The sequence below is a fragment of the Flavobacterium sp. NRK1 genome (assembly GCF_024054175.1).
In the GTDB taxonomy this organism is placed as follows: domain Bacteria; phylum Bacteroidota; class Bacteroidia; order Flavobacteriales; family Flavobacteriaceae; genus Flavobacterium.
In genome coordinates, this window is sequence record NZ_JAMXLA010000001.1 from 2,058,311 (window position 1) to 2,115,981 (window position 57,671).

At 37.0% G+C, this 57,671-nt stretch carries 47 protein-coding genes and 4 tRNA genes (1 of these 51 cut by a window edge); 42 read left to right on the forward strand and 9 right to left on the reverse strand.

Annotated elements, in window-relative coordinates; translation table 11 throughout:
• Positions 1-40 precede the first annotated feature (40 nt).
• Positions 41-895 (reverse strand): SDR family oxidoreductase, encoded by an 855-nt coding sequence (locus tag NHE85_RS09415; protein ID WP_252811775.1) that lies wholly within the window; start codon positions 893-895, stop codon positions 41-43.
• Positions 896-906: 11 nt separating this feature from the next.
• A complete protein-coding gene (locus tag NHE85_RS09420; protein WP_252811776.1) occupies positions 907-1,452 on the reverse strand; it encodes a ferritin-like domain-containing protein in 546 nt (181 codons plus the stop codon).
• Between the two features lie 182 nt (positions 1,453-1,634).
• Here NHE85_RS09420 and NHE85_RS09425 point away from each other — a divergent pair, with 182 nt between their 5' ends.
• Together NHE85_RS09425 and NHE85_RS09430 are read left to right on the forward strand one after the other, a co-directional pair.
• Positions 1,635-2,147: a hypothetical protein gene (locus NHE85_RS09425; RefSeq protein WP_252811777.1), complete on the forward strand. Its 513-nt coding sequence runs from the start codon at positions 1,635-1,637 to the stop codon at positions 2,145-2,147.
• Positions 2,148-2,295: 148 nt separating this feature from the next.
• Positions 2,296-3,162 carry a hypothetical protein gene (locus tag NHE85_RS09430; protein WP_252811778.1) on the forward strand — a complete coding sequence of 289 codons (867 nt, stop codon included), beginning with the start codon at positions 2,296-2,298 and terminating at the stop codon, positions 3,160-3,162.
• Here the strand turns inward: NHE85_RS09430 and NHE85_RS09435 are convergent.
• On the reverse strand, positions 3,148-6,879 hold the full coding sequence (locus NHE85_RS09435) for a metallophosphoesterase (protein WP_252811779.1): 3,732 nt from the start codon (positions 6,877-6,879) through the stop codon (positions 3,148-3,150). The genes NHE85_RS09430 and NHE85_RS09435 overlap by 15 nt on opposite strands.
• Positions 6,880-6,905: 26 nt before the next feature.
• On the opposite strand from NHE85_RS09435, the gene NHE85_RS09440 reads away from it, so the two are divergent.
• Positions 6,906-8,105 (forward strand): Pycsar system effector family protein, encoded by a 1,200-nt coding sequence (locus tag NHE85_RS09440; protein ID WP_252811780.1) that lies wholly within the window; start codon positions 6,906-6,908, stop codon positions 8,103-8,105.
• A 55-nt stretch (positions 8,106-8,160) separates the two neighbouring features.
• Here the strand turns inward: NHE85_RS09440 and NHE85_RS09445 are convergent, their stop codons facing one another.
• Positions 8,161-10,542 carry a GAF domain-containing protein gene (locus NHE85_RS09445; protein ID WP_252811781.1) on the reverse strand — a complete coding sequence of 794 codons (2,382 nt, stop codon included), beginning with the start codon at positions 10,540-10,542 and terminating at the stop codon, positions 8,161-8,163.
• A 166-nt stretch (positions 10,543-10,708) separates the two neighbouring features.
• On the opposite strand from NHE85_RS09445, the gene NHE85_RS09450 reads away from it, so the two are divergent.
• The 3 genes from NHE85_RS09450 to hemL are packed head-to-tail and all read left to right on the forward strand — an operon-like array spanning position 10,709 to position 13,782.
• Complete coding sequence (locus NHE85_RS09450) at positions 10,709-11,599, forward strand: 1-aminocyclopropane-1-carboxylate deaminase/D-cysteine desulfhydrase (protein ID WP_252811782.1); 891 nt, start codon at positions 10,709-10,711, stop codon at positions 11,597-11,599.
• A gap of 4 nt (positions 11,600-11,603) precedes the next feature.
• The gene (locus NHE85_RS09455; protein ID WP_252811783.1) at positions 11,604-12,494 is read left to right on the forward strand and encodes a glucosaminidase domain-containing protein; all 891 of its coding nucleotides are present in this window, start codon (positions 11,604-11,606) and stop codon (positions 12,492-12,494) included.
• Position 12,495: 1 nt separating this feature from the next.
• The gene (gene hemL / locus NHE85_RS09460) at positions 12,496-13,782 is read left to right on the forward strand and encodes a glutamate-1-semialdehyde 2,1-aminomutase (protein WP_252811784.1); all 1,287 of its coding nucleotides are present in this window, start codon (positions 12,496-12,498) and stop codon (positions 13,780-13,782) included.
• Between the two features lie 76 nt (positions 13,783-13,858).
• Here the strand turns inward: hemL and NHE85_RS09465 are convergent, their stop codons facing one another.
• Together NHE85_RS09465 and NHE85_RS09470 are read right to left on the reverse strand one after the other, a co-directional pair.
• Complete coding sequence (locus NHE85_RS09465) at positions 13,859-14,233, reverse strand: hypothetical protein (protein WP_252811785.1); 375 nt, start codon at positions 14,231-14,233, stop codon at positions 13,859-13,861.
• 89 nt (positions 14,234-14,322) lie between these two features.
• Positions 14,323-14,751, reverse strand: coding sequence for a hypothetical protein (locus tag NHE85_RS09470; RefSeq protein ID WP_252811786.1), 429 nt, complete (start codon positions 14,749-14,751; stop codon positions 14,323-14,325).
• Positions 14,752-14,859: 108 nt separating this feature from the next.
• On the opposite strand from NHE85_RS09470, the gene NHE85_RS09475 reads away from it, so the two are divergent.
• From NHE85_RS09475 to NHE85_RS09490, 4 genes are all read left to right on the forward strand, one after another.
• Positions 14,860-15,231: a hypothetical protein gene (locus NHE85_RS09475; RefSeq protein WP_252811787.1), complete on the forward strand. Its 372-nt coding sequence runs from the start codon at positions 14,860-14,862 to the stop codon at positions 15,229-15,231.
• Positions 15,232-15,347: 116 nt separating this feature from the next.
• The gene (locus NHE85_RS09480) at positions 15,348-16,175 is read left to right on the forward strand and encodes an MbnP family protein (protein ID WP_252811788.1); all 828 of its coding nucleotides are present in this window, start codon (positions 15,348-15,350) and stop codon (positions 16,173-16,175) included.
• A gap of 44 nt (positions 16,176-16,219) precedes the next feature.
• On the forward strand, positions 16,220-17,260 hold the full coding sequence (locus tag NHE85_RS09485) for a cytochrome-c peroxidase (protein ID WP_252811789.1): 1,041 nt from the start codon (positions 16,220-16,222) through the stop codon (positions 17,258-17,260).
• Between the two features lie 3 nt (positions 17,261-17,263).
• Positions 17,264-18,190 carry a transporter gene (locus NHE85_RS09490; RefSeq protein ID WP_252811790.1) on the forward strand — a complete coding sequence of 309 codons (927 nt, stop codon included), beginning with the start codon at positions 17,264-17,266 and terminating at the stop codon, positions 18,188-18,190.
• 72 nt (positions 18,191-18,262) lie between these two features.
• Here NHE85_RS09490 and lysS read toward each other — a convergent pair whose 3' ends face one another.
• Positions 18,263-19,957, reverse strand: coding sequence for a lysine--tRNA ligase (lysS, locus tag NHE85_RS09495; RefSeq protein ID WP_252811791.1), 1,695 nt, complete (start codon positions 19,955-19,957; stop codon positions 18,263-18,265).
• A gap of 159 nt (positions 19,958-20,116) precedes the next feature.
• Here lysS and lipB point away from each other — a divergent pair, with 159 nt between their 5' ends.
• Positions 20,117-20,842 (forward strand): lipoyl(octanoyl) transferase LipB, encoded by a 726-nt coding sequence (lipB, locus tag NHE85_RS09500; RefSeq protein ID WP_252813293.1) that lies wholly within the window; start codon positions 20,117-20,119, stop codon positions 20,840-20,842.
• 10 nt (positions 20,843-20,852) lie between these two features.
• On the opposite strand, the gene NHE85_RS09505 is transcribed toward lipB, so the two are convergent.
• Positions 20,853-21,455, reverse strand: coding sequence for a ribonuclease HII (locus NHE85_RS09505; protein ID WP_252811792.1), 603 nt, complete (start codon positions 21,453-21,455; stop codon positions 20,853-20,855).
• A 244-nt stretch (positions 21,456-21,699) separates the two neighbouring features.
• On the opposite strand from NHE85_RS09505, the gene NHE85_RS09510 reads away from it, so the two are divergent.
• The 29 genes from NHE85_RS09510 to NHE85_RS09650 all read left to right on the forward strand — a co-directional run bounded on the left by NHE85_RS09510 (position 21,700) and on the right by NHE85_RS09650 (position 53,676).
• Positions 21,700-23,622, forward strand: coding sequence for a S8/S53 family peptidase (locus NHE85_RS09510; RefSeq protein WP_252811793.1), 1,923 nt, complete (start codon positions 21,700-21,702; stop codon positions 23,620-23,622).
• 254 nt (positions 23,623-23,876) lie between these two features.
• On the forward strand, positions 23,877-26,945 hold the full coding sequence (locus tag NHE85_RS09515; RefSeq protein ID WP_252811794.1) for a SusC/RagA family TonB-linked outer membrane protein: 3,069 nt from the start codon (positions 23,877-23,879) through the stop codon (positions 26,943-26,945).
• Between the two features lie 13 nt (positions 26,946-26,958).
• A complete protein-coding gene (locus NHE85_RS09520; RefSeq protein WP_252811795.1) occupies positions 26,959-28,503 on the forward strand; it encodes a RagB/SusD family nutrient uptake outer membrane protein in 1,545 nt (514 codons plus the stop codon).
• A gap of 17 nt (positions 28,504-28,520) precedes the next feature.
• The gene (locus NHE85_RS09525; RefSeq protein WP_252811796.1) at positions 28,521-29,396 is read left to right on the forward strand and encodes a Calx-beta domain-containing protein; all 876 of its coding nucleotides are present in this window, start codon (positions 28,521-28,523) and stop codon (positions 29,394-29,396) included.
• A gap of 120 nt (positions 29,397-29,516) precedes the next feature.
• Complete coding sequence (locus NHE85_RS09530) at positions 29,517-31,502, forward strand: putative porin (RefSeq protein WP_252811797.1); 1,986 nt, start codon at positions 29,517-29,519, stop codon at positions 31,500-31,502.
• A gap of 79 nt (positions 31,503-31,581) precedes the next feature.
• A complete protein-coding gene (locus NHE85_RS09535) occupies positions 31,582-32,943 on the forward strand; it encodes a pyridoxal-phosphate dependent enzyme (RefSeq protein ID WP_252811798.1) in 1,362 nt (453 codons plus the stop codon).
• A 51-nt stretch (positions 32,944-32,994) separates the two neighbouring features.
• Positions 32,995-33,507, forward strand: a complete 513-nt coding sequence (locus tag NHE85_RS09540; protein ID WP_252811799.1) for a 3'-5' exonuclease — start codon at positions 32,995-32,997, stop codon at positions 33,505-33,507.
• 23 nt (positions 33,508-33,530) lie between these two features.
• Positions 33,531-34,799 (forward strand): DUF2851 family protein, encoded by a 1,269-nt coding sequence (locus NHE85_RS09545; protein ID WP_252811800.1) that lies wholly within the window; start codon positions 33,531-33,533, stop codon positions 34,797-34,799.
• A gap of 59 nt (positions 34,800-34,858) precedes the next feature.
• Complete coding sequence (locus tag NHE85_RS09550; RefSeq protein ID WP_252811801.1) at positions 34,859-35,086, forward strand: PspC domain-containing protein; 228 nt, start codon at positions 34,859-34,861, stop codon at positions 35,084-35,086.
• A gap of 27 nt (positions 35,087-35,113) precedes the next feature.
• Positions 35,114-35,995 carry a helix-hairpin-helix domain-containing protein gene (locus tag NHE85_RS09555; protein WP_252811802.1) on the forward strand — a complete coding sequence of 294 codons (882 nt, stop codon included), beginning with the start codon at positions 35,114-35,116 and terminating at the stop codon, positions 35,993-35,995.
• Positions 35,996-36,011: 16 nt separating this feature from the next.
• Entirely contained in the window at positions 36,012-37,154 is a 1,143-nt protein-coding gene (locus NHE85_RS09560; protein ID WP_252811803.1) for an acyl-CoA dehydrogenase family protein, read from the forward strand.
• 162 nt (positions 37,155-37,316) lie between these two features.
• Positions 37,317-38,672, forward strand: coding sequence for an alpha-amylase (locus NHE85_RS09565; protein WP_252811804.1), 1,356 nt, complete (start codon positions 37,317-37,319; stop codon positions 38,670-38,672).
• Positions 38,673-38,744: 72 nt separating this feature from the next.
• Positions 38,745-38,939 carry a 30S ribosomal protein S21 gene (gene rpsU / locus NHE85_RS09570; protein ID WP_252811805.1) on the forward strand — a complete coding sequence of 65 codons (195 nt, stop codon included), beginning with the start codon at positions 38,745-38,747 and terminating at the stop codon, positions 38,937-38,939.
• Positions 38,940-39,010: 71 nt separating this feature from the next.
• Entirely contained in the window at positions 39,011-39,913 is a 903-nt protein-coding gene (locus NHE85_RS09575; protein WP_252811806.1) for a tyrosine-type recombinase/integrase, read from the forward strand.
• Between the two features lie 27 nt (positions 39,914-39,940).
• Positions 39,941-40,243: a ribosome hibernation-promoting factor, HPF/YfiA family gene (gene hpf / locus NHE85_RS09580; protein ID WP_252811807.1), complete on the forward strand. Its 303-nt coding sequence runs from the start codon at positions 39,941-39,943 to the stop codon at positions 40,241-40,243.
• A 91-nt stretch (positions 40,244-40,334) separates the two neighbouring features.
• Positions 40,335-40,408 (forward strand) — tRNA-Thr (locus tag NHE85_RS09585).
• 127 nt (positions 40,409-40,535) lie between these two features.
• Positions 40,536-40,616, forward strand: a tRNA-Tyr gene (locus NHE85_RS09590).
• A 24-nt stretch (positions 40,617-40,640) separates the two neighbouring features.
• Positions 40,641-40,712: transfer RNA gene (locus tag NHE85_RS09595), tRNA-Thr, on the forward strand.
• Between the two features lie 55 nt (positions 40,713-40,767).
• Entirely contained in the window at positions 40,768-41,955 is a 1,188-nt protein-coding gene (gene tuf, locus NHE85_RS09600; RefSeq protein ID WP_252811808.1) for an elongation factor Tu, read from the forward strand.
• Positions 41,956-42,012: 57 nt separating this feature from the next.
• Positions 42,013-42,083, forward strand: a tRNA-Trp gene (locus NHE85_RS09605).
• 16 nt (positions 42,084-42,099) lie between these two features.
• Positions 42,100-42,297 carry a preprotein translocase subunit SecE gene (gene secE / locus NHE85_RS09610; RefSeq protein WP_252811809.1) on the forward strand — a complete coding sequence of 66 codons (198 nt, stop codon included), beginning with the start codon at positions 42,100-42,102 and terminating at the stop codon, positions 42,295-42,297.
• Positions 42,298-42,307: 10 nt separating this feature from the next.
• A complete protein-coding gene (nusG, locus tag NHE85_RS09615) occupies positions 42,308-42,859 on the forward strand; it encodes a transcription termination/antitermination protein NusG (RefSeq protein ID WP_252811810.1) in 552 nt (183 codons plus the stop codon).
• A gap of 69 nt (positions 42,860-42,928) precedes the next feature.
• Positions 42,929-43,366, forward strand: a complete 438-nt coding sequence (gene rplK, locus NHE85_RS09620; protein ID WP_252813294.1) for a 50S ribosomal protein L11 — start codon at positions 42,929-42,931, stop codon at positions 43,364-43,366.
• Positions 43,367-43,384: 18 nt separating this feature from the next.
• The gene (rplA, locus tag NHE85_RS09625) at positions 43,385-44,074 is read left to right on the forward strand and encodes a 50S ribosomal protein L1 (RefSeq protein WP_252811811.1); all 690 of its coding nucleotides are present in this window, start codon (positions 43,385-43,387) and stop codon (positions 44,072-44,074) included.
• Positions 44,075-44,096: 22 nt separating this feature from the next.
• The gene (gene rplJ, locus NHE85_RS09630) at positions 44,097-44,612 is read left to right on the forward strand and encodes a 50S ribosomal protein L10 (RefSeq protein ID WP_252811812.1); all 516 of its coding nucleotides are present in this window, start codon (positions 44,097-44,099) and stop codon (positions 44,610-44,612) included.
• A 62-nt stretch (positions 44,613-44,674) separates the two neighbouring features.
• Positions 44,675-45,052, forward strand: a complete 378-nt coding sequence (rplL, locus tag NHE85_RS09635; protein WP_252811813.1) for a 50S ribosomal protein L7/L12 — start codon at positions 44,675-44,677, stop codon at positions 45,050-45,052.
• Between the two features lie 126 nt (positions 45,053-45,178).
• Positions 45,179-48,991: a DNA-directed RNA polymerase subunit beta gene (gene rpoB / locus NHE85_RS09640; protein WP_252813295.1), complete on the forward strand. Its 3,813-nt coding sequence runs from the start codon at positions 45,179-45,181 to the stop codon at positions 48,989-48,991.
• Positions 48,992-49,061: 70 nt separating this feature from the next.
• A complete protein-coding gene (gene rpoC, locus NHE85_RS09645; RefSeq protein ID WP_252811814.1) occupies positions 49,062-53,360 on the forward strand; it encodes a DNA-directed RNA polymerase subunit beta' in 4,299 nt (1,432 codons plus the stop codon).
• A gap of 4 nt (positions 53,361-53,364) precedes the next feature.
• A complete protein-coding gene (locus tag NHE85_RS09650) occupies positions 53,365-53,676 on the forward strand; it encodes a DUF3467 domain-containing protein (protein WP_252811815.1) in 312 nt (103 codons plus the stop codon).
• Between the two features lie 278 nt (positions 53,677-53,954).
• On the opposite strand, the gene NHE85_RS09655 is transcribed toward NHE85_RS09650, so the two are convergent.
• Positions 53,955-54,965, reverse strand: a complete 1,011-nt coding sequence (locus NHE85_RS09655) for an acyltransferase (RefSeq protein WP_252811816.1) — start codon at positions 54,963-54,965, stop codon at positions 53,955-53,957.
• A gap of 137 nt (positions 54,966-55,102) precedes the next feature.
• On the opposite strand from NHE85_RS09655, the gene mutL reads away from it, so the two are divergent.
• Positions 55,103-56,980 carry a DNA mismatch repair endonuclease MutL gene (mutL, locus tag NHE85_RS09660; RefSeq protein ID WP_252811817.1) on the forward strand — a complete coding sequence of 626 codons (1,878 nt, stop codon included), beginning with the start codon at positions 55,103-55,105 and terminating at the stop codon, positions 56,978-56,980.
• Positions 56,977-57,671: the 5' portion of a rhomboid family intramembrane serine protease gene (locus tag NHE85_RS09665; RefSeq protein WP_252811818.1), read on the forward strand. 58 nt of this gene lie beyond the right edge of the window; 695 of the gene's 753 nt are visible here — the first part of the coding sequence; it begins with the start codon at positions 56,977-56,979; its stop codon lies off the right edge, out of view. The genes mutL and NHE85_RS09665 overlap by 4 nt, the downstream gene beginning before the upstream one ends.

Here is a 57,671-nt window from a genome sequence, read left to right on the forward strand (position 1 = left end):
TTTTTTCCATGATTATATTAAATTTAATGATTAATAAATTTTATCCTCCAACTATTTCGCCGCCGTTAATATGAATTACCTGTCCGGTAATGTAAGATGCATCTTCGCTTGCTAGAAATACATATGCCGGCCCGACTTCGGCGGGTTGCCCTGCACGTTTCATAGGAGTATCCTGTCCAAATTTTGCTACGTCTTCAGCTTCAAATGTTGCTGGTATAAGAGGTGTCCATATAGGGCCGGGGGCTATCGCATTAACCCTTATGCCTTTTTCGGCAAGCTGAGCGGACAATGAACGGGTAAAAGAAACTATAGCGCCTTTAGTACTGCTGTAATCTATCAAATGCCAACTGCCTCTATAGGCGGTAACTGAAGCTGTATTAATTATACAGTCGCCTTTTTTAATATGTTTTAAAGCTTCCCGCGTTATATAAAAAAACGACAGGATATTTGTTTCAAATGTTTCTTTTAACTGCGTGGCGGTTATATCTTCAAAATGCTTCTGTGGATGCTGCACAGCAGCATTGTTTACAATTATATTTAGTCCGCCAAAGGTTTGCAGGGTTTCACTGATGGCCTTTTTGCAAAATGCTTCATCTTTAAGGTCGCCATGTATTAACAGGCATTTGCTGCCTTCATTTTCAATCAGTTCTTTTGTTTTTTTAGCATCTTCATGCTCATTATAATATACTATGGCTACATTGGCACCTTCACGGGCAAAATGTATTGCTGCGCTTCTGCCAATACCACTGTCACCACCGGTTATAATACTGTTTTTTCCTTTCAGCTTACCACTGCCTTTGTAGTTTTTATTTATAAATTCAGGTTCCGGCATCATTTTATATTCTTTACCGGGCTGCTCCTGTGTTTGTTCGGGAAAAGAGTCTGGTTTCTGCATAACGGCTTATATTAAATTTCTTTATCTGCTGCTTCAATATTTATATGAGATTCGGCTATATCAGATAGTGCTAAATCTGCCTGTTTTTCTTCAATTAAGGTTTTTTCTAAAAGTGTAACAACATCTTCTTCACGTAAGGCTAATGCATAAGCTCTCATAGTTCCGTAGCTGGCAATTTCCTGATGATTTACTTTTTGTACAAGTCCTATAATGCCTGCATCTCTAACTACTCCTTTTTTAATATGTGTACAGGTTTCCTGTGCTTCTTTGATAAAGCATTCTATTGCTTCATAAACAATTCCTGTAGGATCAATGCCTATCGCCCTGAAGATTTTTACAAGCCGTACAAGATGACTTAAGCTTTCTTTAGCTTGTTTTTTTAAAGTGCTTTTTAAATCTTTTGATGTAGAGTTAAGTGTAAGTTCTTTAAGCATTTTAGCTATTGCTGTTTCACTCCAGTACAACTCCATAAGCTGTTTTTCAAATAGGCCTCTTAACTCCTGAGTTTCTTCGTGATTGTATTTTGCGATATTTTGAAGCATAGCTGTTCTTTTCATAAAGTTACCTCTACATAGTGATAAAATATCATAATGTAATTACAATTAACGCTTGATTAACAGCATGTAAAGCAGGTGCAGATAGTCGTAAAAACACAGCGTTTTAACGGTTTTAAAAGCAGTTTTTTTATCATTTAAATTATGCTGTGTATGTTTGTTGGGTGAATTAACAGTATTTGATTATGAAGAAGATTTTGTTACTCTCGCTTATGGTATTTGGCCTTTGCGCTTGTTCTACAGATAATGATAATGATTTAAACAGATATCAAAAAGATTTTATAGAAAAATCGAATACAGCGCAGGAAGCCTCCGCTTTCGGAACTTCCTATCCCTCATGTTTTACGAGTCTTACCGGACGTGTGTATGTAGATGTTTCTAATGGATTTGGCAATCCTACGGTAGTTTTTGTTCCAATAATTTCAGGAAGTGTTTCTTTTACAGCACGTTTTTGGGTAAGAGTTGAGGTACAGGGACTGTCTGACTGTGATAATTTTAGCAGCAATTCCGGTACTGTTTTAACTTTTGGGCCAACAGAACCGGTGCAAAATGTTGTTTCATCTCCTCCTTCTGTCTGGGTATCGCCGGGTAGTATGCCACTTTGCTACAAATGGAGATTCGTATTCGAAGGGATATCATCTAATGGCAGTAAAATATGTACTGCTTACTCTAAATGGAGTGAGTCACCATTGTTTTAAATTTTTTGATTTTTTAATAGTAGGAGAAACCATCGTTCTTATGGCGATGGTTTTTTTATGCTTTATTGTGTTGTAAAAAGTAACTTAAAACCGATGCCTTATAAATAAATGGTTTATACTTTTACATAAACATTATATATAGAATAAAATGCAACATATAATTCCAATATTCCTCTTTCTTTTAATTTCATGCTCAGGGAAAGAGCAGCAGCAAATTGAAGAAATTGCTAAAACAGACCTTAAGGAAATATCGGCTTTAGAGTACCTGCCGCAATCTAAAAGTATATGGGCACTTGAAGACAGTGGGAACAAAAATAAAATTTACAGGATTGGTGAAAATGGAAAATCAGAACATGAGGTAACAATTGTCAATTTGGTTAATACAGATTGGGAAGAACTTGCATCGGATAAGGAAGGTAATCTTTATATAGGTGATTTTGGTAATAATGATAATACAAGGAAAGACCTGGCTATTTATAAAATAGATAAAGATCAGCTGAATAAAAAGACTGCGGCAACAAGCGCTAAAATTGCATTTTACTATCCTGAACAAACTGCGTTTCCTCCCAAAAAATCAAAATTTATGTTTGATTGTGAAGCCTTTTTTGAATTTAATGGATATTTTTATCTTTTTACTAAAAACAGGAGTGCCAGGTTTGATGGTAGTTTTTATGTTTACAAAGTGCCTAATAAAAACGGATATCATAAGGCACAATATCTGGGAACGCTTACCACATGTAATACTTTTAAACGATGTGCAGTAACGGCTGCAGATATTAGCCCTGATGGGAAAAAAGCAATATTGCTTACAGGAGATAAACTGGTTATAATTACCAATTTTGGAGCCGGTGATTTTGTAAATGGTAAAATGAAGATCTATGAGCTTGGCCACGCTTCTCAAAAAGAGGGGCTATGCTTTACAGATAATAATACACTTTTTATAGCCGATGAAAAAGATAAAAAAACAGGAGGCAGGCTTTATAGAGTAAAATTATCCAATCTAAAGTCCAAATGATAGACCAAATGATAAACGGCCTCCGTCAGCTCCCTGAAAATAAGAAATTTTTGCGGTTAAAGCATCTACAGCATTAATCCATATAGCGCCTCCGTAGCTAGTGTGCCATTTTCTTGAGTTATCATTTTCTACCCATACACGGCCATAATCAAATCCACCCAGTATTCCATATTTCATTGGTAGAAAGCTGCTTTTCCAGCTGCCTAAAGTAAATCTTAAATCAGAGCTTTGATAAAACGATTGTTTTCCGGTAAAACGCTGCTGCCTGTAACCTCTTAAATCCATATCTCCTCCCAGTGTTGCGGCCTGATAGAATTCATAATTGTTATTAAACAGTACCTTTCCTTTAAATGTGGTTGAAAATACTAAGGCATCATTACGGGTAATTTTATTTACAAAATTAAGGGAGCTTTCCAGGTAAGGAAAATTTTGCTCCAGTTTATCAAGGCTGGTTTTCCACATTCCTGTAAGTGTAAAGCCCATGCCCAATGCCGGTAATGAAAGATTATCATAACTTGTAAAACTATATTTTCCAATCAATCCGGCAAACTGCCTGTGCTCAAAAAGATATGGATTTATGATGCCGGGCTCATTTATAAAACGATTGGCGGTTTCATCTACCTCAATGGTTTCAAACGGCAGCTGAAGTTCTAATTTACTGCCATTTCTGCCATTTTTAAAGAAAGAAGGGGCTATTCTGAATACCTGCAGCTTAACGCGGTTATAATCCATACTAAGATCATCATCAAAATTTGGAGTTTCATTTCCGTATCCAAAGTAGTTTATGCTAAAATTCGGACTGGTATACCATACGTCAAAGCCAAAATTCCATTTACTGGCAATATTCATAAATTTACCGCTGTAACCGAGTTCAAAACCATCTGTAGCAAAATAATAATTTGCTTTTATGCTGTGTTTCTGGGAATACGGTCTTCGGTTAAAGTTATTGATAGTATAATTAGCAAGTGCGCCAAGTTTTACGCCATCATCAGGATTATAGCCCACTAACGGATATCCTGCCCATACATTATATTGTGGCTTTTCATAATTATAGCTGTTGGTTTCATAGTCATCCGTTAGCAGCTTTTGTGTTTTATTGTCGGTAGTATAAGTATTGTTTTTGCTTTTAAAATCATATATCTTCACTCTTTTCCCATTTTCAACAACGTATTCGTCATGATTCTGCCCGCCTAATAACCTTAAAGTTATTGCGCGTTCAGGCTTGCCTTTTACTTCAAAAATATCATCATCATCAAGACCGTATATCCATATTTCTTTTGTGTCTTTTTTAGTATAAGTTTTATCTAAAAGCAGGGTTTCTTTATCACCTTTATCAATACTATACATTTTTACTTGTGTATCACCATTTGGCATACGTGTAATAACAAATTTTTCCTTTTTATCGGTTCCGGTAATAATTGCTGTTTTAAGTAATACTTTCCTGTATTCAAAAGCATATTCCTGAAGATGTGTCCTTCTTTTTTTAAGAGAATTTTTTATACTTTCTGTTGTTTCGTCCTGAACTTCTTTAGGTAATTTTGCAAAAGCATTATCTATAGCTTCATCAGTAATTTCTTCCTGTAATTTTTTAGCCTCTTCCTCCCATACTTCTTTTCCCGAAGATGTAATAAAAGCAAGATCCTGGGCATAAGGTTCGCGGTTAAACCATTTCACATTCCTTATTTCATCTTTAAAAGTCTGCATATGGCGTAAAGGAGGTATATTCATCAGTATTGATAATAACGCTCCGTCATATTTTGCAAATGCCTGATCCCTGTCGCGTGGTATAGGTTTGTATATTACCTTATCTTTTTCATTGAACCTTGCCCATCTCCATTGGTCGGAATGCCTGTCCCAATCGCCTATCAGCATATCAAAAAGGCGAGCTTTTATATAAGCCCTTTCGTCTATAACATATTTTTTATCTTTTCTCAGGTTTTCCAGTACATCGTCAGTACTTTCTATAGCATCGGGTGTTCCAAAACTTTTTAAATCTTTATGCTCATCAGTAGGGCGCTCTTCTACCATATACAGTTCATCGCCGTAGTCGCTGTTGTAATCTTCAAGGATAGTTTGTTTAGGTATATAGTAAAGCTCAGGATTTGTGTGATAAATACCTACAGCTTCTGAAAGATCTCCTACGATAAACGGGGTGTAAGGGTGACTGGTGGTATAAAAATCGAGAAGGAAATCTTCTACATACGTATCTTCAAAAGAGTCGCCAACATTTTTTGTTTTAAATGCTACCGCCTGAAGGAAACGGGTTGCGCTCTTTTTAAGGCCGCGCATTACATATTCTTTACCGTTTTTGTCTATTAGTCTTAATGATTTTGACTGATGCCCGCCACCGGCTCTTCCCGGAGTGAAACCACCGTGAAGCGTGTCCAGCGTTGCTAATTTTACGTTTATGGGCATGCTATAATATTTTCTATAGTGCGACCCCATTAAAAATTTATAAAAGCCACTTTTCTGCGTCATTTCAGATGTGTAAATTGATGCTTTAATTTCAGTAGGAAAGCTATCTGGGTAGGTAGTATATACTTTGTCATGCTTTTCTAACAGGCGGGTTTCAAAAAGTTTAGATTCGGTATTATCTTTTACAGCATAATAGCTCACTTTTGCACTTCCGTCTTTATAAATATCCAGTACTGCATAACCATTGCCTCCATAAGAAAAATCATGAGGATTAACAGCTCTTGCTGCCTCTTCTTTAGATCCTGATCCGCTTATTATCTGGTAAATATTATCTTTTTGTATGTATTGCAGGTTATGATCGTGGCCGGATACAACAATTACATTGTCTTTATTCTGTATTAATGTTTTTATACGGTTTGCCAGTGATGTATAAATACGGCTTTGTCCATCTTGTGTACTGACACCTGATGTTTTACGAATTTCGTTTATAAACGAGCCTAAAACAGGTAAAGGAATGTCGTATTTTAAAGGGAATAATTGTTTTCGTGCTGAAAACTGTCCGCCGTGAGTACCATTGCTTATTAATGGGTGATGAATAGCAAGAATAATAGTCCTGTCAGGATATTTGTTTAACAGGCTTTCAAGTTCTTCAAAAAGCTGATCACGCGTTTTAATAGAACAGTCATCATTGATAGTAGGATATTTGTCCCAGTCTTCTATAAACCATTGGCTGTCTATAGCAATAAGCAGTGTATTGTCGCCTATTTTTACATCGTCAATGCCACATCCTTTGCCCGGAAGAAATGTGTTTTTATCTTTAATTTCTTTTTTTATAAAATCTTCTTCGTCTTCAAGGCCTTTTAATCCATAGTACCAGTCGTGGTTGCCTGGTATAAAGTGTATCTTACCTTTAAAATCTTTTGCCAGAGCCATCTGGCTCGTTAATGAAGCTTCAGCCTGATCGCGTTCTTTTCCCGCTTTTTTTGGAGGCATGCCAAGAGGATAAATATTATCCCCAAGGTAAATTAGTGAAGAATTTTTACCTTCAGATTTTAGTTTAGCCTTTACTATTGACAGTAACCCTTGCGAATTGGGCTGATTTGCATAGCCGGCATCACCAATTAAAAAGAGCCTCTGTACAGGTTCAATGCTGTCAGTAACAGCAGTAATTGCCGGCTTTTCGGCCTTATTTCCATACTGGGCATGGTGGGTGGCACATGAATTTAATAACAGGGCAATAAAAAGACAAATAGTTAGTTTTATATTTGCTTTTACAATTATGTTACGCCAAAAGAATTTCATAATTTGGTGGTGTTAAATTCCTGCCTATGAATATTGTTCAAAAAGCTGAAAACTTTGTTTTTGGTTTATTCAAAGATAAACTATCTCCGGATTATATTTACCACAATTTTAACCATACTTTACGTGTAGTTAACAACGTGCGCCAAATAGCGGAAGCCGAAGGTGTAAATGAGGAAGATACGGAAAACCTTGTCCTGGCTGCATGGTTTCATGACGCAGCCTATATAGATGGTCCGAATAATCATGAGGAACGCAGCGGCACTATGGCTGTTGATTTTCTTACGGCTAATAGCTATCCTTTAGACAAAGCAAAAAAGGTTGCCGATCTGATTAAAGTAACTAAATTAAGTACCGAGCCTGTTACAAGGGATGAGATGATAATGAGAGATGCGGACTGTTCTCATTTTTCAGATGATAATTACTGTGATTTATCACAATTGTTAAGGGAAGAATGGAGGATAACACAAGGGAAAGTATTTACAGATCTTGAGTGGGCTCTTATAAATAGAAATGTATTAGTACATGAACACCGTTTTTATACCGAATATGGTAAGCAGAAGCTGCAATTACTAAAAGAAGCTAACATTGCCAGGCTTCAGAATATAATATCAGGGCTTTATGCTGCAGACAGTAAAAAAAGCATAAATGCAGATAAAAAACAAAAGAAAGAAAAAACAAAAAAAGAAAAAGAAAGCAGGCCCGACAGAGGAATAGATACTATGTTTAGGGTTACACTCAGTAATCATACACGTTTAAGCGATATTGCCGACAGCAAGGCTAATATATTGCTTTCTGTAAATGCGATTATTATATCGGTATCGCTTAGTACACTTATTCCAAAACTTGACAGTCCAAGCAATGCACATCTTGTTATGCCCACTTTTGTGCTGATATTTTTTAGTGTAACATCTATAATATTTGCTATTCTTTCTACAAGGCCTAAAGTTACAAGCGGCACTTTTACCCGTAAGGATATTGAAGACAGAAAGGTTAATCTTCTTTTCTTTGGTAATTTTTATAAAATGCCATTGCAGGAGTATGAATGGGCTGTAAATGAAATGATGAAGGACAGAGATTATTTATATGGATCTATGATAAAGGATTTATATTATTTGGGACTTGTGCTTAACAGAAAATATAAATTACTTCGTATTACCTATTCTATTTTTATGTTTGGCCTTATAACATCTGTAATAGCATTTGTTTATGCTTTTAAAATGATGTAATTATAAAAAAACAAAGGGCGGCTAAATTTAGCCGCCCTTGTTTTTTCTTGAATTTTTATTTTCCGGAAAATTCTTTTAAAAGGTCATCATAGCTAAGTGTATCATTTGGTTTTTCACTGTCATTATAAAGTATTCCTACGCGTAATGCTTTAAGTCCGGTAACGCCCTGCAGGTCTTCTACATCAAAGTTTTCAATAACAGTATCAAGCATATTATTATGCTGTAGGTATTGAATATATCTTCTGTATTCTGCTTCTTCCTGCCTTTGGGAATATACTATTGTCAGTTTACCCTTTTCTGTAATGCGCTGGGTTGTACCTTTGATAAAAGCTTTGTCAATTCTCTTTTTAACAACCTCATATCTTGCATTGTAAGTGCCGTCAACATCAAATCGTTTTTCATCCATTCTAAAACGGATTGAAATAGGAGAACTAAATACCAGGATCAGTGATGTAACATCAAGGTCATAAGGTAAAGAAGGGCGAATTTTGTAATATTCGTTTTCCATTTCACACATAGCCTGCATTTGCCATAATCTCAGGTTGCTAAGGTATAGCGGACTGTAGCTTAGCTTAGGGGAAATTGATGCACCAATATATAAATTATGCTCTACGCCGTCTGTTTTAAAACGCTCATAATAGTGTGGAAAAAAAGCTTGGGCTTCAGTCTGCTTACTGTCTAATACAGCAGCCATTTGTTTGTTGATCATCGAGAGCGTTTCGTCAAAATCTTTACGGCTCTCATAAACCATTTTCACTTTAGAATCCAGCGTTTCAAAATAGGCTGTTATCTTTTCATGAATTTCATCATTTGCAAAATCAAAGTGCTGCAATACAGGATGTATTTCATTAGAAATATAACTCTGAACTATAGATTCTGTGTCGGCCTTCAAAGCATTTTTAAGCTCACCTTCCATATTTTCAAGCTCATAAATATGCTGTTGTATAAGCGGAAGTTTTTCTTTTTTATAAATAAACCTGAATACAGATAATAACTTTTCTATCTGGCGCATAAGATCTTTCTCTATAGACTCATTTCTCGCTGTAGATGATCCTTTAATATCTATCTGACCGTATAATGGGTAAACTTCTTTAAAAACAATTTCTTTATAAGCCAGTTCTTCGTTGTCAGGGGCAGAAATATGTTTTAGTGCCTCTTCTCTAAACTTCCAGTAAACACTATGGTGAATTGCAGTATATTCATTCTGAATAATGGCATCAACTTCATTTTGAAGTTCAGAATAGTTACGGTCAATAGTATCTGTTAAAAATGGTAATATATAATCCAGTTTAAGGGCATTAATACTATTTAGCACACGTGGCCTGGAAGATACAACTTCAAAAAAGCCCAGCAGCCTGTCATTTTTAATGATTGGGGCAAGTATACAGCTTTTTATGTTTTGGTTCAATAAATGCTTTGCAAAAGCATCATCCAGTTCATTGTTGGCAAGGTACGCTTCTACATCAGATATGATAAAGTTTTTCTTTTCCCTGAGCATTTTTTCTAATGTCTCATGACAGAAAACATCATCGCATATCTTTTCGTCACAATTTACCAGTATATGACTTTTTATGGCTTTAAAAGGTGCAATTTTAAATCGGTTGTCTTCCGTATTTATTTCTGTATAACCAATTTGTATATCAGGTATGTGATATATCGAACGGAAAACGTCTTCAAACTGGTGCTTAATGTTTTCTTTTTTTGGCTCCTTCTTGTTAATTAAAAGCAGATTGCTTTTAAGGTTTGATATTGCAATCTCACTTGTTGCATCAAATAAAGAGATTATACCAAATCCTTTAACTTCCCAGCTGTTCGGTGGAAATTTTTCTCTCCATAATTCAAGGTCATCAAAATTATTCATCAAAAGGGTAATGTCTTCAGATGTTATTTTAACAGCTTTATCTGTGGGTAATATTTCAAGAAAATCAGCATTATATAAAATGCGGTAATGTTTCATTACGCCATCTTTGTCAGGAATGTCATAAAATAAAGGCCTGCTAAAATCAAAGTGCTGGCCATAATATGCATTTAAAATAAGGCAGCAGCAGAATACATAAAATTCATGCTCTTCAAAATTTCTTATCGCCATACCAAAATCTTCACCTGCATTTTCAAGAATTGCATCAAAGCGTTCGGTACGGTTAAAAGTAAAATTAAAGAAAGGTATAGCCGCGGCTTTTATTTCATTTTTTTGTAGTGCTGTCGGGAAGAGGTCAGCAAGCAGGTTTTTTATTAAAGCTCCATGCTTTTCAAGCAGCGAAAGATCTGTAATTCCATCGCGTAGTTCGGGGTAAGGTTCGGTATGTTTAAGTAACGCCTTAGCATATTCAGAACGGTAGTCTACATCAGATTCTGCAATTTCTTCAAGTTTTTCAAGTACTTTATGGAAAGAAATGCGTGCAATGAGCGGACTGCAGTTGTTATTTTCACAATCCATTGTCGTATTTACATAAATATAATGCAAAGGTACGTAATTTTCGTACGCAATGTTCTTTTTATGGTATTTCTTGAACCAGGTTAAGATGTTCAATTTTCAGGCTTTAACAGCTTAGGTTTTGCTCCCTTTACTTTTTATGTTTACTTTGCAGTATCAGCATTATTTAATGAATCAGTCTATAAACATTCCCCTGCCTGGCAATATAAAACTTACCGTAAAAAGGGAAGATTTGCTTCACCCCCATATATCAGGTAATAAGTTCAGGAAACTTAAATACAATATTCTTGAAGCAAAAAAAGAAGGCAAAAGCGCCCTGCTTACTTTTGGTGGTGCTTTTTCTAATCATATTGCGGCTACGGCAGCCGCGGGTAAAGAGTATGGATTTTCTACTATAGGCATTATAAGGGGTGAAGAATTGGTTAATAAAATTGGGGATAACCCAACTTTAACTTTTGCCCGTGACTGTGGAATGATGTTTAAATTTGTAACGAGGGAAGCTTACAGGTTAAAGTCTGATAGTCATTTTATTAAAGCTTTACAAGCTGAATTTAATGATTTTTATCTTGTGCCTGAAGGGGGAACCAATCCGTTAGCCGTAAAAGGCTGTCAAGAAATTTTGTCTGATGGTGATAAAGAATTTACACATATAGCCTGTGCTGTTGGTACCGGCGGAACAATAGCCGGGCTTGCAAATGCAGCAATGCCACACCAAAAAGTAATAGGATTCCCTGCCCTTAAAGGTGAGGGATTGTTAGATGATATTCGTAAGTTTGCCCCAAATGGGAATTTAGAGTTAATTACCGATTATCATTTTGGAGGCTACGGAAAAGTAACTGAGGATCTTATCGTTTTTATAAATGATTTTTTTGAAAAAACAGGTATTCCTCTGGATCCTGTTTATACAGGAAAACTGTTTTTTGGCGTTATAGATTTAATAGGTAAAGGTTATTTTCCTGAAAACTCTAATGTATTGCTTGTTCATACGGGAGGATTACAGGGAATAGCAGGAATGAATAAGGAATTGTTGAGAAAGAAACTACCCATAATAAAAACCTGATAAAATGTTAAAGAAAATTCTGGCTTTAGTTGTATTAAGTTTATTTGTTTTAAGTTGCGGATCGCACAAATCCCGAATCAAAACTTCCAAAAACGGTACGGCAAAAACAAGAACCACAAGAAATAGCAGGCCGAATATAAAAACTACTGTTGATTCTAAGACCAGTACTGCTTCTTCTACAAAAAGAAATACGGAAACCCTTGAATCTACTTCAAAAACCGTTGTATATGCAGAAGTAGTAAAAGGCTATATTGATCAATTTAAGGAAACGGCAAAAGAAAATATGAGGCGTCATGGTATACCTGCAAGTATTACATTAGCGCAGGGTATATTAGAATCCGGAGCGGGCAGGGGTACATTGTGTATAAATGCTAATAATCATTTTGGTATTAAATGCCATAACGACTGGAGTGGTGATAAAGTATATCATGATGATGATGCGGAACAGGAATGTTTCAGGAAATATAAAGATCCCGCAGATTCTTATAATGATCATTCGCTTTTCCTTACTTCAAGAGGAAGATATGCCGGTTTATTTAAGCTGGATAAAGATGATTATGAAGGATGGGCTCGCGGGCTCAAAGCAGCAGGGTATGCAACAGATCCTAAATATCCGGATAAGCTTATAGGGCTTATTGTTAATTATGATCTTGCCAAATACGACGCTGAAGTGCTTAATAAAAAATATAAAGCTTCAGAACCTAAAATTCAAAGTTCGGCACCTATAGCATCGGCACCGGTATCAGTGCCTTCATATGGTACTTATACTGTAGAAAAAGGAGATACTTTATATTCCATTTCCAAAAAGCACAATCTTACCGTAGATGAATTAATGAAGCTTAACGGCATATCGGGCAATACAATTTCTATAGGACAGGTTTTAAAAGTAAAATAATATGTTATATCAACGAAGCAGCCAGCTGTTTGCTGAGGCAGAACAGGTAATTCCCGGCGGCGTAAACTCTCCCGTAAGAGCCTTCAGGGCAGTAGGAGGGACACCTATTTTTGTTAAAGAAGCAAAAGGTGCTTATTTATACGATGAAGACGGCAACAAACTGATTGATTACATCAATTCATGGGGGCCAATGATTTTAGGGCATGCTTATGAGCCTGTGGTAAATGCAGTTATTGAAAGAGCTAAAAAAGGTACATCTTTCGGGATGCCTACAGCACTTGAAACTGAAATTGCAAAACTTGCAGTAGCCATGGTGCCTAATATTGATAAAATACGGTTTGTGAATTCGGGTACAGAAGCCTGTATGAGTGCTATCCGTTTGGCAAGAGGTTATACAAAAAGAGATAAAATCATAAAATTTGCGGGCTGTTATCACGGTCATTCGGACTCTTTTCTTATTCAGGCGGGCAGTGGTGCAGTAACATTTGGTACTCCTAACAGTCCGGGGGTAACTCAGGGTACTGCTAAAGATACACTTTTGGCAACGTACAATGACCTGCAAAACGTTACCGATTTATTTGCAGCCAATGTCAATGAAATAGCAGCAATAATTATAGAGCCTGTTGCGGGTAATATGGGTTGTATTCCTCCTGCTCAGGGCTTTTTGGAAGGTTTAAGAAAGCTTTGCGATGATAACGGCGCACTGCTTATATTTGATGAGGTAATGACGGGTTTCCGCTTAGCAAAAGGCGGCGCACAGGAACTTTTTAATATTAAGGCTGATATTGTTGCCTTTGGTAAAGTTATAGGTGGCGGATTACCGGTGGGCGCTTTTGCGGCACGCAACGAGATCATGAATTATCTTGCTCCGCTGGGCCCGGTATATCAGGCAGGAACATTGTCGGGTAATCCATTAGCAATGGCAGCAGGACTGGAAATGCTTAAAGCACTTAATAATGATACAGCCATATTTACAAGGCTTGAAGATAAAACGGCATATCTGGAAACCGGCATACGTAAAGAACTTGATAAAGCAGGTATAATATATACAATAAACAGAACAGGTTCTATGATTTCTGTGCATTTTGATGCGTCACCTGTAACAGACTTTAAATCGGCAGCAAGAGGAGACAATGAAACTTTTAAAAAGTTCTTTCATGGCTTGTTGAAAGAAGGTGTATATATAGCTCCTTCGGCTTATGAAACATGGTTTATTACCGATGCTCTCAGCTATGATGATCTTGATGCTACTATTGATGCTGTAGGGAAAGTTGCAGTTACTTTGTAATTTATAAAACTTCATAAAATATAAAAAGCTTCCACTTTGTGGAAGCTTTTGTTTTATAGCATAGCTAACAAATATCTTAATGAGTAAGAGTTTTCATTAATTCTGCATTGCCTTCAATTTTAGATAATTGCTCTGGTTCAAGGGTAGATTTTAGTCTTGCCTCTACATTTTGAGCAATAACAGCTTTGCGTTCAGCGCTTAAGTTCTGAGCAAGCATACTATGTTTGTTTTCAAATACTGATTTAAGATTTACTTTTTGCTCAGCTGTTAATTTTACATATCCGGCAAGAGTATTTACATCTTTAATCGCAGCTTCACTGTAGGCCGCTTTTTTAGCTACCAGTTCTGATTTTTGAGCAGGAGCCGCTGTAACAGCAGCAGCTCTTTTCTGCGCATTCGCGTTAAGCCCAAAAGCAAGCATAACTACAAAAAGGGCAATTATTTTTTTCATGATTTAAAATTTAAAAGTTTTAGTGTTTATGTTTAATCAGCTCAAATCTAATTAATTTCATGATTAACACAAAACTTTACACAAAAAAATTACCTTCTGTTATGATTTTCGTGTTTTTTATATTTTTTTCTTAATGCATGGTGCATTTTGCTTCTTTTTGACTCAAGTTTATTAAACTGTTCAGGAGTCAGTATCTTCTTCATTTCAGTTCGCATTGCGATCCTGTCATCAAGCATTTGGCTTTTTAAGGCAAATCGTTCATCGGTACTTAATTTTTTGCCTTCCTGTTTTTTTGCCCTATACTCATTCCTTAATGTTTCACGTTTTTTTCCTTGGTCAGCAAGCAGCTTTTGCACGTCTTTTTGCTGTTTTTCATTAAGGTCCAGAGCTAAAGTCATTTTTTTAGATTGCAATTCAGCTCTTTGTTCAGGCTTAAGCGGCTCACGGTGCTGTTTTCTTTGCTGTGCATTTACTCCTACTCCTACCATCATCGCCATTGCTAAAATCCACATTTTCATATTATTATTTTTTAAAAGTTATATCAGTTAGACAGCGTGTGTAATAAAAGGTTTAATTTTTAGTAGTGTTAATTTTTTTAATTGACAGTCGGTACATACATTTGCCCTGTGAAAAAAGCAGTATTTATAGTAGTAGTAATGATGTTAATGAAACCGATAATGCCGGTTTTAGACTATATTATTAACTATGATTACATTGCCAATGAACTTTGTGTTAACAAAGCAAAACCACAAATGCACTGTAATGGTAAATGCCACCTTATGAAAGAGCTTGCCAAAGCTGCTGAAGAAGGAAAACCGCAGTCTGATAAAAAATCTTCCCACACTGAAGTTGAAGTCTTGTTTTGTGAAATTTTAACGGAATTCACTTTTAAATCATCTCAGATACTACCATTTATAAAAAACGAAACAGTATATAAAAATATGTATTCTCATCTTGATCCTGTTTCTTTTTTTCATCCTCCCACATTTATTTCTTAAAGTAGTCTAAGTCATATCTGTCATGCTTTTTTTTGTTAAGCATGATGTTTTATGCAATCAATCCGGATATGTAATATAGATCCGGATACTAATCTTATACTTTAAAAATAAAACCAATGAAAATTCAATTTAAATATATGGCGGCTTTAATGGCTGCTGCAAGCCTTTTTGTATCATGTAGTAACGATGACGATAGCTCTAAAGTGGTAGAGGGAACTGTTGGAGATGCTGAACTTTTTTTTGATAATGGTGTTGCAGGCGATGCACTTGTTTTAGGGACAACTTATACCAACTCTAATGGCGAAGCCCTTACAATAAACCGCCTTAGTTATATAGTAAGCAACTTTGTGTTTATAAAAGAAGACGGTACAGAATTCACTTACCCTAAAGAAGACAGCTATTTTGTTATTAGCCAGGAGACTGGAATGTTTACAGTACATCTTGAAGATGTGCCTGCCGGCGATTATAAAAAAGTGCGTTTTGGTATTGGTGTAGATGAGGAGCAATATCTTCAGGGCGAAACGGCACAGCAAAGCTTTTGGGATCTCGCAGCGGCTAACAACCTTACCTGGACATGGTCAACAGGGTATAAATTCATAAACTTTGAAGGCACTTTTACATCTGCATCAAGCACCGAAGAAAAGCCTTTTCAGGTTCACCAGGGCAGTAATACGGCAACTGATAATTACAGAGAGGTAACACTTAATTTACCAACCACGGCTAGAGTGCGTGAAAACGAACAGCCAAGCATTCACATCAAGACAGACTCCAATGTGCTTCTGGATGGCGATACTAAAATATTGCTTCAAAATAATCTTAATGGAGCAGGTACAGGCGCAGCAATAATGGGAGGGCAGAATCTTATAGATATTGCGGGTAACTCGCTTAAGATGTTTGCGGTAGATCATGTACATAATGGAGAAGGTACTCATCACGAAGACTAAATTTATAAGCCTGTAGCAAAACTACAGGCTTATGATTCTAATTTATGAGAAAAATTATTTTAATACTACTCCCGCTATTTTTCATGTCCTGTAGTAAGGATGATGAATATACGGAGATCAATGAAAGACTTGATTTTAAAGTGCCGTCTAATTTTCCTGCTATGGCTCAGGATATTGAATTAAACTATCCTACCCAAAAAGGGTTTGAATTAGGCCGAAGGCTTTTTTATGATGCAGATCTTTCGGCTGATGGAACCATATCCTGCTCTTTTTGCCATGAACAGGCATTTGCATTTACGCATCACGGACACATATTTAGCCATGGTATAGATGATCAGGAAGGAACCCGTAATGCGCCTGCTGTTCAGAACGGAGCTTTTATGAGCGAATATTTTTATGATGGTGCTTCGAATAGTCTGGAAATGCTGTCGATAGTGCCGATACACAATCCTGTTGAGATGGACGAAACGCTTGAGGGTATTTCTGCAAAATTAAAAAAAGATAAAAGTTACGTGAAAATGTTTAGCCAGGCTTTTGATGGCGGAGATGTTACATCGGGTAATATACTTAAAGCATTGGGTCAGTTTATGACGATGATGGTTTCCGCAAATTCAAGATACGATAAGTATGTGCGCAATGAACCCGAAGGGACTATGTCGGAACAGGAATTGCAGGGTATGCAGCTTTTTGCCCAAAAATGTGCTTCCTGCCATAAAACCGATTTATTCACCGATAACAGTTTCAGGAATAACGGACTTCCGCCAAATCAGCTTTTAGATGATATGGGCAGGGAAAAAGTTACCGGTTTTGAATATGATCGCTATAAATTTAAAGTGCCAAGCCTTCGTAATGCGGAGCTTACTGCACCATATATGCATGACGGACGATTTGGCAGTCTTGAATCTGTGCTTAATTTTTATGCATCAGGAGTGAGGGATTCGGAAACATTAGATCCTTTACTTAATACTAACGGAGTATTAGGCATAACGCTAACACAGGAAGATAAAGAAGCTATAATAGCTTTTATTAAAACGCTGACGGATGAAGAGTATATAAATAATCCGTTGTTTTATTATAAAACATAACAAATGAAGAAATATATAATACTATTGATTTTAACCTGTCAGTTTAGTCTGGCGGGTACACCTCCTCCTAACTTCAGGCAATATCTTGACGATTGTGATGCCTGCGGGTGTTCTGCAAGTGGAGGCGGAATGGGATTCAGTTCTATGATAAATAAAAATTTTGTAGGGCTTAGGTATTTTTATCAAAGCTATTCGAGTCGTGACGGTATTTTTAATGATTCGAAATGGATAGATGAAAATTTTAATACAGTACAGCTGTGGGCAAGAATTCCTGTGTTTAAAAACTTTCAGGTATCGGCATTAGTTCCTTATCATTTTCACAACAGGGAATTATCTACGGGAGAACAAACCATTTCAGGGCTTGGTGATATAACGGTTTTAGGTATGTATACTGTTTATCAAACGCATAAAGACAGTACTGTATTTGTACATACATTGCAGGCAGGAGGCGGAGTGAAGGCACCTACCGGTACTTATGATTCGGATAATAAAGGTAGTGTTAACCCTAGTTTTCAGGTGGGTACCGGTAGCTGGGATTATTTATTGGCCGCCGAATATGTTATTAAACATAAAGATTTAGGACTTAACACCATGATAAACTATGCTTTTAAAACGGAGAATGATAAGCATTACCAGTTTGGAGACCAGTTTAATTATGCCAGTACTTTATTCTATGTTATGGAAGGTTCGAAGTTTACTTTTGTACCGCAGTTAGGTCTTGCAGGTGAAATGTATGCTACTAACAAACAGTATAAAGAAGATGTGCCTAATACTAAAGGTGATATCCTTTTCGGGAAATTAGGTATTGAAGCAGGAACCGGTAGATTTTCGGTAGGGGTAAACGGTATGTTGCCAATTAATCAAAATCTTACAGGCGGCAGGGTCGAAGCTAACTACAGATGGTCCGTAAATCTTAACTATAGTTTGTAATAAACTTTTAGATTCTTATAAAAAGAAAGGCTGCCAATTGGCAGCCTTTCTTTTTATATAAAATAAGATTTGTTATCCTTTATATTCTACAGTTTTGGTTTCTCCTTCAAGAGTAACTTTTACAAGTCCGTGTTTAGTAAGCCCTTTCATTGCTGCGTCCCATTTCTTTCCGCTTAAACCTGCCTGGGTTTTAAGAGCGTCAAGAGCAAGCTGTCCGCTTGCTTTAAGTAGTTCCGCAACTGCTTTTTCATCTTCAGTAAGTTCAGGTCCTTTTTTCTCAGGTCGCATCTGAGGGAAAAATAATACCTCCTGTATAGATGGGTTATTGGTAAGGAACATAATAAGTCTATCCATACCAATTCCTAATCCTGATGTTGGCGGCATACCATATTCAAGTGCACGAAGGAAGTCATTATCAATAAACTGAGCTGCTTCAACATCTCCTCTTTCAGATAGTTTAAGCTGAGCTTCAAAGCGTTCTCTTTGGTCTATAGGGTCATTAAGTTCAGAGTATGCATTAGCGATCTCTTTACCACACACCATAAGCTCAAAACGCTCAGTAAGTTCCGGGTTGTCACGGTGCTCTTTACAAAGCGGACTCATTTCTTTTGGATAATCAGTAATGAACGTAGGCTGAATAAAGTTACCTTCACATTTTTCACCAAATATTTCATCTATAAGCTTGCCTTTGCCCATGGTGTCATCAACTGCAATACCCATGCCTTTGGCAGCTTCATATATTTCTTCTTCTGTTTTACCGCTAATGTCAAAACCTGTAAACTGCTTTATTGCATCGGTCATTGTAACACGTGCATAAGGTGCTTTAAAGTTTACTTTGTGTTCTCCAAAAGTAGCCTCAGAAGTTCCGTTAACAGCTATAGCACAATGTTCCAGCAGGTTTTCGGTAAATTCCATCATCCAGTTGTAGTCTTTGTAGGCTACATATATTTCCATAGCAGTAAATTCAGGATTGTGCGTCCTGTCCATACCTTCGTTACGGAAGTTTTTAGAGAATTCATATACACCGTCAAAACCACCTACAATAAGTCTTTTAAGGTAAAGTTCATTTGCAATCCTCATATATAAAGGAATGTCAAGGCTATTGTGATGCGTAACAAACGGCCTTGCCGCTGCTCCACCCGGTATAGGCTGTAGTACCGGTGTTTCAACTTCAAAGTAACCTTTATCGTTAAAAAAGCTGCGCATAGCATTAAACAGCTTAGTTCTTTTTACAAAAACTTCTTTTACCTGTGGGTTAACCACAAGATCTACATAGCGCTGGCGGTAGCGTAATTCAGGATCGCTAAAGCTGTCAAATACTTTTCCGTCTGCGTCTGTTTTAGGCATTGGAAGGGGACGAAGCGTTTTGCTTAGTAGTGTAAGTTCGTGTACGCGAATAGATTTTTCACCTACCTGAGTAGTGAAAAGTTCACCTTTAACACCAACAAAATCACCAAGATCAATAAGTTTTTTAAACACCTCGTTATAAAGGGTTTTGTCTTCTCCCGGACATATTTCGTCACGGTTAATATAAACCTGTACGCGCCCTTCGCTATCCTGGATCTCTGCAAAAGCAGCTTTGCCCTGAACACGTATAGACATTAAACGTCCTGCTATAACAACCTTCTTACCTTCAGAGAAATCGTTCTTTACCTGTTTAGATGTAGTATCTACAGGATAAAGGTTTGCGGGATATGGATTGATGCCGAGATTTCTCAGCGCATCCAGTTTTTCTCTACGAATGATTTCTTGTTCTGAAAGCTGCATGATTTATAAATGTTTTTAAGCCCGCAAAGATAATGATTATATATAAATAACCAATCGGTGATCGTAACGCTGATGACTATAATTGTTATGATTATAGGCCTTTGTAATCCCTATTGATAAGTTTTGTAAATTTGTATAACGATTTTAGCGTTAATGAAGATGAATAAAAAAGTGCTATTTACAGACCTTGGTGTTAAAGATTATAAAGAGACATGGGAATTTCAGGAAAAGATATTTCAGGAAATCCTTGATCTAAAAATAAAAAACAGGAGGGAAGAGTTAAGCCTTGAAACGCCTAACTATTTATTGTTTGTTGAACATCCTCACGTATATACTTTAGGTAAAAGCGGTGATATAGAAAATCTGCTTATTAATGAAAAACAGCTTGAAAATAAAGGGGCCACATTTTATAAGATAAACAGGGGAGGAGATATAACTTATCATGGTCCGGGGCAATTAGTGGGGTACCCAATTCTTGATCTTGAGAATTTTTTTACCGATATTCATAAATACCTTCGCTTTCTTGAAGAGGTTATAATACTTACCATGGCAGACTATGGACTTAAAGGAACCCGAAGTGAGGGCGAAACCGGTGTCTGGCTGGATGTAGGTACGCCTTTTGCCAGAAAAATATGCGCTATGGGTGTTAGGGCATCACGTTGGGTGACAATGCATGGCTTTGCGCTTAATGTAAATGCAGATTTAGGTTATTTTGATAACATTGTGCCCTGCGGTATAAAAGGTAAAGCTGTTGCGTCTCTAAACAATGAACTTGGAGTTGCAAGAGTTGATGAAAATGAGGTTAAGGAAAAAGTAATAAAATATTTTGCACAGCTTTTTGAAGCTGAAATTGAAACTTCAAAAGAAGCAATGTTGCCTTTATAGTTGAAGCAGGTTAAGCAAAATCTAATTCAAGTTGTTCAGGCAACAGGCGGAAAGATTTTCTGTGATATTTGGTTATGCCATGCTTTCTTATGGCTTCCCTGTGCTCAAATGTAGGATAGCCTTTATTTTGCTTCCAGTTATACATAGGATATTCTTCATGTATTTTATTCATAAACTCATCCCGGTATGTTTTTGCTAGAATTGATGCAGCAGCAATACTTAAATATTTGCTGTCACCTTTTATAATACAGCTATGCGGAATATTATTTACAGGCTTAAATCTGTTGCCGTCAACAATAATATATTCGGGTACAGGTGTAAGTTTTACAATACATTCCTGCATCGCTTTAATAGAAGCATTTAAAATATTTATCTCATCTATAATTTCAGGCTCGATATTTGTAACATGATAGCAAAGAGCCATTTTTTCGATTTGCGGTCGAAGATGTTCGCGGGTTTTTTCAGAAAGTTGCTTAGAGTCATTTAAAAATTTAAGTTCAAATTCATGAGGAAGTATAACCGCCGCTGCAGTTACAGGGCCGGCAAGGCATCCTCTTCCTGCTTCATCGGTACCGGTTTCTAAAACAAGCCCTGAAAAATTTTGTAAAAGCATAAACCGTATTGAGATAATTATCGTAAGTAAATTAATAGGGTAAAAATATAGAAAAATGCTTAATTTAAAATATTTTATTGAGAATTTATAATTTTAACAGCATTTGATTAGTGCTTGATATATAATAATTTATATTTTTGCGTTTCTTTTTTTTATAAATAATACACATACTACTCTTTTTTGAGAATACATACTACTGAAAAAAAATGCTTATTAACTACTATTAAATTAATGTAAAACAGTTATGAAAAAAAATACTGTAAAACTTTTTATCCTTGCTTTAATGCTGGGAGGAGGTTTTTCTGCTTTTTCGCAAACAAGATTTGCAAAAGCAGAAGTGAAGGATGCTGATGCTAAAAGACTCATAGAACATGCAAACGAATTCAAAAGAAGGATTGAGGATGATTACGCAAAGGCTGTTAAGTTTGCTGAAGCAAATAATCTGCCATTAATAATAAAAGGAGAAAACGGCCGTATCTCTAAATTAATCAGAATTGATGAAAATAATACACCTATATATATAGGAACAAATAATGTTGGCTCTGCGATCACTTCCAGAACTAATCATTTACAGCCTGGGGGCTCTTTAGGGTTAAACTTAACCGGAGAGTTTGGAACTGATGATAAAATGATTATTGGTGTTTGGGATGGTGGTTATGCAAGACCTACACATCATGACCTTGTAGGAAGAACAATAAATTATGACGGCGGTACCCAAGGTGTGGCACTGCACCCTACACATGTTACCGGAACAATAATTGGAGACGGTTCTTCGGCTTCTGCTGCAAGGGGTATGGCAAGTAAAGCTTTCGCTTTTAATTCAGATTATGATACCGACTCTTTTTTTATGGGTATTTTTGCTTCTGAAGGATATGTCATTTCCAACCATTCTTATGGTATAGATCAGACACAGCTTTCAGATGCTGAAAAGACTGCTTATAGGGGTACATATATTAATCTTTCCAGGGATGTTGATCAGATTACTTTCGATGCGCCTTATTATCAGCCGGTATTTGCTGCCGGTAATGATGGTAATGGTTTCTCTTACGATAGGCTTACTGACAGAGCAGTTTCTAAAAATGGTATAGCGGTTGCTGCAATTTATGAAGTGGATGATTATGTCGATGCAGGAAGTGTGGCTGTTACAGTGTTTAGCAGTTTCGGGCCTACCAATGATAATAGGATAAAACCTGATATTTCTACCAAAGGTATTAATGTATATTCATGTTCCGATGCCAGCGATACTGCTCATCAGGATGAGCAGGGTACCTCTATGGCTGCTCCGGGCATTACTGGTACTATTGCTTTGCTTCAGCAATACTATGCAACACTTCATCCAAGTGGCTCTGAAGTTAAAAATTTCATGAAATCAGCGACAGTAAGGGCTCTTGTTGCTCACTCAGCTGATGAAGCAGGTGACAATCCAGGGCCAGATCCAATTTATGGATGGGGCTTGATGAATGCTAAGAGGGCTGCTGAAATTATAAAAGCAGATAATCTTAATACTAATGCTGAAATACAGGAATTAGTACTTACACCAGGTCAAACCTATACGTATACTGTTAATGCCTCAGGGACTGAGCCTTTAGTTGCAACAATGGCATGGACAGATCCACCTGGTCAGGCGGCGAGCAACAATTCTGCTACTCCTGTACTAATTAATGATCTTGATATTAAGGTTAAAAAAGGAACTGAGGTTAATCTTCCTTGGAGATTAGATTCTGGTACTGGTACTTATGCTGAAAAAGGCGATAATAAGGTTGATAATATTGAAAAAGTAGAAGTAGAAAATGCTTCTGGTCAATATACTATCACTGTTACGCATAAAAAATCAACACTTCAAAATCCTAATGGAAATCCTCAACAGGAATATTCTTTAATTATTTCAGGTATTACAAACGGTCCGTTGGGATTAGATGATAATAATCAAAAAATGTTTAGTGTTTGGCCAAACCCTGCAAACGACATTATTAATATATCATTTGCAAACGGTGTTGAGAAAGATGCTTCTGCCACTTTATATGATATTCAGGGTAGACTTGTAAGTAAAACTAACTTAACAAATGTTGATAACGTTGTGGGTGTTCAGGGACTTGCAAAAGGTTTATATGTGGTTTCTGTTGTTAATGGTGGTAAAACAGAAATAGAAAAGGTTGTTATAAAATAATTATCTAAAATATACATAAGCAACGCAACCATTTGTGTATTGCTGCATCTATAAAGAAACGTTAACAATTTTGTTGACGTTTCTTTTTAATTTAAAAAAAGCAGTAGTATGTGGTCAATTATTGTCAATATGTTGTGGATTTTGCATTTATACTAAAAAATATTGAAATTTAGCATTGCCCGACAATGTTAAAAGTTTGTTATATTAAAATAAATTAATAGATTTGCAACTTAACTAACTCAAATTAATTAAATATGAAATCAAAGTTTACTTGGATTTTTACGCTTTTACTAGCGTTTTTTATTCAGTTTTCCTTTGCGCAGGAGAAAACAATAACGGGTGTCGTTACTGATTCTCAGGGAATGCCTATACCAGGTGTTAACGTGGTTGTTGAAGGCTCTAAGCAAGGTGTTCAGACTGACTTTGATGGTAAATATGCCATCGCTGCTTCAAAAGGGCAAAAATTAGTGTTTACATTCGTGGGTATGGCTACCCAAATTATTACAGTTGGTGCTTCAGGTACTATATCTGTTCAGATGCAGGATGATACAACGCTTTTGGAAAATGTAGTTGTTGAGGCTTATAGAACTACTACAAAGGCCACTTCAAATATTGCTGTTGCTACGGTTACTTCTAAAACAATTGAAGGCAGGCCAAATGCGAGTTTTATACAAACTCTTCAGGGTCAGGTTCCTGGTCTTAATATATCTACAGGTTCCGGTCAGCCGGGTGCTAACAGTACTGTAATTCTTAGAGGTATCGGATCTATCAATGGTAATATAGAGCCTTTGTACGTTATAGATGGTGTACCATTAAACTCTGATAACTTTAAAAGTATAAACCCTAATGATATTGATGCTATTTCGGTTCTGAAAGATGCCGGTGCAACCTCGATATATGGTAACAGGGGTGCAAATGGTGTTATTATTGTTAAGACTAAAAGAGGTAGTTATGAATCTCCTCTGAATATCAAATATACTGGTACTACTGCTTTTACTTCAATGCAGAATAATAAGTATCACAAGATGAATGCAAAACAATTACTTAATCTTGAGAAAAATTATGGTAACGGTTATGGTTCTACTCTGACTGATGATGAGATTAATAATTATAATGTTGATACTGATTGGTATGATCAGTTCTTTAGAACAGGTACTTCTCAAAACCATGTATTAAGTTTAACAAGTGGTAGTAAAAATTTATCTTCATTTACATCTTTGGGGTACTATGATATGGAAGGTATTGTTAGAACTACAGATCTTAAAAGATTTAACTTTAGAAATAATTTAAGTGGTAAGAGTAATGATAATAAATTTAATTATGCTACTTCTTTAACAATTAACTTCTCAAGAAACAATCAGGCTGCGAGTATAGGTTCTGGTTCTGTTAATTACAACCCGGTATTTGGAGCAAATCAGGGTGCTCCTTATTTAGATCCGGCTTGGTACACTAATGGTGCTGATTTAGTTAACTGGTATAGAAACGGTGTAGGGCCGGAAGGTGTTGGGTATAATGGTAAAGGTACACTTGGTCTTAGTCCATTCATGCTATTGGATAGGAACAGAACTGGTGCTATTCGTACTGACGAACTTAAGATGATAGCAAATATTCAGGCAAGCTATAAAATTCTTGAGGATTTGACTTTAGGTACAAATGTTGGTATGGATTATACTGATAATGTTGGCCTTGATTATGAACGTCCTTCATCATTTACGAGAATACTGTATCAAAGAGATGGAGAGGATTTTATTGGTAATCAGTCTGATAGCTATGTTAGGCAGTTTACTTTTAACATGAATACAAGTTTAAATTATAGAAAAATTTTCGCTGAAAAACATACTCTTGATGCATCTGTATTCACTGAATACTATAAAGGACACCAAAAAACTTTTGGAGCTACTCAAAACGGTTTAGATCCCAAATTATATGAGCCAGGAAACGGAGCGGGTTACACGCCGTATAATCCTCAAACGCCGAATTTTTATGTTCCTGATGTTTATTCCGGAAAAACTAATGCAGGTCTGTTTTCTTATTTCGGATCTGTTGATTATGATTACAGTCAGAGATTTGGTTTAAGTGGTACTTTCCGTAGAGATGCGTCTTTCAGGTTTGCTGATACTAATAAATGGGGTACTTTCTGGTCAGTTTCAGGAAGATGGAATATAGATAAAGAAAGTTTTATGCAGGGTTCTGTATTTGATATGCTTAAGCTAAGAGGGTCTTATGGTACCGCTGGTAACCAAAATATCGGAGGACAGAGCATTTTTGCTTTGCCAAATGCTTCAAGAACTTTATATGTTTCTGGATCAACTTATCAGAACCTAACAGGTTATTATGTTAGCCAGATTGGTAATCCTGATTTAAAATGGGAGACTATTGAGCAAGCGAATATAGGTATTGATTTTGAAGTTTGGAAGCACAGACTAAGAGGTAATTTAGATGTTTATCAAAAAACTACTAAAGATCTTTATCAGTCTACTCCGATTTCTGCTATTAATGGTAATGGTTATACAATTGATTCAAATAATGGTGATATGAGAAATAAAGGTATTGAAGCGCTTGTTTCTTATGATCTGTTTAGAACTAATGATTTTCTATTAACACTTACATTCAATGGGTCTTATAATCACAACGAAATGTTGAATGTTCCGGGTGCTGAAGGAACTACAGATTTAGGGGCTCAGGTTTTCCAGTCCGGAGGCCCTGCTTATCAATACTACCTTGTAAAATATGCTGGTGTTAACCCAACTAATGGTAACCTTTTATTTTATACTAAAGATGGACAGTTAACTGAAAATCCTGATCCGGTTAATGACAGAAGATTAACAGGAAAATCACCTATACCAAAATATCAGGGTGGTTTCGGTTTCGAAGCTAACTATAAAGGGTTTTTTGCGACTACACAGTTTAACTATGTGGCTGGTGTTGATAGATTTGATTCGGATTTAGATGTTCTTCAGGATCCTACTGATATTGGTGTTTTCAATAAGTCAACAGATTTATTAAATGCATGGACTGTTGATAACAGAAATACTGATATACCTTCGTTATACCTAACAAATAAAGGTTCAGATTCAAATTCTGACAGATATCTTAAAGATGCGTCTTATTTAAGGCTTAGATTTGCCAGTGTTGGATATCAATTCCCTGCTTCAATGCTTGATAAAACACCTTTCGCTGGTATAAAGGCTTTCGTTCAGGGCGAAAATCTTGTAACTTGGACAAAATGGAGAGGATGGGATGCAGAGAGCCCAAGAGGAGGAGACGTTTATCAATACCCAACTCCTAGGATTATTTCTGTAGGTTTAGAATTACAATTTTAAAAAAAAAGTAAAGATGAAAAATTTAAAGATATTATTATTTGTTGTGGTAGCTTCTCTTTTTGCTGCCTGCGACGATGCAATTGATATTATTCAGCCTAGTGAATTATTGCCGCAGGATACCTTTGAAACAGTTGGTGACCTTAGTTTAGGATTAAACGGTGTTTATGGGCTTATTCCAGGAGAAGATCATATTATATTTACTTCAATATTTACAGATGAAGTGAAAATTGGTTATGCTAATGGTGGCCAGGGAAAGGATGGTGGACTTGCATTTCTTTTAAATGCAAATTCAGGTGATGCAGATGCTATATGGGCATCTAATTATAGATTGATTAATGCTGCTACTAGGCTTATAGAAGGTGCAAAAAACGTAAATCCTGTAGACGAAGAAAATGGAATAGATCAAAGTGAAGAATATAGCAATATTATTGCTCAGGCTAGAGCTCTTAGGGCTTATGGTCATTTCCAGTTACTTACTTTCTTTTCAGAAAATCTTAAAGATGACAATGCGCTTGGAGTTATTGCTTTAGACTTTGTTCCAACAATACAGCAGCAGTTGCCAAGAAATACAAATGGTGAAGTATTTGCATTAATTGATAGTGATCTTGCTTTTGCACAAGAAAACCTTCAGCTTACAACTTCAGGTAATAAGTCTTCTTTAAGGGATTATGTATCCACAGATTTTGTAAAAGCTCTTAAAGCGCGTATGGCTGCTTACAGGGGTCAATACAATGTTGCCGAGCAACTCGCAGATGAACTTATAGTTTCTTATGGTCTTACCGGAAAATACGCTCAGGGTCAGTCTCATAATCTTGATTTAAGTAATCGTGATCAGCTTTTAGTAAGAAGTAATTATTACAAACTTTTCAGAGATGGAGCCTTTACACCTGGTAACACCAATGAAGTTATTTTTAAAGCTGGTAGGGCGGCTACTCCTAATGATGCTACAGGTAATTTCTATCAGGCTTGGTCTTCTGTAAATACTTCTATTACAGGAAGTCCGTTCTTTGAAGTAAGCGCGGCTTTATATAATCAACTGTTGCCAGATGACATCAGACGTACAGTTATTATTGATCCGACTGCATATCCATCATTTTCTATACGTCCGGTAGGTAAGTATTCTGAATCAGAAACAGTTTTTTTCTTAGCTGACCTTAAAATATTTAGGTCTTCTGAAATGGTACTTATTAAAGCTGAGGCTCGTGCGAATGCGAATGATTTTGCGGGTGTGGCAGAACAAATTAATATAATTCGTGATGCCCGTTTTGGAAATGAGGCTGGTCAAACTAATGGACATATTGCCGTTCCGGGTTCTGCACAGGAGGCTTGGGCTGCTATTCTTGATGAAAGAAGAATCGAGCTTGCTTTTGAAGGATTTCGTTATATTGATATCAAACGTTTAGGGACACTTGCTGGTAAAGGTATTGACAGAGCTCCTTCTGACTGTGCTTTCAATGGTGCTTGTAATCTTGAACTTAATGATCACAGATGGACTTTGCCAATTCCAAGACGAGAGCTTTCTGGTAATGCGAATATTCAACAAAATTCAGGTTATTAATCGTAATAAAATTTAGTATGAAAAGATATATTTTAAAGTTAGCTCTGTTTGCTTTTTGTGCAGGAACTCTAATGAGTTGTGATGAGGATACTGTAACTTACGGAGGTACCAACTTTGTTAGCTTTGATAAAGTGGGTGATATTCAATATCCATTTTTCGAAAATAGGGGCGTTTCTGAGATTCCTGTTAACTTAGCGTTTCCTAAGTCAAGTGATGTAACTGTAACTTTTACAATTACAAGTGATGTTGCAGTCGAAGGAGTAGATTATAATGTATTAACTCCGGGTTCTTTTACTATTCCTGCCGGTGAAACTACAGGATATATTAAAATTGACGTTGTAGATAATGATGTTATGGATGATTCAAAGATATTAAACATAACTCTTACGGGTACATCTGATAGTTCTGTATCTCTTGGTCTTGCAGATGAAGGGTCAAAATACAAGAATTTCCTTATCGTTAATGATGATTGTACTACTAACTTCCTTGAGTTTGTAGGTAAGTATTCAGTTGTTAATGGTGATAATGACGTTATTGGAACTGCAGAAGCTACAGTTAATGAAACTGGTGAGTGTAATATCCTTTGGATTTCAGGTGTTATTGAAGATGTTCTTGAAAATCCTACAGATACTTATATTCAGTTTACATTAGTTCCCGGCGCTAATCCTGCTACCTCTGAAAATGTTGGTACTTTATCAGCTTATCAGCAGTTATATTGTGAAAAGTGTTATACAGATGAAAATAGTACCCAACAGAATATCCTGTTTACTGGTGGTGGTCAGTATAATCTTAATGTTACGCCTAAGAGGTTAGCAATCACAGGAAATTTATTTTTCCAAAGTTCAGTTTCACCAATTGCTAGCTCTAATGTTAGACTAATTCCTGTAGAATAATTAATTTATTTACAGTAATAATAATAAGAGAGGCTTTCTTCGGGAAGCCTCTTTTTTTGCTTTATTTTTACCTTTTATCATATTTAAAATTAAGTACCTTTGCCAAAATCCTTAATCTGCATGTTTAAAAAATGTCTTTTAATTTTTTTAAGTGTTTTTCCTATTCTGGTGTTCTCTCAGAAAAGGGATAGAATAAAAGCAACTGGAACTACGGCAGAGAGACAGTCAGCCGATAAAGATAAAGTTGCTAAAACTATTAAAGATAGTGTTGCTACAATTGACATGTATCAGATAATTACTCTTGATAGGGATACTACTTATGTTGATACTTCTCTTACACTAAAAAAGGAGTATGAGGTTAATTATCTTCGTAAGGATAATTTTGGACTTTTACCTTTTTCAAATGATGGGCAGCCCTATAACGTTTTGAATTTTGGATTAACAAAATTTGATCCTTTTCCACAAATGGGTTTTACTGCAAAGCATTATGCTTATATGGAAGTGGAGGATATCAACTATTATCATGTTGCTACACCTTATACAGATCTTATGTATAGGTCTGTAATTGAACAGGGACAAATACTTGATGCTTTTATAACTCTTAATACATCTGAGAATTTAAATTTTGCGGTCGGCTATAAGGGACTTCGTTCTTTAGGAAGATATATCAATCAATTATCCAGTAATGGAAATTTTAGATTTATAACAAGCTATAACACTACTGACAGGCGTTATATTCTTAAACTTCATTTCACGGGTCAGGATTTCACTAATCAGGAAAATGGCGGAGTTACGGAAAATAATATTCCATTTTTTGAAAGCGGGCAGGCTCCATATACACAAAGGGAACGCCTCGATGTTTACATGAAGGATGCAGAATCTATCCTTAAAGGCAATCGGTATTTTGTAGATCATACATTCAGGTTAAATAAAAATAATCCTAATAGTCTGGTTTTTCACCACCAGTTTAATTATGAAAATAAATTTTTCGAATTTAGGGCTCCTAGTGTTAGTAAAAGATTTGGTGATGCTTATACAACATCTATAAATAATAAGACAAGGTATAACCGCATGTATAACATGATTGGTGCAGCATATACAAATGAGGCAATCGGAACTATTGAGTTTTACCTTGAAGATTTTAATTATAATTATTTTTACAGAAGTATAATACTTGCCGAAGATGGTTCAATAGAAACACCTAATTCATTAAGTGACAGGATTGACACCTATGGCGCACGATATACCTATCAAAAAGGGAAATGGAAAGGAAGCGTTCTTTTTTCAAATTCAATTACAAATCAGTCTTTGGCTAATATAGATGCTTCTGCCCGTTACAAATTTGATGATCGAAATGTAGTTTCTGCCCGCTATCAAAATATGAACAAGCTGCCTAATCTTAATTATAACTTATATCAGAGTAACTATAAGTCTTATAACTGGCCAAATAATAATGTGGATGCTCCTGTAAACGGTAATTTTAAAAACGAAAAGATCAATAGTTTTGAGTTTGAAGCAAAAACCAGATGGATTGATGCATCTGTGAAGTATACAATTCTAAATGATCATCTTTATTTCAGCAGAGATAATGAGGATACTCCCAATCCGGAAGATGTGAATGCTTTATTGGTAAGCCCTAAGCAATTTGGAGGAACTATAAATTACTTTTCATTAAAAGCAGGTAAAGAGTTTAAGTTTGGCAAATTTGCTCTTGATAATACTGTGCTTTATCAAAATGTACAACAGAGTAGTGATATTATTAATGTCCCGGACCTTGTTACGAGAAATACACTTTATTATTCTGACAGGGTATTTAAGAAAGCGCTGTTTTTTCAGACAGGGATAACTTTTCAATATTTTACTAAATATTATGCAAATGATTATAACCCTTTGATAGGAGAATTTTATATTCAGAACAGTAAGAAAATTGGTGATTTCCCACTGATTGACTTTTTTATAAATGCAAAAATTCAGGAATTCAGGCTTTTTATTAAAGCAGAGCATTTTAATTCAGGTTTTACCGGTTATAATTATTATTCTGCTCCAAGCTATCCTTATAAAGACTTTACTTTCCGTTTTGGAATAATCTGGGATTTCTTCTCTTAACGGTTTTAATTATAATTTTTTATCTGCAATATCTATCTTTGCAATTGATTACCATGATTGGTAAACTAAAAATATAAAAATGAAATACGCAAAAAATATACTTGAAACCATAGGCAATACGCCAATGGTTAAACTTAACAAACTTACTAAAGATGTTAATGCTCTTGTTCTGGCAAAAGTTGAAACATTTAATCCCGGAAATTCTGTTAAAGACAGGATGGCGGTAAAGATGATTGAAGATGCTGAAGCAGATGGAAGGCTTAAACCCGGAGGTACTATCATTGAAGGTACATCTGGTAATACAGGTATGGGACTTGCATTAGGAGCTATAGTTAAGGGATATAAACTTATTTGTGTTATTTCCGATAAACAGTCTAAAGAAAAAATGGACATACTTAGGGCAGTAGGTGCTAAAGTTGTAGTCTGTCCTACAGATGTGGAGCCCGCCGATCCACGTTCCTATTATTCCGTTTCTAAGCGCCTTGCTGAAGAAACACCTAATTCATGGTATGTTAATCAGTATGACAACCTTTCTAATACTGCAGCCCATTATGAACAAACTGGCCCTGAAATCTGGGAGCAGACAGAAGGTAAGATCACTCATTTTGTTGTAGGAGTGGGTACTGGAGGTACTATTTCGGGTGTTGCTAAATATTTAAAAGAGAAAAACTCTAATATCAAAATATGGGGTATAGATACCTATGGCTCGGTATTTAAAAAATATCATGAAACAGGTATCTTTGATGAAAACGAAATATACTCCTATATTACCGAAGGTATAGGCGAAGACATTCTTCCTAAGAACGTAGATTTTTCTCTTATAGACGGCTTTACAAAAGTTACTGATAAAGATGCTGCTGTTTATACAAGAAGATTAGCACTGGAAGAGGGTATTTTTGTTGGTAATTCGGCAGGTGCTGCAATTAAGGGTTTACTACAGTTAAAAGATGAGTTTAAACCGGATGACGTGGTAGTAGTTCTTTTCCATGATAGTGGTAGCCGTTATGTAGGTAAAATGTTTAACGACGACTGGATGCGTGAGAGAGGGTTTTTGGATGAAGAGATAACTAAGGCAGAAGATCTTATTAAAGATCACGCAGATAAGCCGCTTGTGGTTGTGCGTACAGAAGAACTTGTGTCTCATGCAATAGAACGTTTACGTAAATATAAAATATCTCAAATTCCGGTTATAGATACTAATGGTTTTGTTGGTTCTGTAGACGAAACTGATTTATTCCGTAGCTATGTGGAAGATAAAGATATTGCTGATAAGCCTATTCGTGAAGTAATGGGCAAACCTTATCCTGTTGTAAAAGCAAATACTTCAATAGAGGAAATATCAAAACTTATTAATAAAGATAATCAGGCTGTACTTGTTGATCTTGGTAACGACAGGCATCATATTATTACAAAGCATGATATTATAAGCTCAATTAAATAAAATTATATTTTAGTACTTTTGAAAGAGCCTTAGGGCTCTTTTTATTTGCCAATGAATTTTACCGCTATAGATTTTGAAACTGCTACAGGGCACCCTCATAGTGCCTGTGCTGTAGGTATAGTTACAGTTGAAGATGGTGTTATTACTGAAGAATATTATACACTTATTCAACCACCCAATAATGAGTATTGGTACCGCAATGTTATGGTGCATGGTATTAAGCCGGTAGAAACCCTTGATATGCCAACTTTTGATGATCTCTTTCCTGAAATAAGAAAACGCTTATATGGTAAAAAATTGGTGGCACATAATGAAGCCTTTGATCGTAATGTGCTGATGAAAACAATGCGGTACTATGGTCTTTATTATGATGAGCTTGAATTGGCCGACCCATGGGAGTGCACCTGTAAAATTTACAGGGCAAAAGGATACAAGCCGGCTAATCTTAAAGCCTGCAGCCAGCGTAATGGTATAGAGTTAAACCACCACGAAGCTTTATCTGATGCAAGAGCATGTGCACAGCTATATCTTTTGCATGACGGGCAAATAAAATTAAGAATGTAATTTTTTTCTGTATTTTCGTATTGATGAAAGAAGATTTCCTGCATTATATATGGCAGTTTAAAAAATTTAATGTACTGGATGCTAAAACGGTACAGGGTGAAGATATTGTTATTCTTAATTCAGGACAATATTTGCAACAGGCAGGACCTGACTTTTTTAATGCCCAATTATTGATCGGTTCCCAAAAATGGGCCGGAAATGTTGAGATACATATTAAGTCTTCTGACTGGTATATTCATCATCATGAAACGGATGCAGCTTATGAGAATGTAATACTTCATGTAGTATGGGAGCACGATACAGAAGTATTTCGTGAAGATAATACCGAAATTCCTGTTTTAGAATTGAAAAAATATATTGCTCCTGATATTTTGGCGGGCTATAATGCGCTAACGGTTTCTAAATCGTGGATATACTGTGAAAAAGATTTACAGCATGTAGATAGTTTTATTTTTGATAACTGGAAAGAACGTTTGTTTTTTGAACGTCTTGAACGTAAAGCGCTCCCTATTTTAGAATTAGCTAAACAAATGGATAATGACTGGGAAGCCATATTGTTTAACTTTTTAGCTAAAAGTTTTGGACTTAACACAAATGGTGAAACCTTTTTCGAAATTGCAAAATCTGTACCTTTTGCAGTACTTCGCAGGGAGAGTTTTGAGTATGAAAACATTGAAGCTCTATTTTTTGGAAGAGCAGGATTACTGAATCCCGATAATGAAGATGTTTATTTTAAAGACCTCAAAGCCAGATATGAGTACATTAGTCATAAATATAGGTTAGAGTCTTCCTATATTAATCCACTTCAGTTTTTTAAACATCGCCCGGATAATTTTCCTACTATACGCTTATCGCAGTTGGCACAATTGTATAATAAGCATCAAAACCTGTTTTCTAAAATAATAGAAGCTACAACTTTACAGGATATTTATACTGTTTTTAAAGTTCAGGCATCAGAATATTGGCAGACCCATTATACTTTTGATAAAGAAAGCACCCAAAAACGTAAAGCATTAACCCAATCGTTTATTGACTTAATTATAATTAATACAATTGTACCTTTTAAATTTGCTTATGCTAAAAGTATTGGGAAAGATAATACTGAAGCTTTAGTTGGATTGCTACAGGAAATTGCTCCCGAAAAAAACAGTATTATAGATAAATTTAAATCGTTTAAGGTAAATGTAAATTCTGCGTACGATACCCAGTCTTTGCTTCAGCTTAAAAATGAATATTGCGCCAATAAACGTTGTGTTCAATGCAGTATAGGGTTAGAATTACTTAAAAATTAATTGTACTGGTATAACTTAAGGTATAAACTCTTACTTTTGAATACTCAATATTGAACACTATGTCATTTATAACCAATATTCGTCATTTTTTCGAGAAACACGGCTTTGAAGTGTCTCAGCGGCTAGCCGACAGGATAGGGATGCGGGCGACTAATGTTAGGTTGTTCTTTATATATATATCATTTGTTACTGTAGGCCTTTGGTTTGGTGTTTACCTTACATTGGCTTTCTGGCTTAGGTTAAAAGATATGGTTTATACTAAAAGAAGCTCGGTTTTCGATCTATAAAGTGAACTTTTAATAAGCCATTGAATTATGAAGCCTTTAAGGTTCTTTTATTCTTTTACCAAAGGTCAGCAAAAAGGGATTATGACTTTATTGGTAATAATAATCTTTTTTCAGATTGGCTATTATATTTATGCTACTGTAGATTTTACTTTTCACGCTGCAAAAACTCAGGAAGAGAAAGAGTGGTTGGCATTTCAGGGACGAATAGACTCATTAAAATCAATCAAAAAAATTGCAAAGGATACAATCTATCCATTCAATCCTAATTATATTTCTGATTATAAAGGATATACTCTCGGGCTTTCCGTTCAGGAAATAGATAAGCTTATTGCTTACAGAAATACCGGCAGGTTTATTAATACTCCGCAGGATTTCAAAGCTGTAACAGGCGTACACGATACGTTACTCGATAAGTTGACACCTTACTTTAAGTTTTCAAGCAAACCGGCTTTTATCAAAACCAATACTACCGACTATGATAGCTTTAACAAGTCTTCTGTAAAAGAGATAAAAATTAAAGATATCAATGATGCTCTCGAAGAAGATCTGGTTAAAGTATATGGTATAGGCCCCTATTATGCAAAAGCAATTCTGCGTCGTAGGGATGTTTTAGGCGCTTTTGTGATTATGGACCAGATGAATGATTTTCAGGAATTGTCTGATAATGTAAAAGCTCAACTTAAAAAAACATTTTGTATAAAGGAGCATCCTCAGGTAATTAAAATAAATGTAAATACGGCATCACTACAGCAACTTTCGCGTTTCCCGTACTTTAACAGAGATATTGCACGCAGTATTATTACTAAACGTAGTATGGATGGAAAATTGAAAGGAATTGATGATTTGTTAGAAATTCATGGTTTTTCTATTGATAAAGTAAAAATAATTGCCTTATATTTGGAATTCTAAAAAAAATAAAACGAAAATGAATTTTGAATATAATGAAACGCAGAACATGATTGCCCAATCGATCAGGGATTTTGCAGAACAACATATACGTCCTAATATCATGGAATGGGACGAAAGCCAGCATTTTCCGGTAGGCCTTTTTAAGAAACTCGGTGAAATGGGGTATATGGGAGTCTTAGTTCCTGAAGAGTACGGCGGATCAGGTCTTGGATATCATGAATATATAACTGTAGTTGAAGAAATATCTAAAGTAGATCCTTCTATAGGCCTTTCTGTAGCGGCGCATAATTCGTTATGCACAAATCATATTCTTACTTTTGGTAATGACGAGCAAAAAAAGAAATGGCTGCCTAAGTTAGCTACTGCGGAACATATCGGTGCATGGGGACTTACAGAACACAATACGGGATCTGATGCAGGTGGGATGAATACAACCGCAGTTAAGGATGGAGACCACTGGATTGTAAACGGAGCTAAAAACTTTATTACTCATGCAAAATCAGGAGATATAGCAGTAGTAATTGTTCGTACCGGAGAAAAAGGTGATTCTAAAGGAATGACTGCTTTTGTTTTTGAAAAAGGTATGCCTGGTTTTACAAGCGGGAAAAAAGAAAATAAACTGGGTATGCGAGCCAGCGAAACCGCAGAGCTTATATTTGATAATTGCCGTATTCCTGATGCTAACAGGCTTGGTGAAGTAGGAGATGGCTTTGTTCAGGCTATGAAGGTGCTGGATGGCGGGCGTATATCTATCGGGGCTTTATCTTTAGGGATTGCTAAAGGTGCTTATGAAGCAGCGCTTAAATATTCTAAAGAACGCCATCAGTTCGGGCAGCCTATCAGCAGTTTTCAGGGGATAGCATTTAAGCTTGCCGATATGGCTACAGAAATTGAAGCTTCTGAGCTTTTACTTCATAAAGCTGCTTTCCTTAAAAATAATAATAAAAAAATGACTGTTGCGGGCGCAATGGGTAAAATGTATTCGTCGGAAGTATGTGTAAGGGTTTCAAATGAAGCTATACAAATTCACGGTGGCTACGGTTACACTAAAGACTATCCTGTAGAGAAGTTTTACAGAGATGCTAAGCTATGTACTATTGGTGAGGGTACAACAGAAATTCAGAAACTTGTTATTTCTCGTAATCTATTGAAAGACTAATAGTTAAAATTTAAATATTTATAAAAAGGGTTTCTGCGTAACAGAAACCCTTTTTTAGTTTTATTTATCAACATTATAACGTTGTAGTAGTTTCTGTGGTATTAAATAATTATTTTTTTAAGGTTGTTTTTATAAATTAGGTAAAAACATAACCTTTTAATTATGAAATACATATTTACTATTGTAGCTTCTGCATTGCTAATGTGGAGCTGCTCAAATGAGGCTGATGTGTCTAAAAAAAATGCTGAAGAAGTAACGGTTCATAATGGAAATTTTGAGCCTAAATCTGCAGGCTCAAAAGTAATGATGCAGGCTTTTTACTGGGATGTACCGGGTGGGGGTACATGGTGGAATACCATATCCGGCAAGGTTGCTTCCTGGGCAAGTGCCGGTATAGATGCTATATGGCTGCCACCTGCAACCAAAGCTCAAAACGGGGGCTATTCAATGGGGTATGATCCTTTTGATTATTTTGATTTTGGAAGCTATAATCAAATGGGTAGTACAGAAACCCGTTTTGGTTCTTTAACCGAAATCCAGTCACTTATTACAACTGCGCACAATAACAATATAGATGTTATTGCAGATATTGTGATTAATCATAACAGTGGAGGAGCGTCAGAATATAATCCTTATACTGGAAGCAATACCTGGACAAATTTCACACCGGCTTCCGGTTTATTTTTACGCTCTTACAATGATTTTCATCCTAATAATGTACATGCTTCAGATGCTGGATCCTTTGGAGGATATCCTGACTTATGTCATGATAAAGCCTATGTGCAGGACTGGCTTTATAATAACAGTAATTCTATAGCTAAATATTATAAAAATGTAATGCATTTTGATGGCTGGCGTTTTGATTATGTAAAAGGATTTGAGCCCTGGGTAGTTAAGAATTTCAAAAATGCTGTAGGGGGCTTTACTGTCGGCGAATATTGGGATGCAAATGCGGCAACATTAGAATCATGGACAAATAATGCAGAGGCAAGCGCATTTGATTTTGCCTGCTATTATAAAATGAGGGATGCTTTGGCTAATAATGATCTTACACAGCTTAATGGTGATATGCTTTTAAAACGAAATCCGTACAGGGCGGTTACATTTGTGTCTAACCACGATACTAATGAGATATTCAATAATAAGTTACTTGCTTATGCTTATATATTAACACATGAAGGTTATCCTTGTGTGTTTTACAGGGATTATGAAGAATGGCTGGATAAAAGCAAACTGAATAATCTTATCTGGATTCATAATAATAAAGCTTCGGGCAGTACCACATATTTATATGCTGATAATGACGAGTATGTGGCAAGAAGAAACGGCGGCTCCGGTATTATAATATATATAAATAATAGTGATTCGTGGCAGGAACGTTGGGTTGATACTAATTGGGCCAGCACTAAAATTAAAGATTACACAGGCAGTTCAGGATGGGAGCCGGTAACACAGGCAGATACATGGGTAAAGGTTGAAGCTCCGCCGCATGGCTATTCGGTTTGGTCTGTAAAATAAAACAATAATTAATTTGGCAGGTATAAAAAAAAGATATAAGTTTGCACCCTTAACGAGAGGAGGTGTTATATTATGTTGATTATACCAATTAAAGACGGAGAAAATATTGATAGAGCGCTTAAGCGTTACAAAAGAAAATTCGATAAAACTGGTGTTGTACGTCAGCTTAGAAGTCGTCAGGCTTTTATCAAACCTTCTGTTGTTAGAAGAGTACAAGTACAAAAAGCAGCTTATATCCAGGGTCTAAGAGATTCACTAGAGAATTAATTAGTTTTAGGATTCGAAATAATTACCGTTAGCAGAAAAGTTTATATAACTTTGCTGTTAACGGTTTTTTTATGATTGATTCTAAACAGGCATATGCTGATTACTTATTAAAGGAGAAAAATTATTCCCTGCTAACATTGCGTGCCTATACGGATGATGTTGCTGCTTTTGAACAATTCATAAAAAGCAGGGATGAAGAGGCTTCGCTTGAGGATGCTAATTATAGCCAGATTAGAAGCTGGATAGTAGAGCTTGTGGAAAATGGTATAGCTAATAAGTCGGTTAACCGAAAGATATCTTCGCTTAAATCATTTTACAAATTTCTTTTACGCTCTAAGCAAATTTCGGTGAATCCTTTGCTGAAGCACAAATCACTTAAAACAGAAAAAAAAGTTCAGGTTCCGTTTTCTGAAAAGGAGCTTGAGAATGTGCTTATTGATATTGATTATCCGGAGGATTTTGAAGGAGTAAGGAACAGGCTTATAATTGAACTTTTCTATACAACAGGAATTCGTCGTGCCGAGCTTATCGGGCTTAAGTTAAATAGCTTTGATGCGGGTAATAATACATTGAAAGTTTTAGGTAAGCGTAATAAGGAGCGTATACTGCCCGTGCTTGCCTGTACAGCGTTGCTTATAAGTCGTTATCTGGCTGAAAGGCGCTCTCTGTCTGAAGTTGCAGATAGGGATGTGTTAATTTTAAATAGCAGGGGCAATAAAGTAAGTGAATCGTTTGTTTATAGGTTAATAAATAGTTACTTTAGTGTTGTCTCCGGTAAGGTAAAGAAGAGTCCGCATGTGCTTCGTCACACTTTTGCAACACATCTTCTTAATAACGGAGCCGATTTAAATTCAGTAAAGGAGTTATTAGGCCACGCAAGCTTGTCTTCTACACAAATATATACCCACAGCAGTCTGGCTGAGCTTAAAAAAGTGTATGGAGATTCGCATCCGCGAAGTCAGGATAAGTCCTAAGTGTTTAACGATAAAAAAGTTTAGATTATGAAGGTAAATGTTCATGCGGTCAACTTTAATGTTGACAGAAAACTGGTTGGCTATGTTCAGGACAGATTGAACAGACTTGAAAAGTATTATGACAGAGTGGTAAATTCTGATGTTTATTTTAAACTGGATAATACGAGTGTGAAGCAAAATAAAGTTGCTGAAATAAAAATTATGGTCCCGGGAGATGAATTTATAGTCAAAAAACAGTGCAAAACATTTGAGGAGGCGGTAGAGCTGGCTGCTGATTCTATGGAACGTTTATTAATGAAGAGAAAACAAAAAATCAGGGCACATTCATAATTAAAAAAAATGTTGAAAAATGTTTTGATTAAAAAATAAATTCTATACATTTGCAGTCCGTTAGAAATAGCGGACTTTTTTATTGTAAGTTGCCGGTGTAGCTCAGCTGGCTAGAGCAGCTGATTTGTAATCAGCAGGTCGTGGGTTCGAGTCCCTCTATCGGCTCAAATAAAGGGTTTTGGTTATTTTGTTGTTTTTAAAATACTGACTCACTGAGGGTGAGGTTGTTAAAGTAATGAAATGGCTATCGCTTAAGCGCTTTTTTAAAAAAGCAACTGAAAAATAAAGGTTAGGGGAGATACTCAAGCGGCCAACGAGGACGGACTGTAAATCCGTTGGGAAACCTTCGCAGGTTCGAATCCTGCTCTCCCCACTAAAACAGCATTGCTGTTGTGTTGCCGGTGTAGCTCAGGGGTAGAGTGCTTCCTTGGTAAGGAAGAGGTCACGGGTTCAATTCCCGTCATTGGCTCAAGTTTAAAAGAATTTGAACACTAATTATATAACTAAGATTAAATTATTAAATCATGGCAAAGGAAACTTTTGATCGTTCCAAACCCCACTTGAATATTGGTACAATTGGACACGTAGACCACGGAAAAACAACCTTGACTGCAGCTATTACTAAAGTATTATCTGACGCAGGTCTTTCTGAGGCAAAATCTTTTGATCAAATTGATAATGCTCCTGAAGAAAAAGAAAGGGGTATTACAATTAATACTTCTCACGTAGAGTATGCTACAGCTAACCGTCACTACGCTCACGTTGACTGTCCGGGTCACGCGGATTACGTTAAGAACATGGTTACTGGTGCTGCTCAGATGGACGGTGCAATTCTTGTGGTTGCTGCTACTGATGGACCGATGCCTCAAACTCGTGAGCACATCCTTCTAGGTCGCCAGGTAGGTGTTCCAAGAATGGTTGTATTTATGAACAAAGTGGATATGGTTGATGATGCTGAGCTTCTTGAGCTAGTTGAAATGGAAATCAGAGATCTACTTTCTTTCTACCAGTATGATGGTGATAACGGACCAGTTATTCAGGGTTCTGCTCTAGGTGCACTTAACGGTGAGCCAAAATGGGTTGATACAGTTATGCAATTAATGGATGCTGTTGACAACTGGATCGAACTTCCTGTTCGTGACGTTGAAAAACCATTCCTTATGCCTGTAGAAGATGTATTTACAATTACTGGTCGTGGAACTGTTGCTACAGGTCGTATCGAAACTGGTGTTGCTAATACAGGTGATGCTGTTGAAATCATTGGTATGGGTGCTGAGAAGCTTACTTCTACTATTACTGGTGTTGAGATGTTCCGTAAAATCCTTGACAGAGGTGAGGCTGGAGATAACGTAGGTTTACTTTTACGTGGTATTGATAAAGCTGATATCAAAAGAGGTATGGTTATTATCAAGCCAGGATCTGTAAAACCACACGCTCACTTTAAAGCTGAGGTTTATATCCTTAAAAAAGAAGAAGGTGGACGTCACACTCCATTCCATAACAACTACCGTCCTCAGTTCTACGTTCGTACAACTGACGTAACAGGAACAATTTCTCTTCCTGCAGGTGTTGAGATGGTTATGCCGGGTGATAACCTTACGATTGATGTGCAACTACTTAGCCCAATCGCTCTTAGCGTAGGTCTTCGTTTCGCTATCCGTGAGGGTGGTCGTACAGTAGGTGCTGGTCAGGTTACTGAAATCCTAGACTAATTATAATAAATATAAAAAAGCCAGCCTGATGCTCCGGCAGCAGCTGGCTTTTAATAAACGGGCGTAGTTCAAGGGTAGAATAGCGGTCTCCAAAACCGTTGATGGGGGTTCGAATCCCTCCGCCCGTGCAAAAAACGAAATACAATGGCAAAAGTTACTAATTACATATCAGAAGCATTTACTGAGTTAAAAACGAATGTAACATGGCCGGAATGGGCTGAGGTGCAACGCCTTACTGTTATCGTAGCTGTGTTTTCGATAATATTTGCCTTGATTACTTTTGGTATAGACAAGGGCTTTGAGGTTCTTGTAGCAAATGTATATAAGTTTCTAAAAAATTAATTTTATTGCAATGACTGATAACAATGTCAAAAAGTGGTATGTGGTTAGAGCGGTAAGCGGTCAGGAAAATAAAGTTAAAAACTACATAGAAACGGAAATAAACAGGCTTGGAATGTCTGACTATATTTCTCAGGTGCTTGTTCCTACTGAAAAAGTGGTTCAGGTGCGTGACGGAAAAAAGATCAGCAAAGACAGGGTTTATTTTCCGGGGTATGTAATGGTTGAAGCTAACTTAACCGGTGAAATACCGCATATTATAAAGTCTATTACTGGCGTTATCGGCTTCCTTGGGGAAACTAAGGGTGGCGATGCAGTTCCTTTGCGCCTTTCTGAGGTGAATAGGATGCTTGGTAAAGTGGACGAATTGTCTGTTAAAACTGATAATGTTTCTATACCATTTACAGTGGGCGAGACTATTAAAGTTATTGACGGGCCTTTTAACGGTTTTAACGGTAGCGTTGAAAAAGTTAATGAAGAAAAGCGTAAGCTTGAAGTAATGGTGAAGATTTTTGGAAGAAAAACTCCGCTTGAGCTTAGCTTCATGCAGGTTGAAAAAGTATAATTTTTGTTACACTTATTATAAATCACATCATTCGCTTCCAATGAAGATGTGCTAAATTTTTTTAAAGAAATGGCTAAAGAAATTAGTAAAGTAGTTAAACTACAAGTTAAGGGAGGTGCTGCGAACCCGTCGCCACCGGTTGGACCTGCTTTGGGGGCTGCTGGAGTTAACATCATGGAGTTCTGTAAGCAATTTAATGCCAGGACTCAGGATAAACCAGGCAAAGTTTTACCAGTACAAATTACTGTGTATAAAGACAAGTCTTTCGAGTTTGTTGTTAAAACGCCACCGGCTGCTATCCAATTATTGGACGCTGCTAAACTTAAAGGAGGTTCTGGTGAGCCTAACCGTAAGAAAGTAGCTAGCGTTACCTGGGATCAAATCAGGGCTATTGCTGAAGACAAAATGGCTGACTTAAATGCTTTCACTATTGAGAAAGCGATGAGTATGGTTGCCGGAACAGCAAGGTCTATGGGTATAACAGTATCAGGAACAGCTCCTTTTTAATCTAAAGAAAAAGAAGAAATGGCAAAATTGACAAAAAAACAAAAAGAGGCTGCTTCAAAAATTGAGAAGAACAAGCTGTATTCATTGAAAGATGCTTCTGCATTAATCAAAACAGTTGCTACTGCAAAATTTGATGAGTCTGTTGATATCGCAGTGCGTCTGGGTGTAGATCCAAGAAAAGCGAATCAAATGGTAAGAGGTGTTGTTACACTTCCTCATGGTACAGGTAAAGATGTAAGAGTACTTGCTCTTGTAACTCCTGATAAAGAGGCTGAGGCTAAAGCTGCCGGTGCTGACTATGTAGGGTTAGATGAATACCTTCAGAAAATTAAAGACGGATGGACAGATGTTGATGTAATCATCACTATGCCTGCAGTTATGGGTAAACTAGGTCCTTTAGGTAGAATCTTAGGTCCTCGCGGACTTATGCCAAACCCTAAAACGGGAACTGTTACTATGGAAGTAGGTAAAGCTGTTCAGGAAGTTAAAGCTGGTAAAATTGACTTTAAAGTTGATAAAACCGGTATAGTTCATGCAGGAATTGGAAGAATCTCTTTTGATGCTGACAAGATAACTGAGAACGCTCACGAAATCATTCAAACATTAGTTAAATTGAAACCAACTGCAGCTAAAGGTACATACATTAAGAGTATTCACATCTCTTCTACTATGAGCCCTGCTATCGCTTTAGATCCTAAAGCAGTATAATTGGTAGTTAAAAAGTTTTATTATGACCAAAGAAGAAAAATCAAGAGTTATTGAAGATTTAACTGCACAGTTGGCTGGTACAAACGTTGTTTATGTAACAGATATTTCAGGACTTAATGCAGAGAATACTTCAAACTTAAGGAGAGCTTGTTTTAAAGCTGGTATAAAACTTGAAGTTGTTAAGAACACCCTGCTTGAAAAAGCAATGGAAGGTTTAGAGAACAACTATGGTGAATTACCATCTATCCTAAAAGGAAGCACATCTATTATGATTGCAGAGAATGGAAACGCTCCTGCTAAAATCATTAAAGAATTCCGTAAAAAATCTGATAAACCTGTACTTAAAGGTGCTTACATCCATGAGGCTGTATTCATTGGTGACAACCAGCTAGATGCTCTTGTGTCGCTTAAATCTAAAGACGAAGTTATCGGAGAGATCATCGGTCTTCTTCAGTCTCCTGCTAAAAATGTTGTTTCTGCCCTTAAATCAGGTGGTGGAAAAATTGCAGGAATTGTTAAAACATTATCTGAAAGATAATAACCTCGCGAGAACGCACTTTATAAATTATATATTACAAACTATTTAAAACGATAGAAAAAATGGCAGATTTGAAACAATTCGCAGAACAACTAGTTAACCTTACAGTTAAAGAAGTTAACGAACTAGCTACAATATTAAAAGATGAGTATGGAATCGAGCCTGCTGCTGCTGCAGTAGTTGCTGCTGGTCCTGCTGCTGGTGGAGATGCTCCTGCTGCTGCTGAGCAAACTGAATTCACTGTAGTTCTTAAAGATGCTGGTGCTTCTAAACTTGGTGTTGTTAAAGCTGTAAAAGAACTTACAGGTTTAGGACTTAAAGAAGCTAAAGATCTTGTAGATTCAGCTCCTGCAAACGTAAAAGAAGGCATCTCTAAAGAAGAGGCTGAAGGCCTTAAGAAAGCTTTAGAAGAAGCTGGAGCTGCTGTTGAGCTTAAATAAGCTTACATCGGTTACAAAACCCAGGTTTAGGCCTTGAGAAGTACTCTCAAAGGCCTAAACCATTTTTCGTATAATAACATTTTATACGTTTTTAATAAATTATTTTAATCAAAATTTTGTCCATTGATGATAACAAATCAGACTGAAAGATTAAATTTTGCCTCAACAAAAAACATCCCTGATTACCCGGACTTCCTTGACATTCAGGTAAAATCTTTTAAAGATTTTTTCCAGCTTGAAACCAAATCAGATGAAAGAGGCAACGAAGGTCTTTATAACACCTTCATGGAAAACTTTCCGATTACTGATACCAGAAATCAGTTTGTATTGGAGTTCCTTGATTACTTTGTTGATCCGCCACGTTATACAATTGAAGAATGTATAGACAGGGGACTTACATACAGCGTGCCTTTAAAAGCAAGGTTAAAGCTGTACTGTACAGACCCTGAGCATGAAGATTTTGAAACTATTGTACAGGATGTATATTTAGGTACTATACCTTATATGACTCCTAGCGGTACTTTTGTTATCAACGGTGCAGAGCGTGTAGTTGTATCTCAGCTTCACAGGTCTCCCGGAGTTTTCTTTGGCCAGTCATTCCACGCAAACGGAACAAAATTATACTCTGCAAGGGTAATTCCTTTCAAAGGTTCTTGGATTGAGTTTGCTACAGACATTAATAGTGTTATGTATGCTTACATTGACAGAAAGAAAAAGCTTCCTGTTACAACGTTGTTCAGGGCTATTGGTTTTGAAAGAGATAAAGATATCCTTGAAATATTTGACCTTGCTGAAGAAATCAAGGTTTCAAAAACAGGTCTTAAAAAGTATATCGGCAGAAGGCTTGCTGCACGTGTATTGAATACTTGGCACGAAGATTTCGTGGATGAGGATACAGGTGAGGTGGTTTCTATCGAGCGTAACGAAATTATATTAGACAGGGATACTATAATCGACAAAGATAATGTTGAGGAAATTATCGACTCTAATGTAAAAACGATACTGCTTCATAAAGAGGATAATAATCAGGCAGATTATGCTATTATCCATAATACTTTACAGAAAGACCCTACAAACTCAGAAAAAGAAGCTGTAGAGCACATTTACCGTCAGCTGCGTAATGCAGAACCACCTGATGAGGAAACAGCTCGTGGCATTATAGATAAATTATTCTTCTCTGACCAGCGTTATAACTTAGGTGAAGTTGGTCGTTACAGAATGAACAAAAAACTTGGTCTTGATATTCCAATGGAAAAGCAGGTGCTTACCAAAGAGGATATCATTACTATTGTTAAGTATCTTATTGAGCTAATCAACTCTAAAGCAGAGATTGATGATATTGACCACTTATCTAACCGTCGTGTTCGTACGGTAGGTGAGCAGTTATCAGCTCAGTTTGGTGTAGGACTTGCCCGTATGGCAAGAACGATTAGAGAGCGTATGAACGTTAGGGATAACGAGGTGTTTACACCTATCGACCTTATCAATGCTAAAACATTGTCATCGGTAATCAACTCTTTCTTTGGTACCAACCAGTTGTCTCAGTTCATGGACCAGACAAACCCACTTGCAGAGATTACTCACAAAAGGAGGTTATCTGCACTTGGACCAGGTGGTCTTTCGAGAGAAAGAGCAGGTTTCGAGGTTCGAGATGTTCACTATACACACTATGGCCGTCTTTGTCCTATCGAAACACCTGAGGGACCAAACATTGGTTTGATCTCGTCTCTTGGTGTTTATGCTAAAGTTAACGGAATGGGCTTTATTGAAACTCCTTACCGTAAAGTTGTTGATGGTAAAGTAGATCTTGAATCAACTCCTATATACTTAAGCGCTGAAGAAGAAGAAGGTAAAATGATTGCTCAGGCAAATATTGAGATGGACAATGAGGGTAAAATTACTGCTGAAAAAGTAATTGCCCGTGAGGAAGGTGACTTCCCGGTTGTAGATCCAACTTCTGTACATTATACAGACGTTGCTCCTAACCAGATTGCTTCTATTTCGGCTTCATTGATTCCTTTCCTAGAGCACGATGATGCTAACCGTGCGTTGATGGGATCGAACATGATGCGCCAGGCAGTTCCTCTTTTACGTCCGGAAGCCCCAATTGTGGGTACAGGATTGGAGCGCCAGGTGGCTTCTGACTCAAGGGTACTTATTAATGCCGAAGGCAATGGTACTGTTGAGTATGTTGATGCAAACCAGATTACAATTAAATATGACAGAACTGATCGTGAAAGAAGCGTAAGCTTTGATCCGGATGAGAAAACATATCAGCTTATTAAGTTTAGAAAAACCAACCAGAGTACAAGTATTAACCTTAAGCCTATCGTAAGAAAAGGTGACAGGGTAAAACTTGGCCAGGTTCTTTGTGAAGGCTATGCTACACAAAATGGTGAACTTGCTCTTGGTCGTAACCTAAAAGTGGCGTTCATGCCTTGGAAAGGTTATAACTTTGAGGATGCTATCGTGATCTCTGAAAAAGTAGTTCGTGATGATATCTTTACGTCTATCCACGTAGATGATTACTCTCTTGAAGTAAGGGATACTAAGTTAGGTAACGAAGAGTTGACTAACGATATTCCTAACGTGAGCGAGGAAGCTACTAAAGACCTTGACGAAAATGGTATGATCAGGATTGGTGCCGAGGTTAAACCAGGCGATATCCTTATCGGTAAGATTACTCCAAAAGGAGAATCAGACCCAACACCTGAAGAAAAACTTCTTCGTGCCATCTTTGGTGACAAAGCGGGTGATGTTAAAGATGCTTCATTAAAAGCTTCTCCATCATTACACGGTGTTGTACTTGACAAAAAATTATTTGCACGTGCCGTTAAAGATAAACGTAAGCGTACAAAAGATAAAGATGATTTAGGAAAACTTGAAATGGACTTTGAAGTTAAGTTCAATGAACTTAAAGACAGACTTATTGACAAGTTATTCAATATCATTAACGGAAAAACTTCTCAGGGAGTTATGAATGACCTGGGTGAGGAAGTACTACCAAAAGGTAAGAAATACACTCAGAAAATGCTTTATGCTGTTGAAGATTTCGCTCACTTAACAAAAGGTCAGTGGACTACGGACGATGAAACCAATGCAATGGTTAACGACCTTATCCACAACTATAAAATTAAGCTGAACGACCTTCAGGGTGCTTTAAGAAGGGAGAAATTTACCATTACTGTAGGAGATGAGCTTCCGTCAGGTATTTTAAAACTTGCTAAAGTTTACATTGCTAAGAAACGTAAGCTTAAAGTGGGTGATAAAATGGCGGGTCGTCACGGTAATAAAGGTATTGTTGCTAAAATAGTTCGCCACGAAGATATGCCGTTCCTTGAGGATGGTACTCCGGTGGATATCGTACTTAACCCTCTTGGTGTACCTTCACGTATGAATATTGGTCAGATTTATGAAACGGTTCTTGGATGGGCAGGTATGAACTTAGGAAAGAAATTTGCTACTCCTATTTTCGACGGTGCTTCCCTTGACCAGATCAATGCTCTTACAGATGAAGCTGGTATTCCAAGATTTGGCCACACTTACCTTTACGATGGAGGAACGGGAGAACGTTTCCACCAGCCGGCTACAGTAGGTGTTATCTATATGCTGAAATTAGGACACATGGTAGATGATAAGATGCACGCACGTTCTATTGGTCCATACTCGCTTATCACGCAGCAGCCTCTTGGAGGTAAAGCGCAATTTGGTGGTCAGCGTTTTGGAGAGATGGAGGTTTGGGCTCTTGAGGCTTATGGTGCTTCCAGTACATTAAGGGAGATACTGACTGTTAAATCGGATGACGTTATTGGTAGAGCTAAAACTTACGAGGCTATCGTTAAGGGTGAAACTATGCCAGAACCGGGATTACCTGAATCGTTCAATGTATTAATGCATGAACTTAAGGGGCTTGGACTTGACATCAGATTAGAAGAATAAATTTCCATGGGAATGGTGCTGTGCACCATTCCCTTCTATACTTTTTTAATAAATTGATAGATTACATATCATGACGAGATTAAAAGATAAAAATACCATTAAAAGATTTAACCAGATATCTATAGGCCTTGCTTCGCCGGAGTCTATACTGGCTGAATCAAGAGGTGAAGTTCTTAAGCCGGAAACTATTAACTATCGTACCCACAAACCGGAAAGAGACGGCCTTTTCTGTGAGCGTATATTTGGTCCTGTAAAGGATTTTGAATGTGCTTGCGGTAAATATAAAAGGATTCGTTATAAAGGGATTGTTTGTGACCGATGCGGTGTTGAAGTTACCGAAAAGAAAGTACGCCGTGACAGGGTAGGGCACATTAACCTTGTAGTGCCTATTGCCCATATATGGTATTTCCGTTCGCTTCCTAACAAAATTGGTTATATACTTGGCTTGCCGTCTAAGAAATTAGACATGATCATTTACTATGAAAGGTATGTGGTTATTCAGCCGGGTATTGCTAAAGGACCGGATGGGGAAACCCTTAACAGGCTTGATTTCCTTACTGAAGAAGAGTACCTGAATATTCTGGACACTCTTCCGATGGAAAACCAATACTTAGACGATACAGACCCTAACAAGTTTGTTGCTAAGATGGGTGCTGAGTGTATTATGGACCTGCTTGCAAGAATTGATCTTGATGAGCTTTCTTACCAGTTACGCCACAGCGCTAATACTGAAACGTCTAAACAGCGTAAAACTGAAGCCCTTAAAAGACTTCAGGTTGTAGAATCATTCCGTGAGTCTAATCTTAACAGGGAGAACCGCCCTGAGTGGATGATCCTTAAAGTTATACCTGTTATACCGCCTGAGCTTCGCCCATTGGTGCCGCTTGATGGCGGACGTTTTGCAACATCAGATTTAAATGACCTTTACCGTAGGGTAATTATCCGTAATAACCGTCTTAAAAGGTTAATGGAAATTAAAGCACCTGAGGTAATCCTTCGTAACGAAAAACGTATGCTTCAGGAATCTGTTGACTCGTTATTTGATAATACAAGGAAAGCATCTGCTGTTAAAACAGAATCTAACAGGCCATTAAAATCATTATCAGATTCATTAAAAGGTAAACAGGGACGTTTCCGTCAAAACCTTCTTGGTAAGCGTGTTGATTATTCTGCACGTTCGGTAATTGTTGTTGGGCCTGAAATGAAACTATTTGAGTGTGGTCTTCCTAAAGATATGGCCGCTGAGCTTTACAAACCATTTGTCATCAGAAAACTGATTGAGCGTGGAATTGTAAAAACAGTTAAGTCTGCTAAAAAGATAATTGATAAAAAAGAACCTGTAGTTTGGGATATCCTTGAAAACGTAATTAAAGGACACCCGGTACTATTAAACAGGGCTCCTACTCTTCACAGATTAGGTATACAGGCATTCCAGCCGAAACTTATTGAAGGAAAAGCTATTCAGCTTCACCCATTGGTATGTACGGCGTTTAATGCGGATTTTGATGGTGACCAGATGGCGGTTCACCTTCCGTTAGGGCCGGAGGCTATTCTTGAGGCGCAGTTATTAATGCTTGCTTCTCACAATATCCTTAACCCTGCAAATGGTGCGCCTATCACTGTACCTTCTCAGGACATGGTACTTGGTCTTTATTATATGACCAAAGAGCGTCTTTCAACTGAAACTCACAAAATTTTAGGTGAAGGCCTTACATTCTATTCTGCAGAAGAAGTACATATTGCACTTAATGAAGGCAAACTTGAACTTAATGCGCGTGTAAAAATACGTGCTAAAGATTTCAATGAAAATGGCGAGCTGGTATGGAAAATTATCCAGACTACTGCCGGTAGGGTATTATTCAACGAGGTGGTGCCGGAAGCGGCAGGATACATCAATGAAATCCTTACAAAAAAGTCGCTTAGAGATATTATCGGACAGATTTTAAGTGTTACCGATGTACCTACAACGGCTGCCTTCCTTGACAACATGAAAGACATGGGTTACAAATTCGCTTTCAAAGGTGGTTTGTCATTCAGCTTAGGTGATATTATCATTCCTCCAAGAAAGCAGGAGCTTATTGCCGATGCTAACGAGCAGGTAGATGCTATCTCTATGAACTATAACATGGGTCTTATTACCAATAATGAGCGTTACAACCAGGTAATTGACGTTTGGACATCTACAAACGCGTTGCTTACGGAGCTTGCAATGAAAAACATTAGAGAAGACCAGCAAGGTTTCAACTCGGTGTATATGATGCTTGACTCGGGGGCGAGGGGTTCTAAGGAACAGATTCGTCAGCTTACAGGTATGCGTGGTTTGATGGCTAAGCCTAAAAAATCAACTGCCGGTGGTGGTGAGATTATTGAAAACCCGATCCTTTCAAACTTTAAAGAAGGTCTTTCTATCCTTGAGTACTTTATCTCTACTCACGGTGCGCGTAAAGGTCTTGCGGATACCGCTCTTAAAACGGCGGATGCAGGATACCTTACAAGAAGGCTGCATGACGTTTCTCAGGATGTTATTGTTAACTCTGTTGACTGTGGTACATTAAGAGGTATTGAAGTTTCGGCACTTAAGAAAAACGAAGAGATCGTTGAATCTCTAGGTGAGCGTATATTAGGACGTGTTGCCCTTCAGGATGTTATTAATCCACTTACAAGCGAAGTACTTGTTCACGCAGGTGTTCAGATTACCGAAGCTGAAGTGAAAGCTATAAATGCAGCTCCTATTGAAAGAGTTGAAGTACGTTCTCCATTAACTTGTGAGGCTACTAAAGGTATCTGTGCTAAATGTTACGGACGTAACCTTGCTACAGGTAAAATGACTCAGAAGGGTGAAGCTGTTGGTGTAATTGCTGCTCAGTCAATTGGTGAGCCGGGTACACAGCTTACACTACGTACATTCCACGTTGGTGGTGTTGCGGGTGGTATTTCTGAAGAATCAAGCATCATTACTAAATTCCGTGGTAGACTGGAGATCGAAGACCTTAAAACTGTTAAGGGCGAAGATACTGATGGCAACGAAACAGATATCGTTGTTTCACGTTCTACAGAATTGAAATTAGTTGACGAGAATACAGGAATTCTATTAAATACACACAATATTCCTTACGGTTCAAGCATCTACGTTAAAGACGGAGAAGTGGTAGACAAAGGAACTGTAATATGTAAATGGGACCCGTATAATGGGGTTATCATCTCTGAATTTACAGGTAAAATTGCTTATGAAGATATCGAACAGGGACAATCGTTCATGGTTGAGATCGATGAGCAGACCGGATTCCAGGAGAAAGTTATCTCTGAGGCAAGGAATAAGAAATTAATCCCAACGTTATTGATATATGGTAAAGACAATGAGCTTATCCGTTCTTACAACTTACCGGTAGGTGCCCACCTTATGGTAGACAATGGTGAGAAAATTAAGGCTGGTAAGATTCTTGTTAAAATACCAAGACGTTCATCTAAAGCGGGCGATATCACAGGAGGTCTTCCAAGGATTACTGAGCTTCTTGAAGCACGTAACCCTTCTAACCCTGCGGTAGTTTCTGAAATTGACGGTGTTGTTTCTTTCGGTAAGATCAAAAGGGGTAACCGCGAGATCATTATCGAGTCTAAATTTGGAGAGATTAAAAAATACTTAGTTAAGTTATCTAATCAGATCCTTGTTCAGGAAAATGACTACGTTAAAGCAGGTCTTCCGTTATCTGACGGTGCTATTACTCCTGAGGATATCCTTAGGATACAGGGGCCATCTGCAGTACAGCAGTACTTAGTGAACGAGATTCAGGAAGTTTACCGTTTACAGGGTGTAAAAATCAATGATAAGCACTTTGAGGTTGTTATCCGCCAAATGATGCGTAAAGTAAGGGTTGAAGATCCGGGAGATACACTTTTCCTTGAAGATCAGCTAATACATACGTCTGACTTTATTGTGGAAAACGACAAACTATATGGAATGAAAGTTGTAGAAGACGCAGGTGATTCTGAAAACCTTAAACCGGGCCAGATAATCACTCCGCGTGAACTAAGGGATGAGAATTCATTGCTTAAACGTAACGACCAAAACTTAGTTTCTGCAAGAGACGTAGTTCCTGCAACTGCTACACCAGTACTTCAGGGTATCACAAGAGCATCGCTTCAAACTAAATCGTTTATTTCTGCGGCATCGTTCCAGGAAACAACGAAAGTACTTAACGAGGCAGCTGTAGCTGGTAAAGTTGACGGACTTGAAGGACTTAAAGAGAATGTAATTGTTGGTCACAGAATACCTGCAGGTACAGGTATGAGAGACTATGATAACACTATCGTAGGTTCTAAAGAAGAATACAATGAGCTATTAACTCCTAAGGAGGAATATAACTACTAATACAATGAGTGATCAAAAACAACAACCGGGACAAATAAACATAGAACTGGATGAAAAAACAGCAGAGGGAACTTACAGTAACCTTGCTATAATCAACCATTCGGCTTCTGAGTTTGTTGTGGACTTTGTGAGTATTATGCCGGGTACGCCTAAGGCAAAAGTAAAATCACGAATTGTGTTAACGCCTCAGCACGCTAAAAGGCTGCTTAAGGCACTGGGTGAAAACATACACCGTTTTGAAAGTGCCCACGGGCAGATAAGCGATACGGAACAACCCGCTATTCCTTTGAGTTTCGGTCCTGCGGGACAAGCTTAATAAAAACAAAACCCTTTCAGTAATGAAAGGGTTTTTTGTTTTTATTTTAAATCAGTATCGGATTTCAATATCCAGCCATATGTATAGGTTGGTTGTTCATGAAAATTTGCATACTCATTGGTAAGTCCTGAAGGTTCCATTAATACAAACATCCACTCTAGCCTGTTCTTTTTTGCAAGATAGCAGAAGTATGATTAGGCAGGCTGCGAAAGGCATCGCTTTTTGTGTCATTATTTGTATTTTGATACTTTGTTAAACTTTTTATTATTGCTATAATTTTATAAATATTTATTCAGACCGGGAATCGACTTTATAATTACACTTGTTAAGAGGCTAAGCAGAAGGCATACTATTGTTGATGTTAGTATTCCTATAGTTGGACTAATAAAATCCCAGGTCATACCGTAAGTTATTAATAAGGAGAGGATCAATGCGTGGATTAAATATATATTAAAGCTGTGTTTTGACAATAAATTTACAGTGGTTTTAACTAATTTATTTCTTATATCTGATTTGAATATAATTATATATATACCAATGCTTTGTAATATTATATTGAAACTTTGGTAGCTATAAAACATTTCATTGAAATAATTATCCTTAACTGCAAAATAATATGTACCTGCAATTGTTATAATTGTTCCACTGATGTACAGTATCAAACCTTGAATAAATGTAATAGTGTTATATTTTGATAAGTAAAAACCAAGAATGTAAAACCCTGTATAGTTAGCAAAGATTGAAATCTGGAAATTTGGGAAGTATGAATTGAGTGAGTAATTATTTACTGAATTAAAAATAAACCATAATATGAGAAAATATTTTAAGTTATTCTTAGTTGCATTTTTTGTGTAAATCCTCAATATTGGTGTTATGAGATATAAACCTATGAGCATATAGATATACCATAAATGGTAGTAACTACCATGTACTATACTCTTAAGTGCATATGAAGGTAAGTCCTTAAGGTCAAAATTATATATTCTTTGAATACCGTAAGTGTAAAGTATATATATGATACTGAAAAATAGAAAAGGAATAATTATTTTAAAGAGTTTGTTGGTTACGAAATCTTTAATGTCATAATCTTTATTTAACAGAAATATACCGGTTATCATTACAAATACCGGGACGCAGAATCTAACAGAGCTATCAAAAATATTTGCAACGTTCCAATCGTACATTTCAATTGTACCCAAACTTACTACTCCCGGGGCAGCAACATGTAATAATATTACGCTGATAGTGGCAATAACCCTAAGAGTATCTACCCATTCAATTTTATTCATGAACAATGTTTTTATGTTAATAAACATACAATCTTTTTTTTAAGTTAGCTAGTCATATTTACGTATTAAGCTTCTTTCCCCGTCCACAATATTTCCTTAACTTTGAAGCTAATCAATAAACAATATTTCCCTTCCTTATGTCGAGTATCATTCAATTACTTCCAGATCACGTTGCCAACCAGATAGCTGCCGGAGAGGTGGTGCAAAGGCCGGCTTCGGTAGTAAAGGAATTACTCGAAAATGCTGTAGATGCAGGTGCTACTGAGATCAAACTAATAATTAAAGATGCAGGTAAAACTCTTGTTCAGGTTATAGATAACGGAAAGGGTATGAGCGTAACCGATTCGCGCCTTTGTTTTGAGCGCCATGCAACCTCTAAAATACGTCATGCGGAGGACTTGTTCTCACTGCATACCAAAGGCTTTAGGGGAGAAGCGCTGGCATCTATCGCGGCTATTGCCCATGTGGAGCTTAAAACCAAACAAGATCAGGACGAACTGGGTACACACATTATTATTGAAGGCAGTAAATTCATTTCTCAGGATGTCGCTGTATTGCCACGAGGCACATCATTTTCCATTAAAAATTTATTCTTTAATATTCCTGCCAGACGTAACTTTTTAAAGAGCGATACGGTAGAATTTCGCCATATTATTGATGAATTTGAACGTGTTGCACTGGCACACGCTAACATTAGCTTTATGTTGTATCATAACGGCAGTGAAATGTTTAACCTGCCGGGTTCTAATCAGCGCCAGCGTATAGTAAATGTTTTTGGCGGGCGTACTAATGAGAAATTAGTACCCGTTACCGAAAGTACCGAAATAGTACAGATTCAGGGATTTGTATGTAAGCCGGAGTTTGCCAAGAAAAACAGGGGGGAGCAGTTCTTTTTTGTAAATAACAGGTTTATAAAAAGCGGTTACCTTCATCATGCAGTAATGGCAGCTTATGAAGGTTTGCTAAAAGATGGCTGCCAGCCCGGATATTTTCTGTATCTGGATGTTCCGCCTAATACTATAGATATTAATATTCATCCTACCAAAACTGAAATTAAGTTTGACGATGAACATGCGCTATATGCCATTCTCCGCTCGGCTATAAAACACAGCTTAGGGCAGTTTAATGTGGCTCCGGTACTTGATTTTGACCGCGATGCAAATCTCGACACGCCCTATACCTATGAAAGTAAAGAAGCGGTAATGCCAACTGTAGAGGTAAACAGGAATTTTAACCCTTTTGCTGATGAAAAACCTTCAAGAGCAACATCCGGGTCATCTGGTGGGTTTTCGCCTTCTCAGTCCTTCAGGAAAGCTGAAAAAGCTCCCGTTTGGGAAAGCCTTTATAACGGTTTATCTGAAGCTGCTGAAGATATAGCGGTAACAGAAATAAGTTTTGAATCGGAGGAAGTTACGGGCTCGCTGTTTAATGATAGCGAAGTAGAACAGGCGGTACAGAAAACCTACCAAATACATAAAAAATATATTGTAAGCCCTATTAAGTCGGGGCTTGTAATTATAGATCAGAAGCGGGCGCATCAGCGTATATTGTATGAGCAGTTTTTAACAAATATTACTGTTCATCATGCTGCCAGTCAGCAGTTACTTTTTCCTTTAATGCTGTATTTCAATAAAACAGAATTAGATCTTGTTCAGGAAATGCGTTGTGCTTTAGAGAATACTGGCTTTGTTTTTGCAGGGTTTAATGAAGACCATGTTGTAGTGTCCGGACTTCCGGTAAATGTTGCTGAAAGTGAGGTTTCTATACTTTTGGAAGAACTTATTAATGACCTGCAGCAGGAAGTGCCTGACAGTAGTTTCAGCCAGACTGACAGTATTGCGAAGTCTATGGCGCGAAGCCTGGCTATAAAAACAGGTATTGCATTATCTGAAAAAGAACAGGAGAATATGGTAAACTCACTTTTTGCCTGTAAAGAACCGGGAGTTTCACCTTTTAATAAACCAACTTTCATAACGGTAAGTGTGGAAGATTTAGACAAACGATTTGCTATATGATGCGTATTACCGAAACTGTTAAGCAGTTAATTATAATCAACATAATATTTTTTGTTGGAACATACCTTATTGGCCAGGAAGTAGCGGTATCATTTTTAGGGCTGCATTTCCCTGAAAATCCTGAATTTAAATTATGGCAGCCTTTAACCTATATGTTTATGCATGGCAATGTAATGCATATACTGTTTAATATGCTGGGTTTGTTTATGTTTGGTTCGTTTCTGGAGCAGGTATGGGGAGCCCAAAAATTTATTTTCTTTTATATATCATGCGGACTCGGAGCTGCGTTACTGCATATAGGTATAAATTATATATCGTTTTACAACGTAGCAAATACATTAATGGCCAGCGGACTATCGCATCAGGATATATTAACGGCTTTAAACACTCATAATTTTGAGCCTTTGTATGGCAAAATTGACCAGTCCCAATTTGACACTTTAACGTCGGCATATTATATTCCTACTGTGGGTGCATCCGGAGCAATTTACGGTATACTTGTTGCGTTTGCATTTATAGCCCCAAATGCAGGGCTTATGTTATTGTTTTTCCCTATTCCTATAAAGGCTAAATATTTTGTTCCCGGCATTTTAGTATATGATTTAATTATGGGTCTAAAAGGGCAGTCATTATTTGGAAGTGGCGACGATGGCGTAGCCCATTTTGCACATTTGGGTGGTGCATCAATAGG

What these genes read in the sequence shown, in the direction of transcription:
- NHE85_RS09565 (WP_252811804.1), top strand. Translation starts at nt 37,317, where the DNA reads ATGAAATACATATTTACTATTGTAGCTTCTGCATTGCTAATGTGGAGC.
- NHE85_RS09480 (WP_252811788.1), top strand. Translation starts at nt 15,348, where the DNA reads ATGAAAATTCAATTTAAATATATGGCGGCTTTAATGGCTGCTGCAAGC.
- rplA (WP_252811811.1), top strand. Translation starts at nt 43,385, where the DNA reads ATGGCAAAATTGACAAAAAAACAAAAAGAGGCTGCTTCAAAAATTGAG.
- NHE85_RS09450 (WP_252811782.1), top strand. Translation starts at nt 10,709, where the DNA reads ATGAATCAGTCTATAAACATTCCCCTGCCTGGCAATATAAAACTTACC.
- NHE85_RS09515 (WP_252811794.1), top strand. Translation starts at nt 23,877, where the DNA reads ATGAAATCAAAGTTTACTTGGATTTTTACGCTTTTACTAGCGTTTTTT.
- rplK (WP_252813294.1), top strand. Translation starts at nt 42,929, where the DNA reads ATGGCTAAAGAAATTAGTAAAGTAGTTAAACTACAAGTTAAGGGAGGT.
- NHE85_RS09445 (WP_252811781.1), bottom strand. Translation starts at nt 10,542, where the DNA reads ATGGATTGTGAAAATAACAACTGCAGTCCGCTCATTGCACGCATTTCT.
- hpf (WP_252811807.1), top strand. Translation starts at nt 39,941, where the DNA reads ATGAAGGTAAATGTTCATGCGGTCAACTTTAATGTTGACAGAAAACTG.
- NHE85_RS09560 (WP_252811803.1), top strand. Translation starts at nt 36,012, where the DNA reads ATGAATTTTGAATATAATGAAACGCAGAACATGATTGCCCAATCGATC.
- NHE85_RS09505 (WP_252811792.1), bottom strand. Translation starts at nt 21,455, where the DNA reads ATGCTTTTACAAAATTTTTCAGGGCTTGTTTTAGAAACCGGTACCGAT.
- rplJ (WP_252811812.1), top strand. Translation starts at nt 44,097, where the DNA reads ATGACCAAAGAAGAAAAATCAAGAGTTATTGAAGATTTAACTGCACAG.
- NHE85_RS09490 (WP_252811790.1), top strand. Translation starts at nt 17,264, where the DNA reads ATGAAGAAATATATAATACTATTGATTTTAACCTGTCAGTTTAGTCTG.
- secE (WP_252811809.1), top strand. Translation starts at nt 42,100, where the DNA reads ATGGCAAAAGTTACTAATTACATATCAGAAGCATTTACTGAGTTAAAA.
- NHE85_RS09485 (WP_252811789.1), top strand. Translation starts at nt 16,220, where the DNA reads ATGAGAAAAATTATTTTAATACTACTCCCGCTATTTTTCATGTCCTGT.
- NHE85_RS09455 (WP_252811783.1), top strand. Translation starts at nt 11,604, where the DNA reads ATGTTAAAGAAAATTCTGGCTTTAGTTGTATTAAGTTTATTTGTTTTA.
- NHE85_RS09425 (WP_252811777.1), top strand. Translation starts at nt 1,635, where the DNA reads ATGAAGAAGATTTTGTTACTCTCGCTTATGGTATTTGGCCTTTGCGCT.
- NHE85_RS09525 (WP_252811796.1), top strand. Translation starts at nt 28,521, where the DNA reads ATGAAAAGATATATTTTAAAGTTAGCTCTGTTTGCTTTTTGTGCAGGA.
- NHE85_RS09470 (WP_252811786.1), bottom strand. Translation starts at nt 14,751, where the DNA reads ATGAAAATGTGGATTTTAGCAATGGCGATGATGGTAGGAGTAGGAGTA.
- NHE85_RS09575 (WP_252811806.1), top strand. Translation starts at nt 39,011, where the DNA reads ATGATTGATTCTAAACAGGCATATGCTGATTACTTATTAAAGGAGAAA.
- rpoB (WP_252813295.1), top strand. Translation starts at nt 45,179, where the DNA reads ATGATAACAAATCAGACTGAAAGATTAAATTTTGCCTCAACAAAAAAC.
- tuf (WP_252811808.1), top strand. Translation starts at nt 40,768, where the DNA reads ATGGCAAAGGAAACTTTTGATCGTTCCAAACCCCACTTGAATATTGGT.
- NHE85_RS09540 (WP_252811799.1), top strand. Translation starts at nt 32,995, where the DNA reads ATGAATTTTACCGCTATAGATTTTGAAACTGCTACAGGGCACCCTCAT.
- NHE85_RS09650 (WP_252811815.1), top strand. Translation starts at nt 53,365, where the DNA reads ATGAGTGATCAAAAACAACAACCGGGACAAATAAACATAGAACTGGAT.
- NHE85_RS09415 (WP_252811775.1), bottom strand. Translation starts at nt 895, where the DNA reads ATGCAGAAACCAGACTCTTTTCCCGAACAAACACAGGAGCAGCCCGGT.
- NHE85_RS09510 (WP_252811793.1), top strand. Translation starts at nt 21,700, where the DNA reads ATGAAAAAAAATACTGTAAAACTTTTTATCCTTGCTTTAATGCTGGGA.
- rpsU (WP_252811805.1), top strand. Translation starts at nt 38,745, where the DNA reads ATGTTGATTATACCAATTAAAGACGGAGAAAATATTGATAGAGCGCTT.
- NHE85_RS09440 (WP_252811780.1), top strand. Translation starts at nt 6,906, where the DNA reads ATGAATATTGTTCAAAAAGCTGAAAACTTTGTTTTTGGTTTATTCAAA.
- NHE85_RS09545 (WP_252811800.1), top strand. Translation starts at nt 33,531, where the DNA reads ATGAAAGAAGATTTCCTGCATTATATATGGCAGTTTAAAAAATTTAAT.
- lysS (WP_252811791.1), bottom strand. Translation starts at nt 19,957, where the DNA reads ATGCAGCTTTCAGAACAAGAAATCATTCGTAGAGAAAAACTGGATGCG.
- rplL (WP_252811813.1), top strand. Translation starts at nt 44,675, where the DNA reads ATGGCAGATTTGAAACAATTCGCAGAACAACTAGTTAACCTTACAGTT.
- NHE85_RS09655 (WP_252811816.1), bottom strand. Translation starts at nt 54,965, where the DNA reads ATGAATAAAATTGAATGGGTAGATACTCTTAGGGTTATTGCCACTATC.
- NHE85_RS09550 (WP_252811801.1), top strand. Translation starts at nt 34,859, where the DNA reads ATGTCATTTATAACCAATATTCGTCATTTTTTCGAGAAACACGGCTTT.
- rpoC (WP_252811814.1), top strand. Translation starts at nt 49,062, where the DNA reads ATGACGAGATTAAAAGATAAAAATACCATTAAAAGATTTAACCAGATA.
- NHE85_RS09530 (WP_252811797.1), top strand. Translation starts at nt 29,517, where the DNA reads ATGTTTAAAAAATGTCTTTTAATTTTTTTAAGTGTTTTTCCTATTCTG.
- NHE85_RS09555 (WP_252811802.1), top strand. Translation starts at nt 35,114, where the DNA reads ATGAAGCCTTTAAGGTTCTTTTATTCTTTTACCAAAGGTCAGCAAAAA.
- NHE85_RS09420 (WP_252811776.1), bottom strand. Translation starts at nt 1,452, where the DNA reads ATGAAAAGAACAGCTATGCTTCAAAATATCGCAAAATACAATCACGAA.
- NHE85_RS09430 (WP_252811778.1), top strand. Translation starts at nt 2,296, where the DNA reads ATGCAACATATAATTCCAATATTCCTCTTTCTTTTAATTTCATGCTCA.
- hemL (WP_252811784.1), top strand. Translation starts at nt 12,496, where the DNA reads ATGTTATATCAACGAAGCAGCCAGCTGTTTGCTGAGGCAGAACAGGTA.
- mutL (WP_252811817.1), top strand. Translation starts at nt 55,103, where the DNA reads ATGTCGAGTATCATTCAATTACTTCCAGATCACGTTGCCAACCAGATA.
- NHE85_RS09465 (WP_252811785.1), bottom strand. Translation starts at nt 14,233, where the DNA reads ATGAAAAAAATAATTGCCCTTTTTGTAGTTATGCTTGCTTTTGGGCTT.
- nusG (WP_252811810.1), top strand. Translation starts at nt 42,308, where the DNA reads ATGACTGATAACAATGTCAAAAAGTGGTATGTGGTTAGAGCGGTAAGC.
- NHE85_RS09435 (WP_252811779.1), bottom strand. Translation starts at nt 6,879, where the DNA reads ATGAAATTCTTTTGGCGTAACATAATTGTAAAAGCAAATATAAAACTA.
- lipB (WP_252813293.1), top strand. Translation starts at nt 20,117, where the DNA reads ATGAATAAAAAAGTGCTATTTACAGACCTTGGTGTTAAAGATTATAAA.
- NHE85_RS09520 (WP_252811795.1), top strand. Translation starts at nt 26,959, where the DNA reads ATGAAAAATTTAAAGATATTATTATTTGTTGTGGTAGCTTCTCTTTTT.
- NHE85_RS09535 (WP_252811798.1), top strand. Translation starts at nt 31,582, where the DNA reads ATGAAATACGCAAAAAATATACTTGAAACCATAGGCAATACGCCAATG.